At 74.1% G+C, this 42,784-nt stretch carries 28 protein-coding genes; 13 read left to right on the forward strand and 15 right to left on the reverse strand.

Going from position 1 to position 42,784, the window contains the following annotated elements; all coding sequences use genetic code 11:
- Nucleotides 1-171 precede the first annotated feature (171 nt).
- From metX to ACWFNE_RS08885, 5 genes are all read left to right on the forward strand, one after another.
- The gene (metX, locus tag ACWFNE_RS08865; RefSeq protein WP_452122054.1) at nt 172-1,422 is read left to right on the forward strand and encodes a homoserine O-acetyltransferase MetX; all 1,251 of its coding nucleotides are present in this window, start codon (nt 172-174) and stop codon (nt 1,420-1,422) included.
- A gap of 155 nt (nt 1,423-1,577) precedes the next feature.
- Nucleotides 1,578-2,315, forward strand: coding sequence for a maleylpyruvate isomerase N-terminal domain-containing protein (locus ACWFNE_RS08870; RefSeq protein ID WP_452122055.1), 738 nt, complete (start codon nt 1,578-1,580; stop codon nt 2,313-2,315).
- A gap of 90 nt (nt 2,316-2,405) precedes the next feature.
- Nucleotides 2,406-3,974 carry a histidine kinase N-terminal 7TM domain-containing diguanylate cyclase gene (locus ACWFNE_RS08875; protein WP_452122056.1) on the forward strand — a complete coding sequence of 523 codons (1,569 nt, stop codon included), beginning with the start codon at nt 2,406-2,408 and terminating at the stop codon, nt 3,972-3,974.
- Between the two features lie 55 nt (nt 3,975-4,029).
- A complete protein-coding gene (locus tag ACWFNE_RS08880) occupies nt 4,030-4,998 on the forward strand; it encodes a zinc-binding dehydrogenase (RefSeq protein WP_452122057.1) in 969 nt (322 codons plus the stop codon).
- Between the two features lie 96 nt (nt 4,999-5,094).
- Complete coding sequence (locus ACWFNE_RS08885) at nt 5,095-6,048, forward strand: alpha/beta hydrolase (protein WP_452122058.1); 954 nt, start codon at nt 5,095-5,097, stop codon at nt 6,046-6,048.
- A gap of 42 nt (nt 6,049-6,090) precedes the next feature.
- Here ACWFNE_RS08885 and ACWFNE_RS08890 read toward each other — a convergent pair whose 3' ends face one another.
- Together ACWFNE_RS08890 and ACWFNE_RS08895 are read right to left on the reverse strand one after the other, a co-directional pair.
- Nucleotides 6,091-8,283 (reverse strand): restriction system modified-DNA reader domain-containing protein, encoded by a 2,193-nt coding sequence (locus ACWFNE_RS08890; protein WP_452122059.1) that lies wholly within the window; start codon nt 8,281-8,283, stop codon nt 6,091-6,093.
- Between the two features lie 302 nt (nt 8,284-8,585).
- Complete coding sequence (locus tag ACWFNE_RS08895) at nt 8,586-11,531, reverse strand: FAD-binding and (Fe-S)-binding domain-containing protein (protein ID WP_452122060.1); 2,946 nt, start codon at nt 11,529-11,531, stop codon at nt 8,586-8,588.
- A 189-nt stretch (nt 11,532-11,720) separates the two neighbouring features.
- On the opposite strand from ACWFNE_RS08895, the gene ACWFNE_RS08900 reads away from it, so the two are divergent.
- Nucleotides 11,721-12,188: a hypothetical protein gene (locus tag ACWFNE_RS08900; protein ID WP_452122061.1), complete on the forward strand. Its 468-nt coding sequence runs from the start codon at nt 11,721-11,723 to the stop codon at nt 12,186-12,188.
- A gap of 217 nt (nt 12,189-12,405) precedes the next feature.
- On the opposite strand, the gene ACWFNE_RS08905 is transcribed toward ACWFNE_RS08900, so the two are convergent.
- The 5 genes from ACWFNE_RS08905 to ACWFNE_RS08925 form a co-directional block, all read right to left on the reverse strand.
- Nucleotides 12,406-12,843, reverse strand: a complete 438-nt coding sequence (locus ACWFNE_RS08905; RefSeq protein ID WP_452122062.1) for an OsmC family peroxiredoxin — start codon at nt 12,841-12,843, stop codon at nt 12,406-12,408.
- Between the two features lie 1,308 nt (nt 12,844-14,151).
- The gene (locus ACWFNE_RS08910; protein ID WP_452122063.1) at nt 14,152-22,368 is read right to left on the reverse strand and encodes a putative toxin; all 8,217 of its coding nucleotides are present in this window, start codon (nt 22,366-22,368) and stop codon (nt 14,152-14,154) included.
- A 184-nt stretch (nt 22,369-22,552) separates the two neighbouring features.
- The gene (locus ACWFNE_RS08915; protein ID WP_452122064.1) at nt 22,553-22,990 is read right to left on the reverse strand and encodes a hypothetical protein; all 438 of its coding nucleotides are present in this window, start codon (nt 22,988-22,990) and stop codon (nt 22,553-22,555) included.
- Between the two features lie 2 nt (nt 22,991-22,992).
- The gene (locus ACWFNE_RS08920; protein WP_452122065.1) at nt 22,993-24,186 is read right to left on the reverse strand and encodes an ATP-binding protein; all 1,194 of its coding nucleotides are present in this window, start codon (nt 24,184-24,186) and stop codon (nt 22,993-22,995) included.
- Between the two features lie 126 nt (nt 24,187-24,312).
- Nucleotides 24,313-25,476: a D-alanyl-D-alanine carboxypeptidase family protein gene (locus tag ACWFNE_RS08925; protein ID WP_452122066.1), complete on the reverse strand. Its 1,164-nt coding sequence runs from the start codon at nt 25,474-25,476 to the stop codon at nt 24,313-24,315.
- 258 nt (nt 25,477-25,734) lie between these two features.
- Here ACWFNE_RS08925 and ACWFNE_RS08930 point away from each other — a divergent pair, with 258 nt between their 5' ends.
- From ACWFNE_RS08930 to ACWFNE_RS08945, 4 genes are all read left to right on the forward strand, one after another.
- Nucleotides 25,735-26,172 (forward strand): hypothetical protein, encoded by a 438-nt coding sequence (locus ACWFNE_RS08930; protein ID WP_452122067.1) that lies wholly within the window; start codon nt 25,735-25,737, stop codon nt 26,170-26,172.
- Between the two features lie 165 nt (nt 26,173-26,337).
- Nucleotides 26,338-26,937: a protein-L-isoaspartate O-methyltransferase family protein gene (locus tag ACWFNE_RS08935; protein ID WP_452122068.1), complete on the forward strand. Its 600-nt coding sequence runs from the start codon at nt 26,338-26,340 to the stop codon at nt 26,935-26,937.
- Between the two features lie 204 nt (nt 26,938-27,141).
- Nucleotides 27,142-31,026 carry a S8 family serine peptidase gene (locus ACWFNE_RS08940; protein WP_452122069.1) on the forward strand — a complete coding sequence of 1,295 codons (3,885 nt, stop codon included), beginning with the start codon at nt 27,142-27,144 and terminating at the stop codon, nt 31,024-31,026.
- 208 nt (nt 31,027-31,234) lie between these two features.
- Nucleotides 31,235-31,810 (forward strand): DUF3806 domain-containing protein, encoded by a 576-nt coding sequence (locus tag ACWFNE_RS08945; RefSeq protein WP_452122070.1) that lies wholly within the window; start codon nt 31,235-31,237, stop codon nt 31,808-31,810.
- Nucleotides 31,811-31,844: 34 nt separating this feature from the next.
- Here ACWFNE_RS08945 and ACWFNE_RS08950 read toward each other — a convergent pair whose 3' ends face one another.
- Together ACWFNE_RS08950 and ACWFNE_RS08955 are read right to left on the reverse strand one after the other, a co-directional pair.
- On the reverse strand, nt 31,845-32,483 hold the full coding sequence (locus tag ACWFNE_RS08950) for a ribonuclease H family protein (protein ID WP_452122373.1): 639 nt from the start codon (nt 32,481-32,483) through the stop codon (nt 31,845-31,847).
- Nucleotides 32,484-32,500: 17 nt separating this feature from the next.
- Complete coding sequence (locus ACWFNE_RS08955) at nt 32,501-33,142, reverse strand: hypothetical protein (RefSeq protein WP_452122071.1); 642 nt, start codon at nt 33,140-33,142, stop codon at nt 32,501-32,503.
- Nucleotides 33,143-33,312: 170 nt separating this feature from the next.
- Here ACWFNE_RS08955 and ACWFNE_RS08960 point away from each other — a divergent pair, with 170 nt between their 5' ends.
- On the forward strand, nt 33,313-33,882 hold the full coding sequence (locus ACWFNE_RS08960) for a hypothetical protein (protein WP_452122072.1): 570 nt from the start codon (nt 33,313-33,315) through the stop codon (nt 33,880-33,882).
- Between the two features lie 69 nt (nt 33,883-33,951).
- Here ACWFNE_RS08960 and ACWFNE_RS08965 read toward each other — a convergent pair whose 3' ends face one another.
- On the reverse strand, nt 33,952-34,269 hold the full coding sequence (locus ACWFNE_RS08965) for a hypothetical protein (protein ID WP_452122073.1): 318 nt from the start codon (nt 34,267-34,269) through the stop codon (nt 33,952-33,954).
- Between the two features lie 21 nt (nt 34,270-34,290).
- A complete protein-coding gene (locus ACWFNE_RS08970; RefSeq protein ID WP_452122074.1) occupies nt 34,291-35,244 on the reverse strand; it encodes a 5'-3' exonuclease in 954 nt (317 codons plus the stop codon).
- Nucleotides 35,245-35,528: 284 nt separating this feature from the next.
- Between ACWFNE_RS08970 and ACWFNE_RS08975 the strand changes: the two genes are divergently transcribed.
- Nucleotides 35,529-35,912, forward strand: coding sequence for an RNA-binding S4 domain-containing protein (locus tag ACWFNE_RS08975; protein ID WP_452122075.1), 384 nt, complete (start codon nt 35,529-35,531; stop codon nt 35,910-35,912).
- Between the two features lie 26 nt (nt 35,913-35,938).
- Here ACWFNE_RS08975 and ACWFNE_RS08980 read toward each other — a convergent pair whose 3' ends face one another.
- From ACWFNE_RS08980 to ACWFNE_RS08995, 4 genes are all read right to left on the reverse strand, one after another.
- Nucleotides 35,939-36,973, reverse strand: coding sequence for a LacI family DNA-binding transcriptional regulator (locus tag ACWFNE_RS08980; protein ID WP_452122076.1), 1,035 nt, complete (start codon nt 36,971-36,973; stop codon nt 35,939-35,941).
- 23 nt (nt 36,974-36,996) lie between these two features.
- Nucleotides 36,997-37,911, reverse strand: coding sequence for a carbohydrate ABC transporter permease (locus ACWFNE_RS08985; RefSeq protein ID WP_452122077.1), 915 nt, complete (start codon nt 37,909-37,911; stop codon nt 36,997-36,999).
- Nucleotides 37,908-38,927, reverse strand: a complete 1,020-nt coding sequence (locus ACWFNE_RS08990; protein ID WP_452122078.1) for a carbohydrate ABC transporter permease — start codon at nt 38,925-38,927, stop codon at nt 37,908-37,910. Before ACWFNE_RS08990 ends, ACWFNE_RS08985 begins: the two co-directional genes overlap by 4 nt.
- Nucleotides 38,928-39,053: 126 nt before the next feature.
- A complete protein-coding gene (locus tag ACWFNE_RS08995; RefSeq protein WP_452122079.1) occupies nt 39,054-40,382 on the reverse strand; it encodes an ABC transporter substrate-binding protein in 1,329 nt (442 codons plus the stop codon).
- A gap of 232 nt (nt 40,383-40,614) precedes the next feature.
- Between ACWFNE_RS08995 and ACWFNE_RS09000 the strand changes: the two genes are divergently transcribed.
- Nucleotides 40,615-42,759 (forward strand): beta-galactosidase, encoded by a 2,145-nt coding sequence (locus ACWFNE_RS09000; protein ID WP_452122080.1) that lies wholly within the window; start codon nt 40,615-40,617, stop codon nt 42,757-42,759.
- Nucleotides 42,760-42,784: the final 25 nt, after the last annotated feature.

Consider the following 42,784-nt stretch of genomic DNA (forward strand, 5'->3'; position numbering starts at 1 on the left):
GAAAGCCCTCTTGGGAGCCTCGGGGGTTGTCTTCACGCCAGCAAGGTACCCTAACCAAACCTCCCCAGGTACCCCCCCCCACGTCGCCCTTGTTCCCGCACCGCGCTCGGGGTGCACACCCCGCGGTCACCCTCGCGCGCCGCGCAGGACGCCCCCGTAGATTGGACAGCCATGCCCACCGACCGGCCGACCGACCGGCCCACGACCGCCGCCGACGGGGACCTCCCGGTGGGCGCCGCGGCACCCACCACCCGCAGGGCGGCCCCCGCGGGTCCCCGCCGGGTCGCCGCACCGCCCGCCCCCGTCCCGGCGAGCGCCGCGTGGCGCGAGGGCGACCCCGTGGGCCGCCGGCAGTTCGCCGACCTCGGCCCGCTGCGCCTCGAGGCAGGCGGTCGCCTCGGCTCCGTCCGCCTCGCCTACGAGACGTGGGGCACGCTCAACGAGGCCGGCGACAACGCCGTGCTCGTGCTGCACGCGCTGACCGGCGACTCCCACGTCACCGGCGACGCGGGCCCCGGGCACCCGACGCCCGGCTGGTGGCGCTCGCTCGTCGGCCCCGGCGCACCGATCGACACGGACCGGTGGTTCGTCGTCGCACCCAACGCGCTCGGCGGCTGCCAGGGCTCGACCGGCCCCGCGTCGACCGCGCCCGACGGCCGGCCGTGGGGTGGCCGCTTCCCCCACATCACGGTCCGTGACCAGGTCGCGGCGGAGACCCGCCTGACCGACGCGCTCGGCATCGACTCGTGGGCGCTCGTCGTCGGGGCCTCGATGGGTGGGCAGCGGGTGCTCGAGTGGGGCGTGAGCGCGCGCGACCGGGTCCGGTCCCTCGCGGCGATCGCCACGGCCGCGCAGACGTCCGGCGACCAGATCGCGAGCTTCCACACGCAGCTCGCCGCGATCCACGCCGACCCGAGGTTCCGCGACGGGGACTACTACGACGCGCCCGACGGCGAGGGCCCGCACGTGGGGCTCGGCATCGCGCGGCAGATCGCGCACCAGACCTATCGGAGCGCGCGCGAGCTCGACGTTCGGTTCGGGCGGATCCCGCAGGGCGGGGAGGACCCGCTCGAGGGCGGGCGCTTCGCGGTGCAGTCCTACCTCGACCACCACGGCGACAAGCTCGCACGGCGGTTCGACGCCAACACGTACGTCGCGCTGACCCGCACGATGGTCACGCACGACCTCGGGCGGGACCGCGGGGGCGTCGAGGCGGCGCTCGCGAGCATCACCGCGCGCTCGCTCGTCGTCGCGGTCGACTCCGACCGGCTGTTCCTGCCCGCGCAGTCCGACCGCATCGCCGCCGGGATCCCCGGCTCGGGGCCGGTGCGCACGATCCGCTCGGAGTTCGGGCACGACGGTTTCCTCATCGAGGCCGAGCAGGTCGGCGCGATCGTGCGCGAGTTCCTCGCGGAAGGCTGACGGGGGCCGATCCGGACGAGCGCTGCGGCCCGGCGCCGTCCGGCGACACGTCTCGGCCGTGGCGGGCCGGCACGCGGGGCCGCGGCCGGGCGCACGAGCGCGGACCCGTGCCGGACGCCTGCCCGGTTCGGCCCGGTCTGGGGCACGATGGGAGCATGACGCACCCCTCGTCGACCGACCTCGCCGCCGCCTCGACCGCGCTGCACGCCCAGTGGGACCTCCTGCGGCGATGGGTCGGGACCGTGGTCGACGCACGCGCGGCACGCGCCGAGAGCGTGCTCGAGGGCTGGACCGTGGGCGACCTCGTCGCGCACCTCGGCCGCGCGATGGACTCGCTCACCGCGGTCGAGGTCGCCCCCGCCGGGACCGTCCCGCTCACCCTCGCCGAGTACCTCGGGCAGTACGCCGACCGGGCGTCGGAGACCGCGGAGGCGACGCGCCAGCTCACCGCCGAGCTCGGTGACAACCCCCTCCCCGCGGTCGACGCGCTCGCCCGTGCCGCGTTCGCGCGCCTCGACGCCCTCGGCACGTCCGACGTCGTCGTGCTCGCCCGCCGTGGACCCGTGCTGCTCTCCGACATGGTCGCCTCACGCGTGCTCGAGCTCGTGGTGCACGCCGACGACCTCGCCCGCTCGCTGCGGGGCACCGGCCGCACCGACCCGTCCGGCGCCGGTCCCGTCGACCACGACGCCCTCGACCTCGTCGCCGGTGTGCTGCTGCGCATCGTCGTCGCGCGCGGCGGGTGGAGCCTCGAGGTCGCCCGGCCGCTCACGTGGGTCCGGCTCGCCGCGGGCCGCGTCCCGTACGACGTCGACGTCCTCGCCGAGGCGCTGAGCCCGCAGTACACGTCCGACGCCGTGCCGGACCTCGGCCGGATGCTGCCGCTGCTCTGACACGACCACCCGGTCGGGCCCTCACGGCCCGATCCTCCCTGCCGATCGTGCCGGGGACAGCCCAGGGACGGACGGGAAGGTGGCAGCGTCGTGCTCGCGCTCGTCTACGCCTTCGTCGCGCTCGTCGCGCTCGTCCCCGCGCTGACGTCCTGGCAGCACCGTGCGCGCGGGCCCGCCGCCCGGCCGCTCGCGCTGCTGCACCTCGGGATCGCGTACTGGAGCGCCTTCGACGCGGCCTCGGCCGCCGTCACCGACCCCGGGCTGGCGTACGCGTTCAGCCTCGCGATCTACCCGGGCGTGTGCGCCGTGATCGCGGGCTTCCTGTGGCAGGCGCTCGTCGCCGCGGGCCACGCGGAGCAGCTCCGCCGCCGGCACGCCGTGCTGCTCGCGGTCGTCCCGGTGCTGACCGTCGTCGCCGCCGCGACCGACCCGTGGCACCACCTGTTCTTCACGTCGGTCGAGCGCGCGCCGGCCGGCGCGATGCCGCACGTCGACTTCGGTCCGCTGTTCTGGGTGCACAGCGCGTACAGCTACGCGCTGAGCGCCGCCGCGACCGTGCTGCTCGTGCAGGCGATGCGCCGCTCGATCGCCGGCCAGCGCCGCACGTTCGTCCTCGTCCTCGTCGCCGCCGCGGCACCGACCGTCGGCAACGTCGCGACGCTCACCGGCGTGGCGGGGCCCCAGACGGTCGACCTGACACCCGTCCTGTTCCTCGTGACGGCGCTGTCGTGGTGGCTGCTCGACCGCCGCTGGGGCCAGGGGCTGGCGCTGCCGTCGCTGTCCGCGCGCCAGGTCCTCGCCGCGCTGGGCGACGCCGCCATGGTGCTCGACCCGTGGGGCCGGTTCCTCGACCTCAACCCCGCGGCGGTCCGGCTCCTCGCGCGCGCGCCCGGCGCGGCGGGCTCCACGCTCATCGGCGCGCGGTGGCGCGACGTGCTGGGGCCCGAGCTGACGGACGCGCTCGGGAGCCGCGACCCCGTGACGGTCACGACGCAGGACGGCCAGGTGCTCGACGTGCGGGTCACCGAGATCCGGTCGCGGCAGGGCCGGCTGCTCGGCTTCGTGGCCGTCGCCCGGGACGTCACCGAGCTCGAGCACCTGCGCGCGGACCTCGTCGACCAGGCGTCGCGCGACGCCCTCACGCACGTCCACAACCGGCGGCACCTGGCGCTCGCGCTCGCCACGGAGGTCGCCCGGTCGGCGTCCGCGGGCACGCCGCTGACGGTCGTCATGGTCGACCTCGACCACTTCAAGCACGTCAACGACACGCACGGGCACGCCGTCGGCGACGAGCTGCTCGTGTTCCTCGCGACCACGCTCGCGTCGAGCCTGCGGGGCACCGACGTCGTCGCTCGGTACGGCGGCGAGGAGTTCGTGGTCGTCATGCCCGGCGCGGACGTCGGCGTCGCGACGAGGCGTGCCGAGGAGTGGCGGGCGGCGTGCGCGGGCACGACCGTGCAGGCGGCCGCCGGGCCGGTCGGGGTGACCATCAGCCTCGGCGTCGCGGAGGCGGTCCCCGGCGACACCCCCGAGACCCTCCTGCGGCGGGCGGACGACGCGCTGTACCGCGCCAAGAGCGACGGGCGCGACCGGGTGGTCGTCGCGGACCCGCAGCCGCCCTCGCGCACGCTCGAGCCCGCACCGTCCGGGTCGCACTGACCCCGCACCCGGCGGCGTCCGGGCCTCGCGGAGCCCGCCGGGCTACGGTGCTCGCATGCTCGCTGCGTACGTGACCCGCTTCGGCGCCACGCCCGAGGACCTGCTCGACGGCCTCGAGGTCGGCGAGCGCCCCGAACCCGAGCCGCGCGAGCACTGGACGACCGTCGACGTGCGCGCCGCGTCCCTCAACCACCACGACCTGTGGTCGCTGCGCGGCGTGGGCCTGCGCGCCGAGGCCCTGCCGATGGTCCTCGGGACGGACGCCGCCGGGGTCACCCCCGACGGGCGCGAGGTCGTCGTGCACGGCGTCGTCGGCGGCGCGCTCGGCCACGGCGTGGGGCCCGACGAGCCGCGCTCGCTGCTGTCCGAGCGGTACCCCGGCACGCTCGCGGAGCGCGTCGCGGTGCCGACGTGGAACCTCGTCGACAAGCCCGCGGGGCTCTCGTTCGTCGAGGCCGCGTGCGTGCCGACCGCGTGGCTCACCGCCTACACGATGCTGTTCACGCGCGGGGGCGCGACCCCGGGCCAGCGTGTGCTCGTGCAGGGTGCCGGCGGCGGGGTCGCGACGGCCGCGGTCCTGCTCGGTGCGGCGGCCGGGCTCGAGGTGCTCGTGACGAGCCGCGACGAGGCCCGCCGCGCCCGGGCCGTCGAGCTCGGCGCCGCCGGGGCGTTCGAGACCGGCGGCCGGCTGCCCGGCAAGGTGGACCTGGTGCTGGAGACCGTCGGCGCGGCGACGTGGTCGCACTCCGTGCGCTCGGTGCGCCCCGGCGGCACGATCGTCGTCGCGGGCGCGACCTCGGGCGACGCGAGCCCCGCCGAGCTGCAGCGGATCTTCTTCCTCGAGATCAGCGTCCTCGGGGTCACCATGGGCGCCAAGGAGGACCTCGTGCACCTGCTCGCGATGCTCGACCGCACCGGGGTCCGCCCGCTCGTGGACGCGACGTTCCCGCTGACCCGCGCACGCGACGGCCTCGACCGCCTCGCGCGCGGCGCGCAGTTCGGCAAGGTCGTCGTCGAGGTCTGACGCGGCGCCCGACCGGGGCCTCCCGGCCGGGCGGCACGAGCGGCCGGCGCGGGCCGGCGGAGAGGCGGGTGCGTGGCCGGCCGGTGGGGACCCGACGTGCTAGGCGACGACTTCCGCGCCCGGACCCTCGCGCTCGCGCCCGACGACGAGGGCGACGTCGTCGCGACGCTCGTGCGGTACGCGCCCCCGACGCCCGAGCCGGTGCGGCCCGCCCGCGCGGTGCTCTACGTGCACGGGTGGTCCGACTACTTCTTCCAGACCGGGCTCGCCCGGTACTGGCACGCGCAGGGGGCCGCGTTCTACGCGCTCGACCTGCGCAAGTACGGCCGCAGCCTGCGCCCGCACCAGACCCCGGGCTACGTCGACGACCTGCGCACCTACGACGAGGACCTCGACGCGGCGCTGACCCAGGTGCAGCGGGACCTCGGGCCACGGGCCCGGGTGATGGTCATGGGGCACTCGACGGGCGGCCTCGTCGCCGCGCTGTGGGCGGACCGCAACCCCGGGCGGCTGAGCGGGCTCGTCCTCAACAGCCCCTGGCTCGAGCTCCAGGGCTCGGCGGTGCTGCGGCACGTCAGCGCCCCGGCCATCGCGCGGATGGCCCAGCTCCAGCCGCGGGCTCCGCTGCCCAACATCGACCCCGGGTACTACGCGCGCACGGTCCGCGCGACCGACGGCGGCGAGTGGACCTACGAGGACCGCTGGCGACCCGTGCCGTCGTTCCCGGTGCGCGCCGGGTGGCTCAGCGCGATCATGACCGGCCACGCGCAGGTCGCGCGCGGGCTCGCGATAGACGCCCCCGTGCTCACGCTCGTCTCGGCGCGCACCGTGATCAGCCGGCGCTGGAACGAGGACATGCGGGCCGCCGACATCGTGCTCGACGTGGAGCTCGTCGCGCGCCGCGCGGTGCAGCTCGGCCCCGTCGTCACGGTCGTGCGCGTGCCGGGCGGGCTGCACGACCTCACGCTCTCGCCCGCGCCGGTGCGCGCGCGGTTCTACGGCGAGATCTCCCGGTGGGCGGGCAGCTACGGGTGGGTCGCCGCGCGCTGACCCGCCGCGCACTGACCACCGCGAGCGCCTCGCCGGTGCGGGTCAGCGGACGCCTGCCGCCTCCGCGAGCGTCGGGCCCCCGTCGCCGACACGCCACGAGCTCCACCCGTCGACGGCGCCCTCGGCGTTCGCGGCCTCGGCCGCCGCCTCGTCGGGGTCGGCGTGCACGCGGCCGCCGGGCAGCTCGATCAGTCCGTCGCCGCGCAGCGTCGCGACGAGGCGCTGGCCGCGGCGCTCGCGGAACCACACGAGCGTCGCGACGGCGCCGCGCCCCCGGGCGAGCGCCGCGAGGGCGGGGTCGGGGCTCGGGGCGGACGACGCGCCGGTGAACGACGCCGGCCGCAGCGAACCGGCGAGCGGCACGTCCGGGACGTCGGTGCGGGGCCGGCGGTCCCGCACCGGGAGGTCCTCGTCGGGCGCCGGCGCGCGGCCGGGGAGGTCCGGGGCGGCGGTCGTCGGGGCAGGGGCCCCGAGCGCGGGGGTGCCCGGCGCGGGGGACGTCGGTGCGAGCGTCGCCGGCGCGGAGGAAGCCGGCGCGGGGGACGCCGGTGCGGAGGAAGCCGGCGTGGAAGACGGCGGCAGGGACGAGGTCGGTGCGGAGGACGGCGGCAGGGAGGACGTCGGCGCCGGGGGCGTCGCCGCGGGGGTGCCGGCGGGCACCGGGTGGTGCTCGCCGGACGTGCCGAGGGCCTGGGAGGAGGCCGCCGGCGCACCGTTCGCAGGGGTCGCGACCCGGCGCTCGTCGGTGAGGAACGCCGGCCGGTACGGCTCCGGGGTGGGGATCGGCGCGGGAGTCGACCCGGACGGGCTGCCGGCCCCCGGCGCACCGGCCCCCGGCGCCGCGAGCGAGCCCGACGCCGCTGGGTCCGGCGGGGTCGCCCCGGACGGTGCCAGACCCGACGCCGTCGCTCGCGACGCACCCGCGGGTGCCGGTCCGGAGGCCGGCGTGGACGGGCTCGCCCACGCCGCGCTCGTCGCCTCGACGGCGGAACCCGCGCCCGGGACGCCCCGGCCGGCGGGTGCCTGCCCCGTCGGGCGGTCGGGCAGGAAGATCGGCGCCGTGAGCGGGCTCGGTTCGCGGCGGGCCGGCCGCATCCGCGCGGCGTCGAACGCGCGCGCACGGGCGAGCGCCTCGTCGGCGGCCCGGAGCTCGGCGGCGTGCACCGCGGGGTCGCGCGGGAGGTCGGTCGTCGTGCTCTCGTCGGCACGCCGTCGGGCGGCGGCGCGCTCCTCGGCCGCCCGCTGCTCCTCAGGGCGCGGCGCGAACCCGCCGGACCGCGTCGGGGGCTCGGGCAGCGCCTCGTCGTCGTCCTCGAGCGGCACCGGCGCCATGCGCATCGTCAGCTCGACGTCCGCGGCGACGGCGAGGGCCGGACGCGGCGCCGGCACGGGCGCGGGCGCGGATGTCGGTGCTGCCGGAGCCGGAGCCGGAGCCGGAGCCGGAGCCGGAGAAGCGTCCGTGACGGGCTGCGGACCGTCCACGTCCCGCACGTCCCACTCCTCGGCGGAGGGCCGCGGCACGGGCACGGGCGCCGGCTCCGGGCGGGGGCGCTCCGCGGCCGCCGCGCGCGCCGCGACGCTCTCGTGCGCCGACGCGCCCGTCACCGTGAGGGGCGCGGGGACCGGCGCGGGGACGATCATCGCGGCGGGCTCGACGGGGCGCGGCGTGCGGTGCGGGCCGAGCTGGACCGGCGAGACGTCGACGTACCGGCGCCCGTCGCCACCCTGCACGACGCCCATCTGGAGGACCTCGACCTGGCGGCCCGGCTGGCGCAGGAACGCGAGGGCGTCGCTCACGTCGTCGTCGACCTCGGAGCACACGAGGACGAGGCGGGAGCCCGTGCGGGGGGCGTGCTGCGCGGTGAGCGGCGAGCGGTCGCGGAACACCGCGAGGTCCGCGTCGAACGCCTCGCGGCCGCCCTGGTAGGCGCGTGCGAGGTCCGAGCGCGTCAGCCGGGCGGCCTGTCCGGCGAAGCCCAGCGCGCGCACGAGCGCCTCGACGTCGAGCAGGTGGACGACGTCGACGACCACCGGCTGACCGCCCGCGTCGAGCGCGAGCAGGTGCGGCGCCTCGTCGTCCTCGTGGCGCACCCGCACCTGGAAGAGCTGCTCGCCGAGGAGCGCGGTGAGGTGGTCAGCGACGAGCGCGGAGGTGTCCGGCGCGAACGTCGAGCTCGCGGGCTGCATCGGCTGGACCAGGAGGGGTCGACCTTCGTCGAGCTCGAAGATCGGCACTGCCTCTCCCTCCTCGGGCGCGCGCAGCCGCCGTGCGCACCCGCGTCGATCGCCCCGGACGACCGCCCCCGGCCGCCCGGCGAACACTCTCCCACGCCCCGCTGCGAAGCCCAACCGGCCCTCACCCGAACGCTGCCGCGGCGCAGGCGGACGGCGGGCGGCCCACCCCGGGGCGACGCGCCCGGCCCGGTCTGCCGCCGGGCCGGCGGGCCGCGGCGTGCCCGGCGCACGGCAGCCCAGCCAGCCGCCGCCGGGCTCGTCGGTACCGACGAGTCAGGGTCCGACGGGGAGCACCCGCCAGCTCAGCGACCTTCCGCGACCGCCGTCGCGCCGGCGGGCAGGTGCGCCGCGAGGAGCTCCGCGAGGTGCACGCCCCGGACCCCGGCGAGCTGCTCGGCCTGCGTGCGGCACGAGAACCCGTCGGCGAGGTACACGTCGCCCGGCGCGGCGTCGCGCAGCGCGGGCAGCAGCGCGTGCTCCGCGACGGCCACGGACGTCTCGTAGTGGCCCTTCTCCATCCCGAAGTTGCCCGCGAGGCCGCAGCACCCGGCGAGCGTCGAGAACTGCGCGCCCGCCTCCGTCAGGAGCGTGCGGTCCGCGGTGTAGGTCATGACGGAGTGGTGGTGGCAGTGCGGCTGGACGACGGCGGTCACGCCCGACAGGTCGGGGAGCTCCCAGCGCTCGCGCGGGCCGATCGGCGCGGGGGCGGTGAGCAGCTCCGCCAGGGTCCGGGTCTCGCGGGCGACCGCGACCGCGCGGGGGTCGTCGGGCAGCAGGTCGAGCAGGTCCGAGCGCAGGACGGCGGTGCACGAGGGCTCGAGGCCGACGATCGGGACGCCGTTGACCGCGTACGGGCCGAGCACGCCGAGCAGGTGCGTGAGGCGCTCGCGCGCACCGTCGAGCTGGCCGGTGGTGATCCACGTGAGCCCGCAGCACGCCTCGTCCTCGGGCACGATCACCTCGTACCCGGCGGCGCGCAGCACCCGCACGGCGGCCTGCGCGACCGAGGGCGCGAGCCCGTCGCTGAACGAGTCGGTCCACAGCAGCACGCGCGGCCGGCGGGCACCCTCGGGCGCCTCGTCGTCCACCGCGCCCGCACCCCGCGTGACCTGCGCCGACCCCTCGCCGCGCGCCCACGCCCGGAACGGCGTCGGGGCGAACGTGACCATCTTCCGGCGCGTGTCCATGCCGCCCGCGGCGAGCACGAGCCGCGCGACCGGGCGGATCGCCAGCGCCGCGTTGGCGAGGCGCGCGAGCCCGGGCACGCCGGTCACGAGCCGGGTCCACCGCGGGAGCCAGCCGAGCGCGTAGTGGCTCACGGGGCGCAGGCGCCCGCGGTACGTGCGGTGCAGCACCTCGGACTTGTACTGCGCCATGTCGACGCCCGCCGGGCAGTCGCTCGAGCACGCCTTGCACGCGAGGCACAGGTCGAGCACCTCGTGGACCTCGGGTGCGGCCCAGCCCTGCGTGACGAACGTGCCGTTCGCCATCTCCTGGAGCACGCGCGCACGGCCGCGGGTCGAGTCCTTCTCGTCGCGCGTCGCGAGGTACGACGGGCACATGAACCCGCCGGCCGCGGACGTGTCTGCGCGGCACTTGCCGACCCCGACGCAGCGGTGCACGGCCGTCGTGAAGTCCCCGGCGTCGTGCGCGAACGCGAACCCGCCCGAGCCCGCGAGCAGCGATCGGGCGTGCGGACGGCGCAGGTCCGCGTCGAGCGGGCGCGGGCGCACGAGCACGCCGGGGTTGAGCAGGTCACGGGGGTCGAGGAGGTCCTTGACGGCCTCGAACGCCGCGATGGCCTTCGCCGAGTACATGACGGGCAGCAGCTCGCTGCGCGCGCGCCCGTCGCCGTGCTCGCCCGAGAGCGAGCCGCCGTGCGCGGCGACGAGGTGCGCTGCGTCGGTCATGAAGGCGCGCAGCGGGTCGCCCGAGCGCTCGAGCGGGACGTCGAGGCGCAGGTGCACGCACCCGTCGCCGAAGTGCCCGTAGGCGAGCCCGTCGACCGCGTGCGTGGCCATGAGCGCCTCGAGCTCGCGCAGGTACGCGCCGAGCCGCGCGGGCGGCACCGCGGAGTCCTCGAAGCCCGGCCACGCCTGCTCGCCCGACGGCGTGCGCCCCCCGAGGCCGGCGCCGTCCTCGCGGATCCGCCACATCGCCGCCGCCTGCGGTCCGGGCGGGAACACCCCCACCGCGTCGGTCCCCGCGTCGGCCGCGAACGCGCGCGCCCGGGTCATCGCCTCGTCGAGGTCCGCTCCCCCGACCTCGACCATGAGCCAGCCCCCGCCCGTCGGCAGCGGCGGGACGGCGCTCGCGCCCTTGACGCGGCGGACGACGTCGACGAGCCGGGCGTCCATCCCCTCGATCGCGAGCGGGGCGTGCGCGAGGAGCGCGGGCACGGCGTCGGCGGCCGTCGGCATGTCCGGGTAGCCGAGCACGACGAGCACCGGCGCCGCGGCGACCGGGACGAGGTTGACGGTCGCGCCGAGCAGCGTCACGAGCGTGCCCTCGGTCCCGACGAGCGCCTTGGCGAGGTCCGCGCCGTTCTCGGGGAGCAGGTGCTCGAGCGAGTACCCGGAGACCTGCCGGCCGAAGCGGCCCAGCTCGGTGCGGATCGTCTCGAGGTTCGCGCGCACGAGGCCGTCGAGGCCCGGCACCGGGTCGAGCCCGCGGGCGGCCTCGAACCGCCGGCCGGTGCCGTCGACCACGTCGAGCGCGAGCACGTTGTCCGCGGTCCGCCCGTACGCCACGGCGCGCGGGCCGCACGCGTTGTTGCCGATCATGCCGCCGAGGGTCGCGCGGGCCTGCGTCGACGGGTCGGGCCCGAACCGCAGCCCGTGCGGGGCGGCCTGGCGCTGGAGCTCGGACATGACGACGCCGGGCTCGACGCGTGCGGTGCGGGCCTCGGGGTCGATCGCGAGCACCCGGTTCACGTGCCGGGAGAAGTCGAGCACGACGCCGGTGCCGACGGCGTTCCCCGCGACCGACGTGCCGCCGCCGCGAGACGTCAGCGGGACGCCCGCCGCGCGGGTCACCTCGAGCGCCGCCAGCACGTCGTCGGTGTCCCGCGGGAACACGACGACCTGCGGGACGACCCGGTAGTTCGACGCGTCCGTGGAGTACTCGGCGCGACGCCGGGAGGAGTCGTCCACGGCGCCCCGGACCGCGGAGCGCAGCGCGGCGACGACGTCGGGGGTGGGCTGCGCGGCCGCGTCCGAGCGCTGCGCGGGATCCGTCACGGTCGACACGGCTGCAGTCTCCCACCCACAGCCCGGCACCCGCGCCGGGTGCCCAGGTTCACCCTGGTGGCCGTGCACACGGAACGGCGCCCTGCCGATATCTCTTGCATGACAGGCACAGCACGGCAGTCGCGCTCGCGGGATCGTCGTAACTTCGTGCCGTCCCCCCGCGGCACTGCGGGACGCGCGGCCCCCGACGTGCGTCCCGCAGTGCGCGGGCTGGATCCCGCCGAGGTCATGTGGCTCGCGGAGTCCCGAGAGCTTCTGCGCGGACCCGGGCTCGACCTCACCGACGTCGACCGGCTCGGCGTCCTGCTCGACGAGCTCATGGGCGCCTGGCACGCCGTCGAGACGGCCGTGCGCTGGGACCCGCTGCCCACGATCACCGCCCTCGGGCTGCTCGCCGGCGACGCGATCGTCGCGCGCGTGCCCGGGCTCACGTGGGTGCGCGTCGAGAGCTCGCCGAGCATCGCGCTGGCACACCCCCGCACCACGGCGCTCGAGCTCCCCCTCGACGCCGTCGCCGCCCTCTGGCGGGCCGGCGTCCCCGAGGGGCTGCCCACGTTCGTGCGCGAGGTGACGGACCGCACGCTCGCCCGCGTCACCCAGGTCGACGAGCCCCCGCGCCTCACGGGCGCGCTGCGGCTGCTCGCGCGCCTGCGCTGACACCCGGGCGCTGAGCCGACCTGCGGCGCGCCCGGTCCTGCGGCCACGCACCGCTCCGCACCGACGGCTCCCGCACCGACCGCGGCGCACCGACCGCTCCCGCACCGACCGCGGCGCACCGACCGCTCCCGCACCGACCGCGGCGCACCGACCGCCCCGCGCCGACGGCGTACGCGCGCTCGCACGCGCCGCCGGCGCAGGACGGACGGCGCGCCGGTCAGTCCAGCGCGGCGTCGAGCGTGATCTCGGTGCCGGTCAGGGCCTTGCTCACCGGGCACGTGGCCTTGGCGGCGGCGGCCGCCTTCGCGAAGCCGTCGGCGTCGAGACCCTCGACCTCGCCGCGGACCTTCAGCGCGATCCCGCTGATCCGGAACCCGCCGGCCGGGTCCGGGCTCAGCGTCACGTCGGCCGTGACCTCGAGCGCGACCGGCGTCGCCCCCGCCTCGCCGAGCAGCGCGGACAGCTGCATCGCGTAGCAGGACGAGTGCGCGGCCGCGATGAGCTCCTCGGGGCTCGTGACCCCGCCCGCGTCGTCGGCGGCGCGGCGCGGGAACGAGACGTCGTACGTGCCGACCCTCGAGCTCGTCAGCTCGACCTTGCCGCCCCCGTCCTGCAGGGTCCCGTTCCAGGCGGTGCGTGCGGTACGGACTGGCATGGCGCTCCTTCGTCGTGGCGTGCGCGACGCCGGGCGACGCCGCCCGTCCACCGTAGGGTCGCGGCGGCGGGGGCGACAGCGGTGCGTGCGGTGGCGCCCGTCTGACTCAGGCGGCGAGTTCCGAGCCGCGCTGATAACGGATCGTATGACAAATGCCTCGCCGCTTAGCGGGTGCACGGCCCCGAGCGAGCTATCGCCGCCGGCGTGCGTCTTCCTCGTTCCAGAGCGTGATGACGTGTCCCTCTCCATGCTGCGCGATAACCAGTCGCCTTGTCTCAGCGACTGATCGCGCGCGCACCACGAGTCGCACCCCCGGCTCGTCGCCGACCCAAAGGCGGCCGATGAAGTCGCGTTCCGCGCCGAGGTCGTCAGGACGCTGCTCGGCCATCGGTCTCCTCACTCGCGTTGCTCAAGTGCCTAGCCTTGCGGCTGCAGCCGGTGCTCGTCCTCACTGCATGCCTTGCGGCGCGTGTCGTGTCCGAGGCCAAGCCGATGAGCGAAGTTCGGGGCAGGACGATGCGTCGCCGCTCAGCTATGCCCCAGGTCCGGGCGTCGAATCTACGACACTATGGCTTCTGGATGCGTTTCAGCGCTCGAAGAATGCTTGACCGGAGGTTGGGGTCCACGCTCGAGAGAAGGGTGGAGAGTCGACCTTCCGCGGAACGGCTCCGCATCTTGCCGAGCGCTTCGACGGCGAACGGAGCGACCGCGCGATCGTCCAATAAGCCGATTAGCACATGCTCTATCCGGGAATCTTTCGTTCTAGGCAGCGATGCCACGATGGGTCCCCTTGAGGCGCCAGCGGATCGGTCGACCGCCAGCGCAATAAGATCGTCTGCTATCGATGGACTTGCCAGACGCGCTAGGCACGCGGCTACAGCCTCTCGAAACATCTCTGTCGGAGGCGCACCGTCGTCGTCGCCCGAGCTCAGCGGGTCCGTGTATTCCGGGGGTTTCCGGAACAGCTCTAGAAGGATGGGTGCCGCTTGGTCTCGGGCGTGCGGCACACCGAGCATGCCCACGATGTCTGCCGCCAAGAAGACGTATTCGGCACGCGGCAGCCAGTCGAGAAGGATAGGAATTGCCAGCCGATATCCACCGGGAGTTCCGGCCAGCTCGCTGAGCGAGTCGTGCACGCGGAACCCGGAGTTTCGCAAAGATTCTAGCAAGTCCTTGGAGTAGTGAGCATATAGTTCTCGTCTAGCGCGCACTTGGGGGTGAGCGTCCACTTCCCGCCGCACGCTGGGGTCGTTGAGCAACCGTTCCACCAGCTCGGCATGCTGACTTTCATCTTCCGGTTCGCTCACTCTAGATCCTCTTGTGCAGTTGGATGGCGCCCGAGTCCACCTTGGCCTGAAGGGGTCGCGATAGTCTAGTGCCTGTGCCGCGGCGCACATATAGATGCATTTGGAGCCGATGCTTCTTCGCGTAGTCGAGATAATCCTTGATCTGCGTGGAAAGGTGTTGGTACTTTACGTTTTTTACCTCACCGATGATTCCGCGCCCGAGGTCTAGTTCGTCAGGCGTGCGCGATCGACCGTTAACGGTGATCGAAGCATTATTCTTCCGGATTCCTGCCGCCACTTCGCCTGCTTTTCCAACTTCGCATGCTGCCCTCCCAGCTGCGTTGTGAACGAGCACGTCGATGCCCGGGGTTGGTGCGACAAAGTACGTGTGCACGTTGGCCACGGAAAGGTTGTAAACGATGTGATCATCGAAAGTGCCGAGATCTTCGACCCGCTCAACCTTGATCTTTGAGCCGAGGGTTGTGCGCAGGACGTCGTTTTTGCCGAGGCTTTCAGCGGCAATCCAGCCCTCTTGGTTTCCGGACGGCACGAAGAATGGGTGGTTTCCAGTCACGACGATCGGAACGTCCGGAGCGTCCTGGAGGTAGATCTCGTATAGGTGCTTGAGGCCGCTGCTCTTGATCGGTGTCACGACTGGTTGCGCCGAGTCAACCCCGGTGAGCGGGTCGCTGGCTAGGACGAGGTCCCCGACAGCGATCGTTTCGATGGTCTTGTACGAGCCGTCCGCCATGGCGACGGGTGTTCCGGGCTCGAAACTGCAGCCAGGGGCGGCCCTTTGTGCACGTGCGATTCGCTGAGTTGCACCCGCAGCCTTTCTGCCTGCGGCGACACCACGTAGGGCCTTTGCTGCCCCAGCGACAGCTCCGAGGCCGACGAGCCCTAGTACCGCGCCGCCCGCGGCGGCCAGAGCCTTTTGCTTGTCGCCGGTGGCCAAGTACGCGACGGCTGACACGCCGCCAGCGACAGCTCCGACCGGTCCGGGAATCATGGAGGCAACCTCACCGACGACGGCGAGCGTCTTCAGTGCGCCCTTCCAGGAGAACGTGCCAGCGAGGTCGGTGCAGTTCACGGGGTCGGCGTTGCAGTAGTCGTACGCCGAGGCCGATCCACCCGCGACTGGGTCGACGGACAGGAATCGTCCTGTGGCCGGGGAGTACAGGCGGACGCCCATGAGGATGACGCCGCCGAGAGCTTCGGCGGACCGCTGCGCGGCGCCGAGCCATCCGTACCGCGTCGGCGGGCCGGTTGTCGCGCCGGCTCCGGAGAGTGGTTGCGGGACACCGAACTCGTCGTAGGACTTGGGGCTGAAGGTGGTCCAGGTCGCTTCTACGGCGTTTTTGTCGATCTCGAGGTTCGCGATGACGTCGCCGTGCAAATCAACGAGATGGAGCACTCGACCGAGCTTGTCCTTCGCTGCGTTCTGTCCCTTCGTAGTCACGGCGAGGGCGCCTTCGACGCCTGCGACGTAGCGGGTGAGGTCGTCGGGCAGCGTTGAATCTTCCTGGATCCAGGTCGGCTCGTCGGAGTCGGACCCGTAGTGCGAGATCTTCTTGATCTGCGACGCCCAGCCCTGCGTGCCGTTGGAGTCCGTGACCCACTTGAACGATTCGAAGGAGGAGCGCCGCTGGAGGGGGTCCAGCTTCCACGTGAACTGCTCGGTCCCCTCCTGGGTTTGAGAGGCGATGAGGTCGTTGACGTAGAACCCGTTCGTCACCTTCGCCGATCCGTCAGGGGTTGCCATCGATGTGACTCGTCCGAGCGGGTCGTACGTCCACGACGACCCCTCCGTGCCCGGGCTGGTCTTGAGCCGGTCCGCGGTGTCGTACGTTGACGCCGCGGTCGGGGTCGGTTCCGCGCACGGCTGGCCGGTGACGCCCGTCATGGTCCCGAACGAAGTCCGGTTTGCCGATGCTGGGTTCGTCTGGCTGGCGTACCCGTAGGTGCGCGTCGTACAGACCTTCGTGGCCGAGGTGTCTTCCACCCTCGTCAGCCGGCCGAGCCGGTCGTACTCGTAGTCCCGCTGACCGGTGTTCGAGGAGTGCCGGACCCACTGGCCGCGGTGGTTCTCAATCACCGCGTCACCGGCGATGGGTTCCCCGTCGCGTGTGCGGGTGTAGCTGCGGGAGACCGGGACCCGCGCTGGGTCGTACCCGATCGACAGGGTCACACCGCCGGGGAGCTTCTGCGTCTGGAGTTGACCATCGGGCCCCCAGGTCGCTTCGAAGTCGCCGGCGACGGAGTCGGAGAAGGACGTGACGAATCCGCGGGGGTCCTTGGCTCTGTCGTAGGTGTACTTCGTCTCGCCGATCGTGCGAGTGCCGAGCTTCTCCGTCGTGGTGTCAGGGTTGCCGTACCGGTCGTAGGTGGTGATGGTGGTCGCGCCGGTGGCGTCGGTGTAGGTCACGAGTCGGCTGAGCTTGTCGTAGGACTTCCTCACAGCGGCGATGACGCCGGTGGCGTTGACCGACCGGTTCTCGGTCACTTCTCCGGTGGCCGGGTCATAGACCGTCTCGGTCTTCTCGATGGGGGTGCCTACGCCGGTGCCGCTGCCGGTGATTTGGACTGCCGTGACCCGGTCGGCTTCGTCGTAGTCGGTGATGGTGGTCCGACTCTGGGTGATGGTTGCACCGGCCACCGGGCCAGTGGCGGAGTCCTTGATGATCCGGGGGGACCCGAACTGGTTGTACTCCGCGACATGCTTGACCGGCAGGGTGGTGGACATCCGGGTCGGGTCGTGGCCGGTCACGGGACCGGCCATCTTGGTCAGGCAGGGTTGCCCGGCCCACTCGGGGTGGTTCCCGCAATCGATGCCATCGACCACCTGGGCTCCCGCCACGTATAGCACGGTCATGGTCGTGGATGGGTCCGCGCCGTTGGATCCGGGCTTGCTCGAGCGCAGGGGGCGGCCCTTGCGGTCGTACACGACGGTCGAGGTCAGGGCCGTGGGCCGGCCGGCGTCGATCGTGATGGCGGTCGGCTGCTTGTGCACCCACCCCGAGGTCGGGTCCAGGTCGTCGATTGTCTGGTCGATCGGGTCGTACTTGTGCTTCGTCACTGTGACGTCCTGGAGTGCACCTGTCACGAGGTCGGCTCCGGGTAGCAGCGCACCAGAGGTCAAGGTGGTCGGGAGGTGGTAGGCGACACCGTCGGGCTTGTCCTCGTCGTACGTCGTCCGGGTCACCGGGAACATCGTGAGGAGCTTGTCCGGGTCGTTGCCGTCCGCGAGTCGCTGAGCCGGGCCGCGGGATGCGATGACGTCCAGGCCGTCGGCGGAGTACACGGTGCGCGAGTCCAGCGCCTGCGACAGGTGGACCGATGCGTCTGGTGCAGTGAGGTTCGTCAGCTGCCAGTCGTGCAGGCAGTGGTAGGTCTGTCCTTGGCTGTTGATGCACGGCTGGTTCTTGCCCAGGGCGAGCAGCCGGTTGCTCGCGTCGAGGGTCCGTACGACGTTGCCAAATCGGTCGTACTCGGCGGTGGCGATGAAGCCCTCAGCCGGGGCGCCCTTGCTCACCGGGCTGGCGGTGTTGACCTCGCGGCCGTCGGCGTTGAGGTAGTGCACCGTGGCGGGCCTGTAACCGGACGGGCCGGGACTGGTGACTGTGGCCGTCGCGTTCGCGACGTTGGGTGGGTCCTGGGGTCCGAAGATGGCGGTGGCGTCCGTTGGCCCGTCGGTCTGCGACCACGCGGCGAGCTGAGCAGGCCCAAGGTCATACGGGCCACCCTTCGCGATGGTCAGCGGCACCTTGTAGACGACCGAGGACTCGTTGAGCACGTCCTTACCGTTGGCGTCCGTGAGCCACTGCGTGGCCGACCCAGGTACCAGCGTGCGCCGGGAGACCTTGTGCAGGCGTCCGCTCAAGGAGTCGATGAAGTCGCCGGTGCCGGTGGTCGTGCCCCCGGCCTTGCCGTAGGTAAAGCGGAAGGGCTCCTCGCCGGGTCCGGTGACAGCGGTGACCTTGCCGGTGCCGTCCTCGTGGTACTCGTACACCGTGACCTGGTCCCCGGCCGCCGGCGCCTTCTCTGCCTTGTTCGGCGGGTTCAGGCGCGGGTCCCAGACCTGGATCAGGCGTCCGGTGCTGTCGTACCGGTACCGCGCGACCACGACGTCCGCCACGACGCCTGCCGGCGTGGTGGTCCACAGCTTCAGGGCCTCGACCTGCCCGGCGAAGCTGCCCAACGTCCCGGTGGTCCCGGTGCCGGTGGCTGTGGTGGTCTGGGCGTAGACGAGCTCGAGGACCTCGCACCCGCGGACGGGGGTGGCGCTGGTGCAGGCGTCGGTCTTGGTGGGCCAACCGTCGACGCCGTCCTCGATGGGGGCGATGATCCGCTTGAGCCGGACCTGCCCGCCCACGAGCTCGTAGACGTGCCGGGTGGCGCTGGTAGTGCCGGGTGGGGAGGTGCTGCGCACGGGGAAGGTGGTAGCGGCGGGGTTGTCGCGGGCGAAGTCGGTGACCGTGCCGTCGAGCTCGGTGACCCGCCAGCTGTTGGTCGAGGTGACGGTGAGGGTCAGGTCACCGGCGCCGGGTTCGGGCCACCACTGGGTGCCGTTGCCGGAGGTGAACCAGACCTCTCCCCCACCGGCCAGGTGCACGGCGGCGACGTCGTCGTAGGGCTTCGACACGTGGGTGTAGGCGGTCCCGGCGGCAGCGTCGGCGGTACCGATGGCCCACTGCTTGCCGAACGGTGCCCACAGCTCGCGCACGGAAAGGTCGTCGAAGAAGACGACCTTGGCCGGGTCGGAGTGCCCGTTGTAGAGCCGCACGAACGACTCCGTGGCGCCGGAGGGGATGGTGACGTCGACGGTGAGCTGCTGCCAGGCATCGACCAGGGTCGGGCGCGGGGTGAGCATCTTGTCCGCGACCGGCACGGTGTAGTTGCCGTCGGGCTTCTTGGCGAACACCGCCATACTCAGGGCGCGATCGTTCGTGCTGCCCAGCCCGGTGGCGCTGGGGACGTAGATCCAGCCCGACACCCGGTAGGTGCGGCCGGGTTCCATCACCGTGGTGGTACCGACATCACCGCCGAGGGAGACGTAGGAATCGCCCACCCCGCTCCGCGGGGTGATCTTGAACGAGGTCGCCTTCTTGGCCGGGTCGGTCGGGTCGAGGGTGTCGGAGTGGAAGCGCGTGGTGTCGATCGCGACGTCGGCGGAGCCACCTACCCCGGTCAGGGCGCTGGCATCGCGCTGGGTGGCGGTCAACCGGTCGACCTGCAGCTGGTAGCCGGAGTCGGTGTCCCTCGAGGAGGTGGTCCGGGCCAGGGTCAGGCCGAACTCCTCGGCGTCGGTGACCGACAGCCCGTAGTCCCCGGTCAGCAGGTTCACCGATCCCGGGCCGACGCTCGCGGTCGCGGCCCCGTCGGCGTCGGGGTCCACGATGAGGGTGACCCAGTTGGTGTCGGCATACAGCCCGCCGCCTTGGGCGTCGGTGGCCACGACGGCACGGACCTGGATCGGCCCGCCGGTTGCGCCGAGGGTCTTGGCCACATCCCACGTCGTGTACCCCGCGTTGGCGGGCATGGGTGCGAACCCGGCCGCGGACAGCCACGACGCTCCTGCCCATGGGGTGCCGGACGATGACGTCAAGTACCCGGGCAGGACATCCTTGATGTCGACGGGCAGGGAGTCCGGGCCGCGGCGCCACTGGAACTTCACGTGCGTGAACCCCGGCTCACCGGTGACGTACAGGCGCGCGTGGTTGACAACCCGGGTGTTGTCCTCCGGGGTGACGATCCCGGCGCGCCCGACGTAGAAGACGTGCTCGACAACCCCGGACTTGTTCCCGGCCCGGTCGATCGCCTGCACCCGCAGCACGTGCCGCCCAGGGGTGGCGGGTGTGGCCTTCAGCAAGGCCTCGCCGGTCGACCCCGGCTCGGCGAGGAACTGGTTGGGGTCCGGTGCCTTGTCCAGGCCCCAGATGAACCCCCGCAGCGTCGTGTCGTAGGCCCCGGACGGCTTCAGCAGGAACGATCCCTCGCGGCCCGCTGCTCCCTTCCATGCCCCGCCGGTGGGGTAGTCATCGGACCGGATGGTCGGGGCGAGCGGGTTCTTGGTGTCGATGTCGAACCACGCCCACGGCGCCTGAGGGCCCATGACGCAGCAGTCCCCCGAGCTGACCGTCCACGCATACGGCGTGCCCTCGTGCAGGTACCCGGGCTCGACCGCGAGAGCGACGTCCGTCCCGGCCGATCCGGCGACCACCCGGTCGTAGACCAGGACCCCGTCGGTGCCGCGCTGGATGCGGAAGTGGGCGTTGAGGCCACCGCCGTTGGTGTCGGTGATGGTGGCGCGCAGCGTCGGGGTCAGCGTGGGGGCCGACGCCCCGCCGGCGTTGATCCCGGCGTTGTCGATGCGCAGGTTCGTCGGGGCGTTCGGGGTGTGGTTGTAGTTGACCCAGATGGTCGGGATCAGCGCCCCGTAGTTCGACGACAGGAACCGCTTGTAGGAGAAGTTGTCGGACTCGTTCTCCGCCCGCAGCCCGACGTGCCCTTCGATCTCCCCGTCCGCGGCCCACTTCTGGGCGAAGCTGGTGATGTTCGCGTAGGACCAGGACCCGGCGCACGCCGACGAGTACCCGTGGGTCTCGTTGCTGGTCGCGAAGTGCTGCGCCCAGCCGGGCTGGTTCGCCCACGTCGACCCGTACCCCGAGGGGTAGGTGTTCCACACCTGCCAGTTCCGGTTCTGGCACGACCAGGAGTAGGAGTTGAACAGCTCCAGGCGCGCCTCGTAGACCGTCGCGCCGGCGAACTGGCCCACCGGGAAGTTCAGGTAGGACCGGGTGATGTTCGTCCCGCTGTTGTACGTCCCAATGTGCAGCTCGGCTTCCTCCGACCGGTTGTCGGAGTAGCCCTTGATGACGTAGGTGTCCCAGGACGTCTCGATCGTGACGCCCGGGTCGACCACCACCGGGTACGTCGTGTCCGGGTCCTGCAGGAAGTCCTCACTCGGTGCGAGCTCCACCGCGACCTCGGCGGCGGCAGTCTGCTGCACGTCACGTGGGACCTCCACAGCCTCTGCGAGCGGGTCCACCCGCCCGTCCCCCACCACCGGGCTTGCGATCGACTCCGAAGCGGGGTCGTCCGCTGGGGCGGTCCCGTCCCGCTCCGCGATGAAGTCCGGCATCGGGGCCAGGGCCGGGGTGTCCGCGTCCTCCGCAGGGCGGGGCTCGGTGACGGGGAACGCCCGACCGGCATCGGAGTCCGCGTCCCACATCGCCGGGACCGCCGCCCGCGCCACTATCTGCCCGGCGTCGCTGTGCACGCTGAGCGACCCGTCCGGGGCGACCTCGACCTTCTCCCCGTCGGTGGTCACGGTCAGCGGGAACGTCAGGTCGGCGTCGCCGGCGGGGCGCTCGTGCACCACGAAGAACTGCTCGAACCCCGTGCTCGTCGCCTCGATCACCAGGTCCGTGCCCGGCTCCACCGACTCGTACGTCGCCCGGCGTCCCTCCAGGCGCGGCGCGGGCAGCTCTCCCTCCCACGCCACCCGGGTCACCGTGCCCGTCACCGGATCGCTCACGCTCGCGATCTCCACCGACGGCACGTCCACCGCGGCCGCGGCCGCGGAGCCCTCGGCCCCCGTCACCGGCTGGTCGCCGCCCGCAGTCGGTGCGGGTGTGGGGCTCGCCGACGGGTTGAGCGGAGACGCAGGCGCGTCCGCAGCGGGGGTGCTCGAGCTGGGGGACGGGGCAGGGGCCACCTCGCTGGCGGCCTGCTCCGATGCCTGCGCGTCCCGGGCGGCGGCAGGGTCCGTGCCACCGGACAGCACGAGGTTGGCCACCTGAGCCACCGGGCGCACCAACCCGTCCTCCCCGACCACCAGGGTCAGGTCGACCGGCGCCCACTCCTCCTCACTGGTCCCGTCCCCGCCGAGGCGCACCCACACCGGGCCCGAACCCTGTCCCGACGCCAACGACCCGTCCGGCAGCGCGAACACCGACCCGGCGATCGTGCGCTCACCCAGGACCTCGACCCGCTCCCCCGTCAGGCGAGCAATCGCCCTCGCACTGACCAGGTCCGCGGCAGTCAGCGGCCCCGCCTGCGCGTCCGACGCCGCAGCGGGCGAGGTGTTCGCCGATGGCGCCGGCTCAGGGACCGTGGCCCGCGCAGGGGCTGCGGCGCCCGTCGTGACCACCAGGCCGGCCAGAGCGGCGAACGCCGCGCCCGGAACCACCCGACGCCACGACTGCGGCACACCGAACACGTGGACAAGAGCGCTCACGCGCAGCCCCCTGCATCAGCGCGACACCCCCGCCGCGCACCCCTGGCACCGCACCGGCCGAGCTCGGCGAGCTCCCAGCCCCGGCACAGCGCTCACCTGCAGCTCGATGACGGTGACCGGGAAGTTACCAGCCAGTCACCCGGTCGCAGGAAGCTGTCACCCAGGTGGCGCACCAGGACGCGCTCTACTCTCGCCGCTCCGGCGCCCGAGGCCATGGGACGCCCCACCTCGCCGTCGCCGGCCACACCGCCGCAGCAGCGTCCCGCGGGCAGTCTCCGAGCGCTCGCCGCACGACGTAGGCGAGCGCCTCGTTCGGGGGCATGCCCTCCCCGTTCGGGTCCATGACCCGCACGTCCGGCACGCCGTCGACCACCTCGCACAGGACGTCCGGGCCACCGCCCTCGACCTCGACGGACACGTGGTACGAACCGTCCCCGGGCTCGTTCACCCGAACCGGCGTGACCTCGGCCTCCGCGTCGATCCCCTCGGCGGCCAGGCGCGTGACGACCTCGAGGGCGAACGCGTAGGCCGACGACTCACGTGTGCGCTGCTCGGGCGTGCGCTCGTCCGGCGCAAACGCACCCGTGTCGGTCGTGCCGTCGTGCCCGTCGTGCACCCCCACGCTCACACCGTCCGGTGCAGGTGCCGCTCGACCACGGCGGGCGGCGCCCCCGCCTGCTGCAGCGCCCGCGCCGCGCGTGCGTGCAGGTCGCGGCGCTCCGCCGGGTCCAGCCCGGCGTACAGCGCGGTGCGCACGAGGTCGTGCCGGAACGCGAGCCGGTCGCCGCGCGCGTGCACCACTCCGGCGGCGAGCGCGTGCCGCAGGATCCGCCAGCAGTGCGCGACGGGCAGGTCCGCGAGCTCGGCGAGGTCCCCGACGACGAACGACGAGCCGAGCACGGAGGCCCGGGCGAGCAGCGCGACGACGTCCGCGCCGAGGTAGTCGAGGCGCGCGACGACGAGGGTGTCGAGCGGCGCCGTCCAGCCGTCGTGCGCGACGTCGACGCCGCCCGGCGGGGTGGGCACGAGCGCGTCGGCGTCCTGGAGGGCGCGGACCAGGTCGGCGACGAAGCGCGGGTTGCCGCCCGTGGTCGCGAGCGCCCCGCGCAGCGCCGGCCCGGCGGGCGCGCCGATCCGGGACTCGGCGAGCTCCACGACCGCGGCGGGCGCGAGCGGGCGCAGCTCGACGTACCGGGCGCCGGCGCGCGTCCAGGCGGCGACGACGGTCGCGAGCTCGGCGCCGCGCGGCACGGGCCGCATCGTCGCGAGCAGCAGCGCACGCTCGACGGTCCCCTCGCGCGCGAGCCGGTAGAGCACCGCGAGCGACGCCTCGTCGGCGAGGTGCAGGTCGTCGAGCACGAGCAGCCAGGGGCCGGAGTCGCCGCGGCGGCGGACGAGCGCCGTGAACAGCTCCTCGGTGCGGGCGACGACGGCGGGTGCCGCGGGGGCGTCGCGCGCACCGTCGAGCAGCGCGGCGAGCTCCTCCTCGACGGGCGAGGGCGCGCGGGACGGCACCGGGCCCAGGGCGTCGTCGGTCCCGTGCTCCGGGCGCGGGGACAGCAGGGCCTCGGCGAGCAGCGCGAACGGGCGGCGCGGGACCGCGGACGCCGACGCGCCGCGGACCTCGAGGCCGAGCAGGTGCGCGGTGGTCCGGACCGCGTGCGCGATCGACGACTTGCCGACGCCGGCCTCGCCCTCGAGCAGCATGATCGAGCCGCTCCCGGCGGACACCGACGACAGCGCGTCGTCGAGGTCGTCGAGCTCGGGCCCGCGCCCGACGAGCGGCCGATCGCGACCGGGCTCGCCGTGAGCACTCATGAGGCCGATGGTAGGTCCTGCGCACGCTGCGGGCCGGGCGGCGCGAGCACGGTCGTCGCGCTGGTCAGCGGTCCAGCAGCCCGCCGCGCAGCTCGGCGCAGCGGCCCGGGCGCGCGTGCGGCCCGGTCAGCCGACGTACTCCCAGTGCCACGCCTCGGGCTTGCTTCCGGTCGCGCGGGCCCACTCGGGGAGCGTCCAGCCGAACTCGTCGGCGTTCGCGACGAGCCAGCGGTGCTGCCGCGTGCCGAACGTCTGGATGCCGCCGCCGAGGTCGACGGCCGTGCCGAGCCCGTGGTTCGAGGTCCCGGGGGCCGCGCACAGGCTGCCCTTGGTGCGCGTGCACGCGTACTGCCCGGCGAGCGAGCGGTAGGAGTCCGAGATCGAGATGTGCACGCCGAACGCGTCGACGTACGCAGCGTCGAGCAGCTCGAGCTGCTCGGCGGCGTCGCAGCGCAGCTCGTGCGCCGTGTCGAAGTCGAGCGCGCACAGCGCCGACTCGGGCACCTGGCCGTTGCCGTACTTCTCGAGCGAGGTGCGCCACGCGGCGCGCGTCGCGGCCTGCTCGGCGGCGACCCGCGCCGCCTCGGCCGCCGCGCGCTCCGACTCGGCGGCGGCAGCGGCCTGGACGCCCGCCGCGACCTCGACGGCGGCGGAGTTGGCCTCGGCGACGAGCTCGACCTGGGCGGACGCCTGGGCGACCTTCTCGACGGCCTCGCGCAGACGAGCCGTCGTGGCGTCCTCGGGCCCCTGGGGGACGTCGACGCCCGCGACCCGCGCGGGGACCTCGGTGGTGACGATGGACCTCTCGGGCACGGCGGACGCGGTGCCCGAGGGGGTCGGCGTCGGCGTCGCGGCCGGCGCGTCGGACGGGAGCGGCGCGGGGGCCGGCTCGGCTGCGCCCTCGGTCGGCGACGGCGCGGACGCGGCGAGCGGTGCGGCGGGGCCGGTCGCGGCGGGCTCGGGGGCCCGCGCGGGGTCGGCGGCGCTCTCGGCGCGGGCGATCTCGAGGAGCTCACCGAGCTCGGCGACGGCCTCGTCGAGCGGCGCGACGACCTCGGGGGTCAGCGCGGCGGCGTTCGCGGTCTCCCTCGCGACCTGTGCGCGGGCGGCCACGGAGTCGGCGACCTGGACGACGGCGGCGCGGCGCTCGGTGAGCGCCGCCTCGGTCGCCTCGGCAGAGGCGACGAGCTGCGCCTGCGCCTCCTGGGCCTGCTCGGTGGCCTGTCGCTGCGCGGTCACGTCGGCCATGCTCGGCACGGTGAAGGCGTAGGCGCTGACGCTGAGCGTCATGGCGACGGCGACGGCACCGCGGGCCACCCGGACTGCGGTGGCGCGCGGCTGGGCGGCGGCTCCGGCGCGGGGGGCAGCGTGCCGCCCACCGCGTGCAGAGCGCCGCGTGGTCGGCAATCTGTCACTCACACGTAACACGTTATGTGTATCGGACGGCGGTCCTCGACCCTTGAGGGTGAGTTTCTTTGTGGGTCTCGTCACGCTTCCGTGACAGATTGCCCCTCCCCTGTCCGATGTGTCCCGGCTACGCTTCTGGACGTGGACTCAGGGGACCTCGAAGCCGCTCAGGCGCCCGGACGAGCGGCGCACGCCGCACCGGACGCACCGCTCACCCGTGCACAGATCCGCGCCCGGGAGAGGGCGGCCGAGCCGCAGGGCCTCGACGACCTCTACGACATCGGACGCCTCGCGGACCGGCTCGGCGTCGAGCACGCGACCATCCGCGTCTGGCTCTCGCGCAAGGTCCCGTGGCTCCCCGCGCCCGACGGCCGGCTCAACGGCGGTGCCGTGTGGCGGGCGTCGACCCTCGAGGGGATCGAGCAGCGGCGCACGCCCGGCCGTCCCGGCCGCCGGCCCCGCACGGTCGCCCAGCTCATCTCCGAGACCCAGTCGATCCCGGTGGTCTCCGTGCAGGCCGTGCTCGACCCGCTGCCCACCGCCACCGGGCAGCTCCCGGTCGTCGCACCCGCGCCCTGATCGCCTCGGGGCACCGGAGCCGGCACCGGAGCCCGGCACCGGCACCGCCGCCCGGCCCGCGCCGGACGCTCCCCGCTGACCCTCCCGGCCCCGCGCCGGCCGGCTCCCCTCGCTGACACTGCGGTCTGCGCGGACACCCGCGGTCCGCGCGCCTACGCTCGACGGATGACGGGTGCGGGCGGCCACCGGCCGGACCCCCTCGAGCGGGCCGACGACGTCGCGCAGGCGATGCGCGACCTGGACCGGCGCGCGTTCCTGCCGCCCGACCAGCGCCCGCACGCGCACGAGGACCGGCCCCTCCCCCTCGGCCACGGACCGACGTGCTCCCAGCCGAGCACCGTCGCGACGATGCTGCGGTGGTTGCGCGTCCCCGTCGGCGCGCACGTGCTCGACGTCGGTTCCGGCTCGGGGTGGACGACGGCGCTGCTCGCCCGGCTCGTCGGGCCGCAGGGCGAGGTGCTCGGGCTCGAGCTCGAGCCGGGGCTCGCGCGGTGGGGTGCGGAGAACCTCGCCGCGACCCGGCAGCCGTGGGCGCGGATCGAGCCCGCGACGCCGGGCACCCTCGGGCGCGAGGCCCCGGACGGCTGGACGCGCATCCTCGTGTCCGCGGCCGCGCCGCGCCTCCCGCACGCGCTGCTGCGGCAGGTCGCCGACGGCGGGCGCGTCGTCCTCCCGGTGCGCACGACCCTCTGGGTCGTCGAGCGGCGCGGCGCGACGTTCGTGCACCGCCGGCTGGGCAGCTACGCGTTCGTCCCGCTGCGCTGACCGGGGTCCGCGTACGGCCGCGAGCACCTCGACGCGACACGGAGTCGTACTCGGCAGTAACTCGTGGTGCGCGAACGGGTGACGAATCACCCGTTCGGGATTACCGTCACCCCGGGGGCCGTCCCGCGATCCGGGACACCACGACACTCGGGCGGCGCCGCAGTCCTCACCACGCCTTCACCCGCCCCGCCCAGGAGTGAGCCCATGACGCCTCGCCCGCTGCTCTCCGTGCTGACGACCCTCGCGCTCGCCGCGACGTCCTGCCTCGTCGGCGCCCAGGTCGCCGCTGCAGCCCCCGACCCAGGCTCACCCGGCGGACCGGGCGGCGCCGTCGCGTCGGGCAAGGACCTGTCCCGCGCGAAGGTGAGCCGCAGCGTCCTCGACGCCGAGGGCACCATCACCGCGTTCGTCGAGCTCGACACCCCGTCGGGCCTCGACGTCGTCGAGGACGGCGGCACGCCCGCTGAGGTCCGCACCGCGGCCGAGCAGGTCGAGGAGCTCGCTGCGGACGTCGTCCCCGACCGCGTCGCCGCCCGCGCCGCGACGCCCGCGCCCCAGCGGATCGCCACGCTGTCCAACGTCGTCTCCGGCACTCTCGTCACCGGCGACGCCGCGACGATCAGCGCGCTCGCCGCGTCGGACGACGTCGTCTCGATCCGCCGCGTCACGCCCAAGACGCCCGACAACCGGAACACCGACGTGCTCACGCGGGCGCTCGAGGTGTGGCAGTCCACCGGCCAGACCGGCGAGGGCATCCGCGTCGGCGTCATCGACACGGGGCTCGACTACACGCACGCGTCGTTCGGCGGCCCCGGCACGATCGAGGCGTACGACGAGGCCTACGGCGAGGACGGCACGCAGCCGGTGCCCGAGGGCCTGTACGACCCCGAGAAGTTCCTCGGCGGCCACGACTTCGCAGGCCCGCTGTACGACCCGAGCTCCGACCCGATCCCGGGCACGAGCCCGCTCCCGGTGGCCGACGAGAACCCGATCGACAGCCTCTACACGAGCGACAACCACGGTCACGGCACGCACGTCGCCGGCACGGCGGTCGGCTACGGCGTGACCGCGGACGGCACGACGTTCGACGGCGACTACGCCTCGCTCACCGACCTGTCCGACTGGCAGGTCGGCCCCGGCTCCGCCCCCGAGGCCGGCATCTACGCGCTCAAGGTCTTCGGTGACCTGGGCGGCTCCACCGAGCTCACCGCCGCGGCGCTGGACTGGGCCGCGGACCCGAACGGCGACGGCGACTTCAACGACCACCTCGACGTCGTCAACCTCTCGCTCGGTGCCTCGGGAGCCCCCGTCGACGACCCCGACACTCTCGTCGTGAACCGCCTCGCCGACCTCGGCGTGCTCTCCGTGTTCTCGGCGGGCAACTCCTTCGACCTCACGGACATCGGCGGTTCCCCCGGCAGCGCCGCCTCCGGGCTCACCGTCGCGAACTCGGTCGGCACCCCGCTCGACCTGGACGGCGTCGAGGTCACGGTCGGCGCGGACCCGTCGCTCGACGGCACGTACGCCGCCCAGAACAGCATCGCGTACGCCGGCACGGACGACGTCACGGCGCCCGTCGCGTACCTCGGCGACGGGATCGACGGCTGCGAGCCGCTCACCGGGTTCGCCGACGAGCTCGCCGGCAAGATCGCCTACCTGTGGTGGGACGACGACGACTCGGCCCGCCGCTGCGGCAGCGTCGCCCGCTTCAACGCGGCCCAGGCCGCCGGCGCGGTCGGCGTCCTGCTCGGCACCGAGAACACGATCTTCTCGGCCGGCATCTCGGGGAACCCGACGATCCCGGGCGCGCAGCTCACGGCCGCCTCGACCGACGCGCTCCTGCCGGCGATCCAGACCGGCACCGTCACGGCCCACATCGGCCCGTCGCTCGCCGGGACCGTCGAGGACGCGTCCGCGGGCGACGCGCTCAACCCCAGCTCCTCGCGCGGCGCGCACGGCTCGCTCGGCATCCTCAAGCCGGACGTCGCCGCACCGGGCACGAGCATCCAGTCCGCTGCGTCGGGGACTGGCAACGAGTCGCACACTCTCTCGGGCACCTCGATGGCCGCACCGCACGTCGCCGGGATCGCCGCACTGGTCCGTGCCACGAACCCGGGCTGGACGCCCGCGCAGGTCAAGGCGTCGATCATGAACACCGCGACCCACGACCTGTTCACCGGCCCGAACCGGACCGGTGACGTCTACGGCCCCGAGCGGGTCGGCTCCGGCCGGGTCGACGCGGTCGACGCCGTCGCCAACGGCGTCCTCGCCTACGCCTCCGAGGCGCCCGAGCAGGTCTCGGTCGTCTTCGGGATCGTCGACGTCGGTGCACAGACGGTCGTCGAGAAGAAGACCGTCACGGTGACCAACACGAGCAACCGCGCGGTCCGCTACGCGACGTCGTTCGACACGGCCACGACCGCGGGCGGCGCGACGATCACGACCTCGCCGGCGAACCTCACCGTCCCTGCCGGTCAGTCGCGGCTCGTCACCGTGACCCTCACGGCCGACCCCGCGACGCTCGAGCGCGAGCTCGACCCGACGTCCGACGCCGAGCAGGGCGGGGTCCCGCGCGAGTACGTCGCCACGGTCTCGGGGCGTCTCGTGCTGACGACCGACGGCAGCGAGCTGCGGGTCCCGGTGCACGCCGCACCGCGCCTCGTGAGCGACCTGACCGCGCAGCCCGTCGAGTTCGCCGACGCGGGCGCCACGACCGCGGACCTCGCCCTCACCGGGCGTGGGGTCGCGTCGGGCGGCTGGTACTCGCTCGCCGCACCCCTGGTCCTCGGGGCCACGAGCCCGCAGCTCGAGGACGACCCGCGCGTCGAGACGTCCCCGTCGGCCAACGCCGCCGGTGACCTCCGGTACGTCGGGTGGTCCACGACCGCACCGCAGCGCGCGGCGGCGGGCGGGACCGCCGAGGACGGGTACCTCGGCATCGGCATCGCGACCGAGGGCGAGTGGGCGACCCTGGGCCGGTACACCCTGCCGATCATCGACATCGACATCGACGGCGACGGGACGTACGACACCCAGACCGTCGTGCAGAAGCTCGACGACTCGTCCGACGTCACGGTGCAGGCCACGTTCGACCTCGTGACCGACGACGTCCTCGACGTGCAGCCCGTCAACGGCTACTTCGGCGACGTCGACACCACGGTGTTCGACAACAACGTCGTCGTGGTCCCGCTGAGCCTCGCGGACGTCGGCATCGCGCCGGGAGCGACGCCGACGGTCCGGGTCTGGACCTACTCGGAGTACGCCGCCGACCCCGAGGGTGTCGTCGACGAGGTCGAGCCGTTCACGGTCGACCCGTTCACGCCGCCGTTCTGGTTCGACGCGGGCACCCCGGACACGCTGTGGTTCCTGTCCGGTCCGGACGCGCCGATCACGGTGCACCGCACCGAGGCCGCCAAGGCCGGCGAGTCGCAGCTGCTCGTGCTGCACAGCCGCAACGCCACGACGACGGCGCGCGCGCAGCTCGTCGACGTCACGGTCCCCGAGGCGACGCCCACGACGACGACCCTCAAGGTCGGCGGCTCGGCGAAGGCCGGCGCGGAGCTCACGCTCACCGCCACGGTGACCCCGGCCGAGGCCACCGGCACCGTCCGGTTCCTCGACGGGGACACCGAGCTCGCCGCGGTCGCGGTGCGCTACGGCAAGGCGACCACGAACGTCCGCCTCGGCGCGGGCTCGCACGCGCTGTCCGCGGTCTTCACCCCGGACGGCGGCACGTACGCGGCGTCGACCTCGACGGTCGTCACGACCAAGGTCGCGAAGTCGGGTTCGACGCTCGGCCTCATGCTGTCGAAGGCGTCGGGCAAGCCCGGCGACGCCGTCAGCGCGACCGTGACCGTCAAGGGCAGCACCGCGGCGCCGACCGGCACCGTCGAGCTCCGCGAGGGCAGCACGGTGCTCGGCACGGGCACGCTCGTGACGGACAAGCTGACCGGCACGGTCACGATCGCGCTGCCGACGGACCTCAAGGTCGGCACGCACCAGATCACCGCGGTGTACGTGGGCAGCGCCGACGTCGAGAGCTCGAAGACGCAGCGCTCGTACCAGGTGAAGCAGGCACGTCGCAGCTGATCACCGGGGCCGCCGCACGGCGGCCCGCACGGCAGGGGAGGGGCGCCACCGGCCGGTCCGGGGGCGCCCCTCCGGCGTGCCCGGTGGCCGCCGGGAGGCGGGCGGGACGCCCGCGGGAGGCGGGCGGGACGCGGGCGGAGTGCGGGGGGCCGGGGAACCACCCCCGCGGACGTTCAAGCCGCGGGCACCCGCGACCGATCGAGGCGTCATGACCGCTCACACCCTCGCGCCTCGCCCGGAGGTCGCCCCGCTCAACGCCGCCGAGCTCGTGTTCGTGGCGCAGCACCGCGAGCTCGTCGCCGGCCTGTGCAGCGGCACGGTCACGGCCGAGGCCGTCGGTGCCCTGTACGACCGCGTCCTCGTGACCTGGGCGGCGTCGCCCGCCGAGGACCGCGCCGACGCCGAGCAGCTCGTGCGGGCGTTCGGGATCGCGCTCGGCGACCTCGTCGTCGCGCTCGCGCCCGGGACTGCCTGGGTCTCCTCGACCGACGACGCGGGCACCGAGCTCGCGCTCACCCACCCGGGGGTCGACGTGCTGGTCTACCCGGTCGGGGTCGTGAGCCGCCGGTGGTCGGCCGGCGAGACCGGCTGGCTCGCGGGGTACCCGGACGAGATCGCCCGTGGGCTCGCGGAGCTCGCGGGCCCCGGTGCGACCGCGGTCTCCGGTGACACAGCGGGCTCCGACTCTGCGGGCCTTGGTGACACAGCGGGCGCCGGCACGGCGGCGTCCGACGACGCCGCCGAGCCCGATGCCCTCGCGGAACCCGGCGCCCCCACGGAGTGACGGCCCGGCACCGACGCCCCGCGTGCCCGGCCGCTCAGAACAGGACGTCGAGCTCCGGCTCTGGCTGCGCGCCGCGCGGGACCCGCGCGACCGGGGCCGTGCGACCGCCGGCGGACCGCGTCGCCGTCGCCCGCACCGGCGCCGCAGCCACGGCCACCGTCGCGACGGGTACGGGCCCGGCGGCGCCGACGGTCACCTCGCCGGTCGCCGACGTCCACGTCACGACGACGTCGCCCTGCTGGGCGGCGCGCGCCGCGGCACCGCACAGCGCGTCGGCCCGCTCGTTGAAGTGGTCCCCCTGGTGCCCGCGGACCCAGTGGAAGACGACCTCACCCTCCCGCTCGGCGAGCGCGCGCTCGATGGCCTGCACGAGCCCGAGGTTCTGCACCGGGCCGCCGCTCGCGGTGCGCCAGCCCTTGCGCTTCCAGCCGGCGACCCACACCGACGCGCACTTGATCGCGTAGGTCGAGTCGGACTCGATGCGCAGCGGCTCGAGCCCGGGGTGCGCGAGGACCGCCTCGAGCACGGCCGTGAGCTCCGCGATCTGGTTGGTGCCCGACGCGATGCCGCCCGACGCGGACGAGCCGTCGTGGTTGACCCACGCCCAGCCGCTCGCCCCTCCGGGGTTGCGCAGGCAGGAGCCGTCCGTGCTGACCGTGATCACGCGGACCATTGTGCCGGGCGCCGCCGTCACCTCGGCGCGTCGCACCCGCCGCCGGGTGCCTCGGCCCGGACGTTGACGACGACGAACCGGTTCGTGACCGAGCCGACGAGGCAGCCCCGGCCCACCGGCACGACGACGTCGACCCGGTGCTCGCCGCCCGACGTGACGGACGCGGCCGTCGTGATGTCGGACGGGGCGAAGCCGACTCGGCCGAGGGCCGCGACGACCCCCTCCTCGGTCGGGCCGTCAGGTCCCACGAGGGTGATCAGCGCCTGCTCGACCGCGGCGCGTTCCGGTTCCAGCGAGTCCGCGAGCCGCTCCTGCGGATCGGCTGCGGCCCGGGCCGCGTCCGCAGCGGCCTCCCCGGCCTCGTCGTCGCCGACCCGGTTCTGCTCCATCGCGGCGTCGGGGTCGTACCCGAAGTCCTCGCAGCCCTCGGGCACGTGCTCCGGGACCGTCAGCGGGCAGGCGCCCGCCCGGGGTGCGAGCGAGTCGTCGGGGTCGTAGGTGACGCAGCCCTCGGGCGCCTCCTCGGTCGGGTCGTAGGGGCACGGGGGCGGCGCCTCCTGCGCGCCGGTGACGACGCGTCCGGCGCACCCCGCCAGCACGAGCAGCGCCGCCAGCGCGAGCGCGGCAGCACGGTGCGGGCGGCGGGTCCGGGAGCGCATGCCTGGCATCCTGGCGGACCCGGCATCAGGTGCACCAGGCTTCGGCGGACTGCGGCACGACGGTGCGTCCGTGGCCGCAGCCGGCGCGGACCGTCCTGCGGCCCACCCGATCGGGCGACGGGGCACCCCATCCGCTCACGTCCGTGCAGGTCAGTGCCGATGAGGTGCGCATGACGGCCATCGACGGCAGCACCTTCGACCTCTTCGACGACTTCGTGTCCGGCGACAGCGCGGAGCGCGCCGCGTCACGGCGCAGCTCGGTGCGCCGACTGGCCGTCGTGCTCACCGCGGGTGCGCTCGTCGTGGGTGGCGCGGTCGGCGCCCGGGCCGCGCTCGACGCCCGGGCCACCGAGCCCGCGGTCGTCGCACCCGCGGTCCTGTTCAGGGTGCTCGCGGAGCGGCAGCGCGACACGGACGTCCTCGCGGAGGAGCCCGGCACGGCGCTCCTGGACCCCGCGACCACGCGGTTCCTCGGCGCGACGTCGGCGGGCAGCCACTACCTCGCGGTGCAGGCGACGGGCCTCGTCTGCCTCGTCACGGTGCCGGTCGGCGACGTCGTCGAGATGGGCTGCACCGACCCGGTGGCGAGCGACCACCTGCTCCGCTCCGAGTTCACGTCACCCGAGCCCCAGACCCTCGCGCTCGTCCCGGACGGCCTTGCCCCGGCTGCTGACGGGACCGCGTGGGAGCGCCTGTCGGCCAACCTGTACGTGCGCGACGGCGTGTCGGCGCACTCGTAGCGCCCCGCTCGACCGGCCACCGGTCCGGCGGTCGCTCCTGCGTCCAGGCCAGCGGGCGGCCTGCTGCGCTCACCGAGGCCGCGTCGTCACCGTGACCTCGCCGCCCGTCAGGCTCCGGTCGAGGCAGTCGAGCACCCGGCGCGCGTCCGCCGCGCTCGCCCAGGGCTCGAGCGTGATCGTGGCCGACGACGGCGGCACGTCCGCCGTCATCAAGGACTCGGCGACGGCGTCGTCCCCGCACGCACTCAGGTCGCCCCTCGGGTGGCGGATGCCGATCACCCACGGTCCGCCCTCGGGAGGAGCAGCGGGGACGTCGTCCGGACCACGGGCAGCCACGAGCGACGTGGCGCTCGTCAGCACCGCACCGCCCACCACCGCAGCCGCCACGGCACGCGCACGCGCACGCGCTCAGTCCAGCGTGAGGGCCGTGATCACGCGCGTGACGCTCGACGTCAGCCCCCAGCGCGTCGTGAGCTCGACGAGGCGGTCGGGGTCGGCGGGGGTCGCGGGGAGGGTGTCGTCGACGTCGCCGACCGGGGCGTCCGGCGCGACCCGTACCACCCGGGGCGCGACCGCGAGGTAGTCGGCGGCCTCGACGAGCTTGGACCGCTGGCTCCTGGTCAGCCCCGGGTCGCCCGCGTCGCGCGCCGCGAGGATCCCCGCGAGGTCGCCGTACCGCGCGACGAGCGCCGCCGCCGTCTTCTCGCCGATCCCGGGGACGCCCGGCAGACCGTCGCTCGGGTCGCCGCGCAGCACCGCCATGTCCGCGTACGCCTGACCGGACGCGACCGCGTACTTCTCGCGCAGCCGCGCGGTGTCGACGACCTCGAGGTCCTTGATGCCGCGCTGCGTGTAGAGCACGCGCACGGGCGCGTCGTCGTCCACGAGCTGGAAGAGGTCGCGGTCGCCGGTGATGACGTCGACCGGGGACCGCTGCGCGGCGGGCCGGGCGCTCTCGCGCGCGACGAGCGTGCCGATCACGTCGTCGGCCTCGAAGCCCGGCGCCCCGACGCGCGCGATCCCGAGCGCGGCCAGGACCTCGGCGATGACCGGGACCTGCGGCGAGAGCAGGTCGGGAACCTCCTCGGCCTCCGCGCCGCCCGGCAGCACCTCGGCGACGCGGTGCGCCTTGTACGACGGGATCGCCTCGACGCGGAACGCCGGCCGCCAGTCGTCGTCCCAGCACGCGACGAGCCGCGACGGCCGGTGGTCGGTGACGAGCCGGGCGATCATGTCGAGCAGCCCGCGCACCGCGTTGACCGGGGTGCCGTCGGGCGCCTTGACCGAGTCGGGGACACCGAAGAACGCCCGGAAGTAGAGCGACGCGGTGTCGAGCAGCAGGAGCGGTCGGCGGTCCGTCATGGGCGCAACCGTACGGCGGGACGCGGCGGACCAGAAGCCTGCGGAGCCGGGCGGCACGGGCGGAGGCCACGGCCCGGGCGCCGCCCGCACCGGGCAGGTCGGTGCACCGGCCGGCCGTCGGTGCACCGGCCGGCCGTCGGCGCACCGGGCAGGTCGACGCGCCCGGTGCGGTCGTCCCAGCACCGGGCCGGTCGTCCCCGCACCGGTGTGGTCGTCTCCGTCCCGGGCCGGTGGCACCCTGGACCCATGGCCTCCCCCCGCGCGACGACCGGCGTCGGCGCCTGATGAGCGCCCCGACGAGCTCCGGGGTCGCGACCCGCGTCGACCGCTGGACGTGGGCCGTGCGGCTGTTCCGGACCCGTGCGCTGGCCGCCGCCGCGATCCGGTCGGGGCACGTCAAGGTCAACGGCGACCGCGCCAAGCCCGCGACGCAGGTCAAGGTCGGCGACGAGGTGCGGGTGCGCGAGGGCGGCGTCGAGCGGATCGTCGAGGTCGCGCGGGTCATCGAGAAGCGCGTCGGGGCGGCTCTCGTCGCGGACGTGCTCGTGGACCGGACCCCTCCCCCGCCGAAGCCGACCGAGATCGCGTTCGTCCCGACCCGGGACCGCGGCGCGGGTCGGCCGACCAAGCGCGAGCGGCGCGAGATCGAGAAGTTCCGCGGGCACTGACGCCGCCCGGCACCGACCCCGGCGCGTCAGGCCGAGTCGCGCTCCACGAGCGACGTCGGCAGCGTCACCGCAGCGGGCTCCTCGCCCTCGATGACCTCGAGCAGCAGCCGCACCATCTCGGCGCTGATGCGCTCGAACGGCTGCCGCATCGTCGTGAGCGCGGGCGTGAGGTTCGCCGCGAGACCGTTGTCGTCGAACCCGCCGACGGCCACGTCCCCGGGCACGTCGCGCCCGGCGTCCCGCAGCGCGACGATCGCGCCGGCGGCCATGAGGTCGGACGCGACGAACACCGCGTCGAGGTCGGGCCGCCGGTCCAGGAGCTCGCGCATCGCGCGCTCGCCGCTCGCGCGGGTCCAGTCGCCGTGCGCGACGAGCCCGGGGTCGTACGCGTCGCCGAGCTCGGCACGGTAGCCGTCGAGCCGCAGCGTCCCGCCGGGGGTGTCGAGCGGGCCGGTGATCATCGCGACCCGGGTCCGCCTGAGCCCCAGGAGGTGGCGGGTCATGCGCCGCCCGCCGCCGGCGTCGTCGGCCGCGACGTACCCGACGCGCCCCTCGAAGCCGAGCGGGATGCCGCAGGCGATCGTCGGGACGCCCGCGCGCAGCAGCGACTCGACCATGGGGTTGCCCTGGTGGGAGGAGATGAGCAGCACGCCGTCGACGTGGCCCGCGGTCACGTACGCGGTGATGCGGCGCCGCTCCTCGGGCGTCCCGGCGACCATGAGCAGCAGCGGCATCTCGCGCTTGGCGAGCGCCTCGGCGGCGCCGCGCAGCAGGACCGAGAAGTTCGGGTCCTCGAAGAGCAGGTGCTGGGGTTCGGTGAGCAGGAACGCCACCGAGTTCGAGCGGCCCGTGACGAGGCTGCGCGCGTGGTGGTTCGCCGCGTACCCGGTCGCGCGGATCGCCTCGTTGACGGCAGCGAGCGCGTCGGGCGAGACCCAGTGCCCGCCGTTGATGACGCGCGAGACCGTCCCGCGGGACACCCCGGCGGCCGCGGCGACGTCCCGGATGGTGGGTCGTCGGCGCGGCGCGCTCCCGGCGGTGCCGGACTGCTGCTGCTCCACGGTCCGTGACTCTAGGCGAGGGCTCACGCCTTCACGGCGCCCGCCGCGAGGTCGACCTGCCAGTAGCGCTGCAGGAGCAGGAACAGGGCGACGAGGGGGACGATCGACAGGAGCGCACCGGTGATGACGGAGGTGTACATCGCGGGCTGCGAGGCGCCCTGGTTGAGCAGCCCGGACAGGCCGACGGTGAGCGGGAACAGCCGGTCGTCGCCGAGCATGATGTACGGGAGCATGAAGTTGTTCCAGATGGCGACGAACTGGAACAGGAACACGGTGACGAGGCCCGGCATCATCATCGGGACGGCGATGGACCGGAAGATCCGTGCCTCGCCGGCGCCCTCGGTGCGGGCCGCCTCGATCACGTCGTCGGGCACGGACGCCGCGGAGTAGATGCGCGCGAGGTAGATGCCGTACGGGCTGATGATGCTCGGCAGCAGCACCGACCAGTACGTGTTGGTGAGGCCGACCTGCGCGAGCAGCAGGTACTGCGGGATCGCGAGGACGACGGCGGGGACCAGGACGCCCGCGAGGAGCACGTTGAACAGCGTCCTCTTGCCGGCGAACTCGTACTTCGCGAGCCCGTAGCCGGCCATCCCCGACACGACGACGGACGCGAGGCCGCCGACGCCCGCGTACAGCGCGGTGTTCGCCATCCAGCGCCAGAAGACCCCGTCGCGGTACGCGCTGAGCTCCGCGACGTTGTCGAGCAGGTGCGACGACGGCGCGAACGTGAACGTCGAAAACAGCTCGCCCGCGCTCTTGGTCGACGCGATGAGCACCCACACGACGGGCAGCAGGCAGTACGCGGCGCCGACGAGGAGCACCGCGGTGCTGACCGGGCTCGGGCGCGTCGCGCCGCGGCGACGGCGCACGGCGGGCGCGGACCCCGGGACCAGGGCGGGCGCCGGGGACGGCGCGGCGGCGGTCGTCGTGGTCATGACTTCTCCTGGCTGAAGGCGCGGTCCTGGACGAGACGCAGAAACCCGAACGAGACGACGAACGTCGCGAGCGCGATGACGACGGAGGTCGCGGCCGCGGAGTAGATGTCGTCACGCGTGAACGCGTCGCGGTACACCTTCATCAGCGGGGTCCACGTGCTCGAGATCGTGTTGGTGAGGGGGCGGAGCGTCATGGGCTCGGCGAACACCTGGAGCGTCGCGATCATCGAGAAGATCGCGGTCATGATGAGCGACGGCGCGACGATCGGGATCTTGATCCGCCACGCGATCATCGCCTCGGAGCACCCGTCGAGCGTCGCCGCCTCGTACAGCTCCGTGGGGATCGCCTTGAGCGCCGTGTAGATGACGATCATGTTGAAGCCCACGCCGCCCCACAGCGCGATGTTGGCGACCGCGAACATCACGAGGCGCGAGGACAGCAGCGTCGGGACCTCCCAGCCGAATTCGTCGAACACGAAGTAGAACGGGCTCACGGCGGGCAGGTAGAGGAACCCCCAGAGCAGCGACGAGATGACCGCGGGCACCGCGTACGGCAGGAAGATCGACACGCGCGAGAACGCACGGGCCCGGCTGCGGCGCGAGTCGAGCAGGAGCGCGAACAGCAGGGCGAGGCCGAGCATCGTCGGGACGAGCACGAGCCCGTAGAGCCCGACGCGCAGGACCGACGCGACGAACTCCGGGTCGGCGATCGATCGCGTGTAGTTGTCGAGCCCCGCCCACACCTCGGTGCGGGCGCCCTTGCCGAGCCCGAGGCCGCTGACCTTGACGGTCCGCAGGCTCAGGTAGAGCGCGTAGCCGATGGGCAGGGCGAGGAACGCGACGAAGAGGATCACGGCGGGCGCGAGGAACGCGTACGGCGCTGCGGTGCGCCCGAACGGGCGGCGGCGACCGGGCCGGGCGGGTACGGCGGCGCGGGCGGTGCGGGCGCGCGCACGCTGTGCGGCACCGGCCTCGCCGGGTGCTGCGGGTGCCGTGGGCACCGGGGACGTGGTCACGGGCGTGCTCCTGGTGGGGTCGACGAGGGCCGACGGACGGCGGGGGCTCGGCACGCCGGGGCGCGACGGGCGTGCACCCGGTGACCCGGCACGGGGGACGTGTGCCGGGTCACCGGGGCGATGGGGTCACTCCTGGACGGAGAAGCCCGAGTCCTTGAGGTCCTCGATCGTGACCTCCTGCATGGCCTCGACGGCCGCGACGAACGCGGCGCGCGAGCGGGACTCGGCGGCCTTGCCGAACTCGTCGTTGTACGCGGAGTACGCGACGTTGACGTTGGGCCCGAACGTGAAGCTGTTGGCCGTCGCCGCGGTCTCGGCGGCGAGCGGGTAGAAGTCGGCCTGGTTCGAGAAGAACTCCGGCGGCGCGGAGAGGGCCTCCTCCTGCGCGAGCTGGTCGGCCGGGTAGAGGCCGCCCTCGGAGACGAGCGTGTTCACCGCCTCCTGACTCGTGTTCATCCACGTCATGAACTCGGTCGCCTCGGCGACGTGCTCGGACTGCGTCGTGACGGCCGTGGCCGAGCCGCCCCAGTTGCCGGTGGCCGGGTCGGACGCGTCCCACTGCGGCATGGGGGCCATGGCCCACGTCCCGGCGGTGTCGGGCGCGTTGCCCTGCAGGACGCCGGGCGCCCAGACCGCCGAGAGCCACGCGACCTGCGAGCCGTCGTTGAGCGCGGCGTTCCACTCGGGGGTGTACATCGGCTTGTTGTCGATGACGCCGGACTCGACGAGCCCGCCCCAGTAGTCGGCGACCTTGAGGGTCGCCTCGTCGTCGATCGAGACCGTCCACGCGTCGCCGTCGATGCCCCACCACGAGGCGCCGGCCTGCTGCGCGAGGCCCGTGAACCAGCCGGCGTCGGTCGCGGAGAACGTGCCGAGGTACTTCGTGGGGTCCGCGGCGTGGACCTGGGCGGCGGCGTCGGCGTACTCGGGCCACGTGGTGGGGACGGCGATGCCGAGCTGGGAGAAGATGTCGGCGCGGTAGTACAGCTGCATGGGGCCGGAGTCCTGCGGGATGCCGTAGACCGCGTCGCTGCCGAGGGTCACGGAGCTCCAGACGCCCTCCGGGAAGTGGTCGGCGATGTCGGCGTCGAGCTCGCCCGAGACGTCGGCGAGCGCGTCGGCGGCGACGAGCGTGGGGATCTTCTGGTACTCGGCCTGCATGAGGTCGGGGGCGCCGCTGCCGGCCTTGATCGCGGTGAGGAGCTTGGTGACCGCGGGGTCGCCGCCGTCCTGCTTGTTGACCGTGACCTGGATGTCGGGGTTCTCGGCGTTCCACTGCTCGACGACCTGCTCCATGCCGGGCGCCCACGTCCAGAACGTGAGCTCGACGGCCTCGCCCGAGGCGGCGCCGTCCGTCCCGCCGTCGCCCGAGCCGTCCCCGCCGGAGCAGCCCGCGGCGAGCAGCGCGGTCGCCGCGACGACCGCAGCGGTCCTGGTGCCTGTGGTCAGGCGCATGTGTCCTCCTCGTTCCGGGCCCACCGCGTCGTCGCGGTGGGGTGCGCGGCACTGCACGGCGCCGCGCCCCCGATGACGCTCCTGCACGCCGCTGTGCCTGTGCACGGTCACAGTAGGTGCACGGGTGTTGGGCTTGTCAACACGGGGGATCGTCGTGTTACCTGTCCGATATCTCGCCGCACGGACTGTGACCGTGCACAGCACGATCACGCCCGCAACGTCGAGGAGCTCCATGCGTCCAGGTCACGACCACACGCCCGCCCACGTGCCGGGCTGGCTGCCCGGCGTCGGGAAGGTCTGCTACGGCGGGGACTACAACCCCGAGCAGTGGCCCGAGGAGGTCTGGGCGCAGGACGTCGCCCTCATGCGCGAGGCCGGCGTCAACCTCGTGTCGATCGGGATCTTCTCGTGGGGGCTGCTCGAGCCGTCCGAGGGCGTCTACGACTTCGGGTGGCTCGACCGCGTGATCGAGCTGCTGCACGCCCACGACATCCGGGTCGACCTCGGCACCCCCACGGCCTCACCGCCCGCCTGGTTCTTCGCCACCTACCCCCACACCCGCGTCGTCTCGCGCGACGGGACGGTCCTCGGCTTCGGCTCGCGCGGTCTCGTGTGCCCGAGCTCGCCCGAGTACCGCCGCGCCGCGACCGGCATCGCGACCCAGCTCGCGCGCCGCTACGGCCGCCACCCCGCGCTCGCGCTCTGGCACGTGCACAACGAGTACGGCGTGCCCGTCTCCGAGGACTACTCGGAGACGTCCGCGGCCGCGTTCCGGACCTGGCTGCAGGACCGCTACGGCTCGCTCGACGCGCTCAACGCCGCCTGGGGCACCGCGTTCTGGGGGCAGGTCTACGGCTCGTGGGACCACGTCGTCGTCCCGGCCGCCGCCGCGAGCGTCGTCAACCCCGCGCACCGCCTCGACTTCGCACGGTTCACCGACGCCGCCCTCCTCGCGTGCTTCGTCGCCGAGCGCGACGCGATCCGGGCCGAGTCCCCCGGCATCCCGATCACGACGAACTTCATGGCCGGCGCGTGCCACTCGACGGACCTGTGGCGGTGGGCCGCGGAGGTCGACGTCGTCTCGAACGACCACTACCTCACCGCCGCCGACCCGAGCGGCCACGTCGGCCTCGCGATGGCCGCCGACCTCACGCGCTCGTTCGCCGGGGGCAGGCCCTGGATCCTCATGGAGCACTCGACGTCCGCGGTCAACTGGCAGGGCCGCAACGTCGCGAAGCGCCCCGGCGAGATGGCCCGCAACGCGCTGAGCCACCTCGGGCGCGGCGCCGACGCGATCCTGTTCTTCCAGTGGCGGGCCTCCCGGTCCGGCGCCGAGAAGTTCCACTCGGCGATGCTGCCGCACGCCGGGACCAGCAGCCGCGTGTTCCGCGAGGTGCGCGAGCTCGGGGCGGGCCTGGCGGGCCTCGACGAGGTGCTCGGGTCCCGGGTCGAGGCCGACGTCGCGATCCTGTGGGACCAGGAGTCCTTCTGGGCGCAGGACCTCGAGTGGCGCCCGAGCGTCGACGCCCGGCACCGCGAGCGCGTCGACGCGTTCTACGACCGGCTGTGGCGCGACGGGATCACCGTCGACTTCGCCCACCCCGAGCACGACCTGAGCCGCTACCGGCTCGTGCTCGCGCCCGCGTCCTACCTGCTCACGGCCCGCGCCGCGGAGAACCTCACGGCGTACGTCGCGCAGGGCGGGACGCTGCTGACCTCGTTCTTCTCGGGGATCGTCGACGAGCACGACCGCGTGCACGAGGGTCCGCACCTGAGCGTGCTGCGTGACGCGCTCGGGGTCACGGTCGAGGAGTTCCTGCCGCTGCGGTCGGGCGAGCGCGTGCACGTGGCGCTCGCCCCGGACGACGACGCGCGCACCGACGACGCCACGACGGGGGCCGACGCGCAGCACGACGCCCAGCCGCCCGCGCCGCTCGTCGCCGACGTGTGGGCCGACGACCTGACCCTCGCGGGCGCGGAGGCCGTCGGCACCTACACCGACGGCCCCGCCGCCGGTCGCCCCGCCGTCACGCGGCACCGGCACGGCGCGGGCACCGGCTGGTACCTCTCGACCCGGCCCGACGCCGAAGGGCTCGCGCGCCTCCTGCGCCGGGTCTACCGCGACGCCGGCGTGACGCCCGCTGGGCTGCCCGAGGACGTCGAGGTCGTGCGCCGCCGCGGCGCCGAGGCCGACTTCGTGGTCGTGGCGAACCACACCGACAAGCCGGTCGACCTGCCGATCACGGGCGTCGACCTGCTCACGGGCGAGACCGCCGGCGAGGGCACGCTCACGGTCGCGGCCGGCGGCGTGGGGGGTGGGCAGGGGGGATGGGGGGTGACGCGGCAGGGAGGGAGGTTGCGCGCGAGAGACAGGTGATTCCTGGGGCCAAAGAGGAGGCATG

It is taken from the genome of Cellulomonas sp. NPDC055163, assembly GCF_053607065.1.

Excerpts from the sequence above, each read along its gene's own strand:
- metX (WP_452122054.1), top strand. The coding sequence starts at position 172 with ATGCCCACCGACCGGCCGACCGACCGGCCCACGACCGCCGCCGACGGG.
- ACWFNE_RS08870 (WP_452122055.1), top strand. The coding sequence starts at position 1,578 with ATGACGCACCCCTCGTCGACCGACCTCGCCGCCGCCTCGACCGCGCTG.
- ACWFNE_RS08880 (WP_452122057.1), top strand. The coding sequence starts at position 4,030 with ATGCTCGCTGCGTACGTGACCCGCTTCGGCGCCACGCCCGAGGACCTG.
- ACWFNE_RS08905 (WP_452122062.1), bottom strand. The coding sequence starts at position 12,843 with ATGCCAGTCCGTACCGCACGCACCGCCTGGAACGGGACCCTGCAGGAC.
- ACWFNE_RS08920 (WP_452122065.1), bottom strand. The coding sequence starts at position 24,186 with ATGAGTGCTCACGGCGAGCCCGGTCGCGATCGGCCGCTCGTCGGGCGC.
- ACWFNE_RS08925 (WP_452122066.1), bottom strand. The coding sequence starts at position 25,476 with ATGACGCTCAGCGTCAGCGCCTACGCCTTCACCGTGCCGAGCATGGCC.
- ACWFNE_RS08935 (WP_452122068.1), top strand. The coding sequence starts at position 26,338 with ATGACGGGTGCGGGCGGCCACCGGCCGGACCCCCTCGAGCGGGCCGAC.
- ACWFNE_RS08940 (WP_452122069.1), top strand. The coding sequence starts at position 27,142 with ATGACGCCTCGCCCGCTGCTCTCCGTGCTGACGACCCTCGCGCTCGCC.
- ACWFNE_RS08945 (WP_452122070.1), top strand. The coding sequence starts at position 31,235 with ATGACCGCTCACACCCTCGCGCCTCGCCCGGAGGTCGCCCCGCTCAAC.
- ACWFNE_RS08950 (WP_452122373.1), bottom strand. The coding sequence starts at position 32,483 with ATGGTCCGCGTGATCACGGTCAGCACGGACGGCTCCTGCCTGCGCAAC.
- ACWFNE_RS08955 (WP_452122071.1), bottom strand. The coding sequence starts at position 33,142 with ATGCGCTCCCGGACCCGCCGCCCGCACCGTGCTGCCGCGCTCGCGCTG.
- ACWFNE_RS08960 (WP_452122072.1), top strand. The coding sequence starts at position 33,313 with ATGACGGCCATCGACGGCAGCACCTTCGACCTCTTCGACGACTTCGTG.
- ACWFNE_RS08970 (WP_452122074.1), bottom strand. The coding sequence starts at position 35,244 with ATGACGGACCGCCGACCGCTCCTGCTGCTCGACACCGCGTCGCTCTAC.
- ACWFNE_RS08975 (WP_452122075.1), top strand. The coding sequence starts at position 35,529 with ATGAGCGCCCCGACGAGCTCCGGGGTCGCGACCCGCGTCGACCGCTGG.
- ACWFNE_RS08985 (WP_452122077.1), bottom strand. The coding sequence starts at position 37,911 with ATGACCACGACGACCGCCGCCGCGCCGTCCCCGGCGCCCGCCCTGGTC.
- ACWFNE_RS08995 (WP_452122079.1), bottom strand. The coding sequence starts at position 40,382 with ATGCGCCTGACCACAGGCACCAGGACCGCTGCGGTCGTCGCGGCGACC.
- ACWFNE_RS09000 (WP_452122080.1), top strand. The coding sequence starts at position 40,615 with ATGCGTCCAGGTCACGACCACACGCCCGCCCACGTGCCGGGCTGGCTG.